We start from the raw sequence: 42,135 nt of genomic DNA on the forward strand, positions 1-42,135 counted from the left end.
ACACATAGATTTTGTCGATTTGCACATTTCTCCACAGCCGGGTTTCGTATCCGGGTTACCGGTAATAATTTGGTGCGATTGTTGGGCGCGGCCCAGAAATGGGACAGGGAAAGCCCTTCTTCTTCGATGCTTGTTCGACGCTTCTTCGACGCTTGTTCGACGCTTGTTCGACGCTTACCGTCTGCTAAAGGAAGATAAAGTCCCCCCGGGTTTACCGGCAACCAACAGAACGGGGCCGCTATTCCATCCTGTATATAGGGACTATTCGTGATTTACACTAACTTTACGGACTTATATAAATTTACAAATGACTATTTCGTACAATTGGCTGTGTGACTATTTGCCGGTTAAACCCACGCCGGAGGAACTATCTGTTATTCTGACGCGTATAGGCCTTGAGGTGGAAAGCCTGGAACAATTTGAGTCCGTAAAGGGCAGTCTTGAGGGACTGGTAATCGGCGAAGTACTGACCGTAGCACCCCATCCCAATGCCGATAAACTGAGATTAACAACAGTAAATACAGGTAGCGGCGAACCGCTGCACATTGTTTGCGGCGCACCCAACGTGGCTGTCGGACAAAAAGTAGTAATTGCACCTATCGGGGCCACTATCTACCCTGCCAGCGGCGAACCGCTGACCATGAAAAAAGCGAAGATCCGCGGAGAAGAGAGCCATGGAATGATCTGTGCGGAAGATGAGATCGGTATTGGAGAAAGCCATGCCGGTATTATGGTGCTCGATCCATCCCTGCAACCCGGCACTCCTGCCAGGGAAGTATTTAAACCCGTTCAGGACTGGATCTATGAGATAGGATTGACCCCCAACAGGATGGACGCTATGAGTCACCTGGGTGTGGCCAGAGATGTGTGCGCCTACCTGAACAACAGTGAAAACACACTGAAATACAAGGCATTAACGCCTGAACTCTCCACCCTGCCCAAGGCAGCTACTCCTTACCAGATTGGTGTTAGCATAGAAAATACGGAAGCTTGTCCGCGGTATAGTGGCATTTCCATCACAGGTGTGAAGATCGCTCCTTCCCCCGATTGGCTGAAGAATAAGCTGCTGGCCATCGGTGTAAGACCTATTAATAATATAGTAGATATTACCAACTTCATCCTGCATGAAACCGGTCAGCCGCTGCATGCTTTTGATGCAGACGCCGTTGAAGGCCGCCAGGTTATCGTGAAGAACCTGCCGCAGAACACGGTTTTTGTAACGCTGGATGAAAAAGAACGTAAACTGGATGCCGCAGACCTCATGATCTGCAATGGCAAGGGTGAGCCGATGTGTATTGCCGGTGTTTTCGGCGGATTGCATTCCGGTGTGAAGGATACTACTACAAACATCTTCCTGGAAAGTGCCTGTTTCAGTGCAGCCAGCATCCGTCCAACCTCTTTCCGTCACGGACTCCGTACAGACGCTGCTGCCCGTTTCGAAAAAGGAACTGATATTTCGGCAACAGCATATGTACTACAGCGCGCTGCCGCATTGATCTGCGAACTGGCCGGCGGTCAGGCAGCTTCAGAAGTGATTGATGTATATCCTCATCCCAAGGTGCAGACAGAAGTGGAGACCAGCTGGAATTATATCTGTAAACTGAGCGGAAAAGCTTATCCTGAAGATAAGATAGTAAATATCCTGAGCAGCCTGGGCTTCGGCATTCTTAAAAAAGATGCTGAAAGGCTGCGCGTGAGCGTACCTTACAGCAAACCGGATATCAGCATCCCGGCAGATATCGTGGAAGAAGTAATGCGTATTGACGGCCTGGATAATATAGAGATCCCTGCGCAGGTGCTGATCACTCCTTCTGCCAATCCAAAACCGGACAGGGAGAAAGTACGTGAAAAGGCTGCTAATTACCTGGCATCCAACGGCTTTAATGAGATTTTCACCAACTCTATCACAAATAGTAAGTATTTTACACCTGAAGTGCTGCAGCATACGGTAAAGATGATCAACAGTCTCAGCGCCGACCTGGATGTAATGCGTCCTTCCATGCTGGAAACCGGCCTGGAAAGCATCGCACACAACCTGAACCGTCGCAATGACAACCTGTTGTTCTTCGAATTCGGTAACACTTATGCGGTTAGCGGAGAGGGTAAATATGAAGAAACTGCTCACCTGAGCCTCTATCTGACCGGTCAGAAAAGAACGGAAAGCTGGATGCATAAAGCCGAGCCGGTAGATTTCTACTTCCTGAAGGGCTACATACAGAACCTCTTCAAACAGCTGGGTATCAGCGGCCTGCAGTGGGCAGAAGCCGAAAGCGATGCCCTGCAGAATGGCTGGCAGATCAGTGTGAAGAACAAGCCGGTAGTAGTGCTTGGCGCTGTTAACGCACAGAAACTGAAACAGTTCGATATTAAGCAAGCAGTGTGGTTTGCCGACTTCAACTGGAAAATTGTATTGGGATTACTGCAAAAAAGCGATAACTTTTATAAGGAAATACCGAAATTCCCGGCGGTGCGTCGTGACCTCGCCCTCGTACTGGATAAGCAGGTAAAATTTGCTGCTGTGGAAGCGGCCGCCAAAACGGTTAAATCTTCCCTGCTGCAGGAACTGAACCTGTTTGACGTTTTTGAGAGTGAGAAACTGGGCGCTAATAAAAAGTCATATGCCGTTAGCTTCACCTTCCAGGATGCGCAGAAGACCCTTACCGATAAAGAGATTGATGCGGTAATGGATAAACTGGTAAAAGCATTCGAAGGACAGTTACAGGCAGAAATCAGAAAATAATCAGGGATTAGGAATTAAGAACGGGGTGATAGCCACGCTTCTTAATTCTTAATAATGAATTGAATTTTATGGCTTTAGAGCAGTACATACAAAGGATAGACGATAAGCTCCATTTGTTGTTGAAAAAGCTGCAGCAGGTGCAGGCTGAGAATGTATTGCTGAAAGAGCAATTGCAGGAACAGGAAGAAACACTGGCAGCCCGGGATGAAACGATCGCCGCCCTGGAAAACAAGCTCCACCTGGCCAAAATGGCCGTAGCCACCCAGGGTACACCGTCCAGCCGGGAAGACGATGAAGAATTCAGAAAGGAAATGCGAAGCAAGATCAATGATTATATAAAAGAGATCGATCGCTGTATCGCACTGTTAAACAGCTAGTTAAAACCAAATCTACCGACATGGAACAGCTGATTCCCATTAATATTGTGGTGGCCGACAGGTCTTACCGCATTAAGATAAGGCCGGAAGAGGAAGAGGAAGTACGCCGTACCATGAAGGAAGTGAATGAGAAGATCATTGAATTCAAAACAGCGTACGCTGGTAAAGACCTGCAGGACTATATTGCCATGGTCCTTATCATGTACGCAACCCATCCGGTGACGAGCGGAGGAAAGATACAGGCTGGCCTTGCGCCATTCCTGGAAGAGAAGTTACAGCACCTTGAAGCGCTGCTGGACAGCTCACTGAAGTGATGACCAGGAATGAGGGGAAAGATTGATTGACACAGATTTGTGATGCACTGAAATATTTTGAAAAAGTAGATTAGCAGCTAGTAACGTATTGCAATAATATTACAACATACTACTAAGATAATCAACGCTTTATCCACTTATCAAGTACAGGAATTTCCTGTAAGCTCCCACACATCTGCATATCAGCTCATTATCCCGTCGTTTCGCACGTTCTTTTTTGTATTTTCGCGAATCAAGTTCTAAACCCTCTACCTTTCCACGGAATGGGATATGGCCAGGAATGCAACATAAATCAAGTATTAAAATTTTTGTATGGAAGTTACTTTAATGTCGACAATAGCTGCAGTGGTGGCATTGATCATAGGTATTTTGTTAGGTAAGGTGATTTTTGCCAAGAACACGCAACATAAAATACAGGAGGCAGAATTACAGGCACAGAAAATAGTTTCAGAAGCACAGCTTACCGCAGAGAACCTTAAGAAAGACAGGCTGCTCGAAGCAAAAGAGAAATTCCTCCAGCTGAAAAGTGAGCACGAGAAAGAAGTTTTACAACGTAACCAGAAAATAGCAGATTCAGAGAACCGCATCAAACAGAAAGAGCAGACGCTGAACCAGAAGACGGAGAACTTACAGAAACAGATGCAGGAGAATGAGGCGATCAAGGAAAACCTCAACCGCCAGATGGAACTGGTTGCCATCAAACGTACTGAACTGGAGAAACACCAGGAAGAGCATATCCGCCGCCTGGAAAAAGTAGCAGCCCTGACTGCAGAAGAAGCCCGCCACCAACTCATCGAGAGCCTGAAGGAAGAAGCCCGCTCACAGGCGCTGGCACACATCCAGGAGATTATCGAGGATGCCAAACTGAAGGCAAACAAAGAAGCTAAAAAGATCATCATACAGTCCATCCAGCGTACTGCTGCCGAGCAGACCATCGAGAACGCTATCACTGTGTTCAACCTGGAAAGTGACGAGATCAAGGGTCAGATCATTGGTCGTGAAGGCCGTAACATCCGCGCTATTGAAGCGGCTACCGGTGTGGACCTGATCGTAGATGATACCCCTGAGGCTATCGTACTGTCTTCCTTCGACCCATTACGTCGTGAGATCGCCCGTTTGTCCCTGCAACGCCTGGTACAGGACGGACGTATCCACCCTGCACGTATTGAAGAAGTAGTAGAAAAGACCAAGAAACAACTGGAAGAGCAGGTAATGGATATCGGGGAAAGAACCGTGATCGAGCTGGGTATCCATGGCTTACATAAAGAACTGGTACGCCTGGTAGGTAAAATGCGTTTCCGTTCTTCTTACGGTCAGAACCTGCTGATGCACTCCAAAGAAACAGCTAACCTTTGTGCTGTAATGGCAGCTGAACTGGGTCTGAACCCTAAACTGGCAAAACGTGCTGGTCTGCTGCATGACATTGGTAAAGTACCTGATGAAGAAACTGAACTGAGCCACGCCCTGCTGGGTGCCAAACTGGCTGAGAAATACGGTGAGCATGCTGCGGTAGTAAACGCTATCGGCGCCCACCACGATGAGATGGAAATGCAATATGTGATCTCCCCTATCGTTCAGGCTTGTGACGCTATCAGCGGCGCCCGTCCTGGTGCACGTCGTGAGATCATGCAGAGCTATCTGCAACGTATCAAAGACCTGGAAAACCTGGCCCTCGCCCATGATGGTGTGGAAAAAGCTTACGCTATCCAGGCAGGCCGCGAGCTGCGCGTGATCGTTGAAAGTGATAAAGTAACCGATAATGACGCTGACCGTCTGTCTTTCGAGATCGCTAACAAGATCCAGACTGAAATGCAGTACCCAGGTCAGATTAAAGTAACCGTGATCCGTGAGAAACGTGCTGTAAACGTAGCACGCTAAACCGGCAACTGTATAAAACCTATTTTAGAAGGCGTCCTGAAAACAGGGCGCCTTTTTTATTTTTAGTTTCTTACATTTAAGTTCCACGTATTCTTATAGCTTATTAAACCGTTCTGAAAAATGAAAAAACTCCTCTTGCTGGCTGCTATCCTGTTCACGGGCAGCCCACTCATCTTCGCACAGAAACAGTCCCTCTTCAATGGCAAAGACCTTGAAGGCTGGAAGATCTACGGCACCGAAAAATGGTACGTGGAAGACGGAACCCTGGTTTGTGAAAGCGGCCCCGATAAGGAATATGGCTACCTGGGTACCAACGAATCGTTCAAGAATTTTGAACTGACCCTGCAATTCAAACAGGAAGCTGATGGCAACAGTGGTGTATTCTTCCACTCTTCCATTGAAGGGACAAAGATCACCGGCTGGCAGGCGGAAGTTGCGCCTAAAGGCAAGCATACCGGTGGCATATACGAATCTTACGGCCGCGGATGGCTGATCCAGCCGGCAGCCGATAAAGAGCAGTACTTAAAAGAGGGAGAATGGAACACCATGAAGGTGATCGTCAAAGGCAACAATGTTACCACCTTCCTGAATGGCCATGAAATGATACAGCTCACAGACGACAAGATCGGCGGCGCCAATGGTCAGATCGCTCTCCAGATCCATTCCGGCGGAGGTATAAAAGTGAGATGGAAGAATATTTCCATTACGAATCTTGACTAGAAAATAAGGTACTGACTGCGGTGGAGCACTCTCCGGGGGTGTTTCACCGCAGTTTTTATTTACTGCGGATACCTGTAAACGACTTCGATGCTCCGACAGGAGTTATGCCCTCCTCTACTATTTGACGAATATCAATCCTCAATCAAGAATTACCTGCTACCTTCGCTGCTGTCTAATCGTAAATTGATAATTCGTAACTGATAAAGCCATGCTTCAACAGCAAATAAAAGACGCAGCCGCCTTTCTGAAAGACCTCCAGCCTGCCCGTGTAGGCATTGTACTGGGAACAGGACTTGGTCAACTGGTCAACCATATTAAGATCCAGCAAAGCATCCCTTATCACCAGATCCCTCATTTCCCGGAATCTACTGTAGAATCGCACAAGGGGCAACTGATCTATGGCCATATCGGGGATACACCTGTTATTGCCATGCAGGGCAGGTTCCACTACTATGAAGGTTATACCATGCAGCAGATCACTTTCCCGATACGTGTCATGAAAGCCCTCGGCATTCAGTACCTGCTGCTCAGCAATGCTGCCGGCGGTATCAATAAAGCTTATTCCAAAGGCGATATGGTACTTCTTGACGATCATATCAATCTTCAGACTGACAATCCACTACGTGGGCTTAATTCACCTGATTTCGGCCCACGTTTTCCTGATATGAGCCGTCCATATGATCCGGTGCTGGGCGAGGCTTTATTAACGGCTGCTGCCTCCCTGGGATATAAGATGCACACTAATGGGGTATACGCTGCCGTTACGGGCCCCAATCTTGAGACAAGGGCAGAATACCGTTATCTGCGCACCATTGGTGCTGATATTGTCGGAATGAGTACCGTGCCTGAAGTGATCGTGGCTAACCAACTGCAGATACCCTGTGCAACAGTTTCTGTGATCACGGATGAATGCGATCCTGACAACCTGCACCCGGTGTCTATAGAGGAGATCATCGCCGTGGCGGGAACTGCGGATAAGAAATTGAGTGAGATCTTTGCTGCGGTGGTGAGTAAGTTATAGCATCTTGTTATTGATCATAATGAGGGGCCTGACTAAAAAGTAAAATGAAGGCGTTCAGCATTGCGCAAAAGCAGTTTCGTCTCCATTACCTTCACGAGAAAAGGTAGCCTTTTTAGTCAGCCCCTTTGTTTGTTTACCTCGTAGTAATGTCCCAAAGCCGGACAAATGATGTATTAAAACCGAACAGGTTAGAACATATTAACATATCTATCCTACTGATCAATTCCGCATTATAGCCTGGCATCTTCTTAGCGCCCCATAGTCAGGCTTCAAATATTTGTCCCATGCTCAAAAACTTTCTCAGGATCGCAATACGGCATATCACACGTAATAAGGTATTCTCTTTTATCAATATTGTCGGTTTCGCTATCGGGCTGGCCACCTGCCTGCTGATCATGCTATATATTCTTGATGAACATCGTTATGATAAGCATCAGGAATATGGTGACAGGAGTTACCGTATAGCCGCTGTCAACAATAAAGGAGAAAAGTGGGTGGCTTCGTCTGCACCACTCGCATCTGGTGTAAAAGACGCATTGCCGGAAGTGGAGCAGGTAGCCAGACTGCTGACATTTACCGATATTTCCAGGATGTTGTTTCAGTATAAGGAAGGAGCCGAGCAGAAGCAGTTATTTGAATCTAATGGTTATTATGTCGATTCTACCTTCTTTCAGATATTCAGCTACAAGTTTATTTATGGTAATGCACTGACAGCACTGAATACGCCTAATAGCCTGGTCATTTGTGACGATATAGCCCGCAAATTCTTCGGACCTGTAAATCCTGTAGGAAAGCAACTTACTATCAATACGGCATTCGGACCGTTCAACTACACAGTAACAGGCGTTTTTAATGGCGAAGCAACCCGGTCACATATACCTGCCCGGTATTTCCTTTCCATGCGGAATAATGACATGTGGAACTGGACAAAACAGCAAACCAGTTGGCTTGGCAATAACATTTTCTATACCTATGTAAAATTGAAAAAAGGAACAGACGCAAAACGTTTTGAAGCAAAACTACAGTCGTTCTTTAATGATAAAACTGCAGCTGATATGAAAGCTGCCGGATTCTCCCAACGCCTGTACATACAGCCAGTTCCGGACATTTATCTTCACTCCTCTGCTCCTAATGAGATCGGGACGAATGGTAATATCATTTACTTATACATACTAGCCTCCATTGCTGCATTTATACTTGTTATTGCCTGCGTCAACTTCATGAATCTCTCTACTGCATCTGCTGAGAAAAGAGCAAGAGAAGTGGGTCTGAGAAAAGTATTAGGCGCTGGTAAGGGCGCGCTGGTAAGGCAATTTATCGGGGAGTCATTCCTTATGAGCCTGATGGCGCTGATACTTGCGTTCGCACTTGTGCTTGTGTTGTTGCCGTACTTCAATATACTTGCGCAAAAAGAGATCAGTTTATTCGATAATCCTTACCTGTTGTTATGGATCATTGCGCTCACCATTGCTGCCGGATTACTTGCAGGAGCCTACCCCGCTTTCTATTTATCTGCGTTCAATCCTATATCGGTACTGAAGGGTAAGATCCTGAACAACTTCTCTGCAGTAGCCATCCGCAGGGGGCTGGTCGTATTTCAGTTCACCATTTCGATCTGTCTTATTTTTGCGGCTATCGTCATCAGGCAACAGCTTCATTATCTAAAAAACCAATCGCTTGGTTTCCGTCAGGAACAGCAATTAATTCTGCCGCTCGGGCGGGCATTTCTGAACAGTGAAAATTACTATGCCTCGTTAAAGAATGAATTGACAGGCTACCCGCAAATAAAGACTATATCCAGTGGTTCTGCCTACCCCGGCACTACAAACATGAGTGATATGCTGTTCTTCCCGGAAGGCGGGTCCAAAAGCGAGAACGTAGACATATATCTGGCTACAGTAGAAAAAGACTATATAGAAACATTGGGCTTTCAGGTGTTGAACGGCAGAACATTCTCAAAGGACTTCCCTGCCGATTCCGCCAGTATCATCCTTAATGAAACTGCCGTGAAGGCTTTGGGTTATACTGCGGCCAATGCTGTTGGCAGGAAAATATACTATGACTTCGGTCAATTCCACGATAACAGGACGATCGTAGGAGTTGTAAAAGATTTCAATTTTGAAAGTCTTCACAATCCTATCCAGCCATATGCCTTTACCACCAACACTTTTGGCAACCAATATACTTATGTTATCATCAACGCCGCTACGGATAATTATACGGAGTTACTTCAGAAGATCGGACAGGTCTGGAAGAAGTTGTTCCCAACTGTTCCCTTCGAATATTCGTTTCTTGACAAGGACTTTCAACGTAGTTATGAGAAGGAACAACGCGCTTTTGTAATCATATCCTACTTTACGATTGTTGCCATCTTTATTGCCTGCCTGGGATTATTCGGTCTGGCAATCTTCTCCGCAGAACAAAGAAAGAGAGAAATAGGTATACGAAAAGTACTGGGGGCTTCTGTCAGGAATGTGGTTATATTGCTTTCGAAGGATTTCATTCAGCTGGTACTGATTGCTTTTGTGATCGCATCTCCGTTGGCCTGGTATGCTATGGATAAATGGCTAAGCGAGTTTGCTTTCCATATACAGATAAGCTGGTTAACATTCATTGCGGCCGGCATTCTGGCCGTTTTCATTGCATTACTGACGGTGAGCTCACAGGCAGCAAAAGCTGCTTTGACCAACCCCGTGAAGACATTAAAAGCAGAATAACTTTCAATGTAATAAGAAGACGTATCAAAAATAAACGAGGGGCTTGAGAATCGCTTAAATGACTACCTGATCCCATCAGGTACCCAAATAAAAAGTGGGTGTATCGTACTTTGATACACCCACTTTTTATATTCCGGATTTATTTTTTATCGTCATCATCCTCTTCATCGTCATCATCACCAAAGTCTCCATCCTTATAAAAACCTTCATCATCTACATCCTCTTCTTTGCCGCCCTCTTCATCATCCTCTAAATCAAGGTCATCCTCTTCATCATCTCCGTCTTCATCATCTTCTTCGTCATCAAAATCATCGTCCTCGTCTTCATCATCTTCATCACTATCTTCGTCGTCATCATCTTCCTCAACGTCATCATCGTCATCTTCTCCGTCTTCATCATCGTCGAAATCTTCATCATCTTCATCGCCGTCCTCATCGTCCTCGTCATCTTCAAAATCTTCATCATCATCCTCATCTTCTTCATCCTCGTCATCGTCATCTTTAGGCCCCAGGTCTGCAGCTGCTGCCAGGAACGCGGCTATCTCATCTTCTGTAGCCACAACGTTATCGTCATCAGCAACAGGTGTATTATCTTCATCAGTACTTTGAGCGTCGTCCTCAGTATCCTCCTTGTCTTCCGCAGCCTTCGCCTGCTCTTCATCCATGGTTGGGATGTCTTCCACGACTACAGGTATAATCCCACTGGCAGAGGGTTCACTTTCTTCTGTGTCTTCCTGATCTTTCACCGGGATGTCTTCATCCACAACCGGAATTTCCTCCTGTACATCTACATGATGTCCATTGAGCCTGGTGGCGGGGCCATCGTCATGTGACAAGTCGCGTTCGACCAGTTCTCCCGTTTCAGACACTACCATATTCAGGCCGTCTTCATCCGGGGATTCGGTATTACCTTCCAGGCCTACAAGTGTTGGCTGGATACTTTCATCTTCAAATACTTCCTTCAGTTTCGGCAGATCTTTAGGAGAGTTCAGACCGAAATAGTCCATAAAGGCCTTGGAGGTAGAATATAAAAGCGGTTTACCGGGCAGCGTTTCACTACGGCCGGAGATCACGATCAATTCTTTTTCAAGGAGTTTCTGGATAGAGTAGTCAGTACTTACACCACGGATATGCTCGATTTCACCTTTGGAGATCGGTTGTTTGTATGCAACGATTGCCAGTGTTTCCAATGCTGCAGTTGAGAGGCGTTTCAGGAATTTCTCCCCGTTCAGCTGAGCGACCGTCTGGTAATATTCCTTTTTGGTCAGGAACTGGTAGCCACCACCGCTTTCTCTTACCTCGAAAGGATAGAACTCAGAGCTGTATTTCTCCTTGATAGCATCCAGTGCTGTCTCCACCTGTTCCAGTGAGGCACGGTCTTCCAGGAAGGCCAGCGCATTGTTCAACAGATCGAGAATTTCCAGCAGTGGCAAGGGCCTGTCTGCGGCAAATATCAATGACTCTATGTGCGGTATGATTTGTGAAAGTTCCATTACCCGGTTTTTCAGGATTCAGATGGGAATGGACGGGCCATTACCACATCTGTAAAAGAAAAAAGTCAAAGGCCGAAAATACAGCCTTTGACCCTTATGAAGAAATCAAAATATTCTGATGTTAATTCGATGTGTATAAGTGGCTATGATCAACCTTCCAATGCTGCTGCACCACTCACAATCTCAGTCAGTTCGGTTGTAATAGCGGCCTGACGTGCACGGTTGTAAGAGATCTTATAGCTACGTAATAGTTCGTTGGCATTTTCAGTCGCCTTATCCATCGCAGTCATACGGGCGCCATGCTCAGAAGCGTTAGCATCCAGCATTGCCTTGTAGAGCTGAGTGTTCAGGATTTTAGGCATCAGTTCCGCGATCAGGGCTTTCTTCTCCGGTTCGAAGATGAAATCAGCACGGCTGGAGCTTTGGTCTGTATTTTCCACACGGGCTACGGGCAGGAACTGCTCAGATACATAGCGCTGGGTAGCAGCATTCTTAAATTCACTATAGATGATCTCTACTGCATCGTAGTTACCTGCAACAAAGCCTTCCATTGCGAAAGCAGCCGCCTGTTTTACGTGCTCGAAATCCAGGTGAGCGAACAGGTGCCAGAAAGTATCGTTCAGTTTATAACCATTCTTTACAAAGTGCTCGTAACCCTTTTTACCGATCGGCAGTATTTCTACATGACCTTTGGCAAACTGCTCCTCGTATTTCTCACGGATCACCTGTTTGGTTAGCTTGATCAGGTTAGAGTTATAAGCGCCACATAATCCCCTGTCAGAAGTGATCACTATCAGCAGCACCTTTTCTACCTGGCGTTGTGCAGCCAGTGCCAGATCGATACTTCCTTCACTGTTGGAAACGATGTTCTTCAACATTTCCTGCAGTTTCAGCGCATAAGGGCGCATCAGCAAGATAGCATCCTGTGCACGACGCAGCTTGGCAGCACTTACCATTTTCATGGCTTTGGTGATCTGCAGGTTAGACTGTGTTGACTTTATACGGTTGCGAACTTCTTTAAGCTGACCGGACATAATGTTTTATGTATTACTTTATTTTGAATGATAATAAGGCCCGTTGGGGCTTTTCAATTTGGCTGCAAAGGTAATAAAAAACATGTCTAATTGAGCATGCGTTATAAAACATATCGTTGGTAGGTCATCACCGGGCACATTTCAAATCGTCCGGGATTGCCCCGGGCCATAATAAGCAGATCAAATTCCATGGGAGTTCCAGGTATAAATTCAATTCAGGGACACGCATGTTACGGTAATATTGTCAGGAATACCAGATGGATCAATTCTGGCCACGTTACCGTGCATTATACATGCCTTTGATATGCCTTTGATATGCCTTTGCCATGCAGGAGGAATTGATAAAACACAAAGACGCAAACGCCATTATGACAGTTTTCTGAATCTATTTATTCTGTGTTCCTTCTGCTGGTTCCTGGGGCAGTGCAGCTGCGGCTTCAGGCCAGGACTCATTACCATCCTTATCCACATAGCCGATACGGCCGTTTAGCCGGATCAGCCCCCTGCCTTTGGAGTAAGTATATGCCTTATCGTATTTCTGGGGAATCACCACCTGGTTTGCCTTATTAATGAAGCCGTATTTCCGGTCAGTTGCCACAGCCACCAGGCCTTCGTTGAAATTGCCTACCCAGTCGTACACCAATGGAATAACCAGTTCGCCCTTTATATTAATAAAGCCGAATTTCTTATCCTGCCTTACCCAGGCCATTCCATCACGGAACGGACCCACCTTCTCGTAGGGTGTCATCACGACTTTGCCTGTTTGCAAATCGGCCCTGCCGCATTTTCCATCTATATATACCAGCATACTCCCATTAGTCACGAAGCCAAGGTGCTCATATTCAGTCTTTAAGATCATTTTACCCTTAGAATTGACTACCCCGTATTTCCCTTCCAGGAATACAGATACGTAACCATCCCTCAGTCCGGTCACATCGTCATATTTGGGCGCTATCAGTTCTTTCCCCTTACTATCCAGCATACCAGTCTTTCCATTGAGCTTTACCATAGGGTAATGGCCCTCTTTCATCCAGGCAGAGTCATATTTCAGGGAAGAGGTCTTGCCATCGGCCAGCAGGAAACCGTATTTCTTATTCTTTTTCACAGCTGCCAGTCCGTTATGGAAAGGAGCAATTGCATCGTATACCGGTGCTATGACCACCTTACCCGACGTATCGGTAAATCCATACTTGCCGGCTTTTTCAATCTTTACCAGGAGAAGGGCATCTCCTTCTGTTTTACCCCCGGAGGTTAACGACTGGGAATAACCCATAATTGCCGGGAACAGCAGGGACAGGAGCATAGGACTCTTTTTCATAGGTAGCTATTATGCTACCAAAAATAGTAAAAAAAGAGGCATTTGAATATAATAAATATGTAAATAACTCACTGGCACCTGATAAACAGGTCATTAATAATAATTGCTATAGCTGGATGGATGTGCCCAGTACTTTCAGGAAAGCCGCAACCCACTGCGGATGGGCAGGCCAGGCCGGGGCAGTTACCAGATTGCCGTCTGTTACCGCTTCATCAATGTTCACAGCAGCATAATTCCCGCCTGCCAGGGTCACCTCGGGCGCTACGGCAGGATAGGCGGTCAATGTGCGGCCTCTCACTGCATCTGCTGCCGTCAGGATCTGTATACCATGACAAATGGCAGCAATAGGTTTGCCGGCTGCGACAAACTGTTTTACCATGTCGATCACTTTTGCATTCAATCGCAGGTATTCCGGCGCCCTTCCTCCGGCAATCATCAGTGCATCATAAGAGGATACCTGCACATCTGAAAAAGAGGCGTTCAGCACAAAATAATGCCCCCGCTTCTCACTATAGGTCTGATCTCCCTCAAAATCGTGGATAGCGGTAATAATCTTGTCTCCCGCTGATTTATCCGGACAAACGGCGTGAATAGTATGTCCGATCATCTGCATCATTTGGAAGGGGACCATTGTTTCATAATCTTCTGCGTAATCGCCTGTAAGAAAGAGGATCTTTTGTTGTGACATGAGTCGGGGATTTTTGGGTGTCTCTAAAGTTAATGAAAAAAAGGCTCCGGTAGTATTAACTCTATACTACCGGAGCCACAGGGGTTTTCATGAGGGAAATATTTTTCGTATACATCTGCCTTTCTGACCTACTTGGACCAGGAATTCAGGCTACAGTACACGATGAAAGAGCCTTCTTCCAATCAGATCAATAGTCAGGGTTTTGCGGAAATTCATTACTTGTTCTATCTATCTGATCCTGTGGAATAGGACGCAGCATATGCTTTTGTTCAATATTAGGACCTCCCTGCGGATTGTGGAGGCGTACACGTTCCAGCAATTTGTTGGTACGCACCAGGTCAAACCATTGCTGCTGCTCTCCTACCAGTTCACGGCCACGTTCATCCAGGATGAAATCTATATTCAGCTGCGCTTCCGTGATCTTCATAGCATCACGGTGTGCGCTGGTTTCAGCCTCTGTAGCACCCACACGTGCTGCACGCATACGCAGGGTGTTCAGATAACCTACAGCTCCTGCTTTATCACCTTTATACATCAATGCTTCCGCAGCTATCAGATAGTCTTCTGCAAGGCGGTAAGCGATGAAAGGACGTACACCTGAGGCCTGGTTGTCAGGACGCAAAGCATCTGCAAATTTGTTCAGTGATGGATACAAACGTTCTGTGTAATTACGCGGAGGCACCAGCTGATAATTCTTGCTGGCGATCTGCTCATCCGTCACGTTATACCCCGGCATATAAACGGAAGTATCTCCTATTTTCAACTTGGTACTACCGGCATTGGCAAACCATACCGTTGTGAAGAATTTCTCATAACGGGTATCGTGTACGCGATCGGCAAACAATGTGTCCAGCAGGAACTTTGTAGGGCGGAAACGCTTCCACGGCGTACCATTTGCCAGATCACGTTTCATACCACCCAGCACATCATACTGCATCAGGAAGAAACGGCAGGCGTTATTATCCGTAGCATTATACAAGGCATCGGTGGTAAACTGTACGGCAAACACTGTCTCCGCATTATTCTCTTTACCCTGTGCCCATACCTGACCTACATCTGATAACAACTGCATACCATATTGGGAGATCACGCGGGTAGCATATGTAGCTGCGCTGTCATAATCAGTAGCGCCTTTGGCAACAGAAGTAGCCCTGGTCAGATATACTCTTGCCATCAGGTGCTCAGCTGCCGGTTTGGTAGCACGGCCCCATTCTGCCTGTGTAACAGGTAATGTCTGCGCTGCATATTGCAGATCGGCCAGGATAGCGTTGTAAATATCCGGAACCGGATCACGATGCGCTTCCGTAAGGATCTCTTTGTTCTCTGTTAACCGCAGAGGAACGGCACCAAACATCTGCACGAGCAGGAAATAATAGTTCGCCCGGCAAAAGCGTGCCTGCGCTACACCAGAGCGTTTTGCAGCACTATCCAGATCAGGTATCTGGTCGGCCCTTCCAATAGCGACATTACAGGTATTGATAGCCTGGTAAAAGGCATTCCATATTTCACGCAGGTGAGCGTAACGGGGATCCAGTTGCGATGTATACTGATTCGCGAATTTAAAATCGCCATCAGAACCATTCGTATAAGTATCTGTACCAAATACGCTTGTTGTCATACCGCGCTCTGTACTATAGAAGCTGCGCAGACCAGTATAGCTACCGGCTACTGCAGTCTGGAAACCGGCTGCGTTATTGTAAAAATCATCCGTTACCGATGATACCACATCTTCATCCAGCATTTTATTACACCCTGTCACAATGCACGCGCATATGAACAGGTACCAGCATATATTTCTCATAAATATTTTTTTTGTTGCATTAAAAAGTAGCACTGACACCAAACTGTAACATCCAGGTAGCAGGTGCATCCACCCCGATAATATTCACGTCTTCAGGATCTATACCTTTGTACTTCTGCCTGTAAGACGCGAGGATCAATGGTTGTTTTACATCCACGGAGAACCTCAATGACTCCATCTGCCAGCGTTTCATTATACGGGAAGGCAGTGAATATCCAAGCGTGATATTCCTGATCTTGATGAAGTCACCATCAAAGTAACTCAGTGTATTATAGTTGTTAGGACGCTCCTGGTTAGCATTTGGACGGGGGAAAGCATTGGTATGATTTGTTGGTGTCCAGTAATCCACATCCAGGTTATTATAACGACCGAAGAGCGTATTGAATGAGGAATAAAAATCACTCTTCACCATGCTACCCATACGTGCAAATGCGACAACAGACAGATCAATTCCTTTGTAAGAGAAACGTTGTGTCATACCACCTGACCATTTAGGTTGTGGTGCACCAAGAATAGTACGGTCTTTATCGTCCAGCTTTTTATCACCATTGATATCAGCAAGCTGTATCTCACCCTGGTGTTGTTTGTAGACCTGTGCGGCCGCTTCATCCTGCCAGATACCTACTTTTTTGTAGTCATAATACACATAGGTAGGGCTGCCTACAAACCAGCCATTACCTACATCCTGTGTTTTGCCTTCACCCAGTGCAAGGATCTTCTCACGGTTTCTGAACCAGTTCACATCCATTGACCAATTAAAGCCACCTTTTGTATTAAGAATGACAGCTGACAAGCCTACTTCCCAACCCTTGTTCTGTGTAACACCTGTATTCTCCAATACATAGTTTACACCATTACTGTAAGGCAGGAATCTTTGCAGCAACAGGTCGGTGGTTTTCTGTTTATACTGATCAATACTACCGGTAAGTCTTCCGTTGAAGAAACTGAAGTCAATGCCGTAGTTAAAGGAAGCGGTAGTTTCCCAGGTAAGATTAGGATTACGCAGCAGGATCGGAGAAAAGCCCGTCACACCTTTATTACCGAAGGAATAAGGTACACGTCCCAGCAGTCCCTGTGTAGCATAAGGAGGTATACCAGTATTACCGATACGGCCATAGCTGGCGCGCACCTTCAGGATATCAACCCAGGATGCTCTTTTCATAAAATCTTCGCCGGTTATGTTCCATCCTACTGCTACTGAAGGGAAATATCCCCATTTATGCCCTGGTGCAAAGCGGGAAGAACCATCTGAACGTAAGGTCAATGTCAGCAGGTAACGGTCGTCATAACCATAGTTCAAACGTCCCATATAAGACAGGATCGTCCATGTACCAAGCTGACTGCTGATGCCTGTTACGTTAGCGGCCTGCCCGAGGTTATAATATTCCTGCCATTCCACCGGAATACCTCTTACAGAAGCAGAAGAGGAGTCTTCACGCTGACGCTGCACACTGTATAATGCAGTCAGGTTCAGCGAGTGTTTTTTGATGGTCCTGTTGTAGGTCAGCAGGTTCTCTACTGTATAAGCCCACACCAGCTGGCCCTCTTTTTTGGCAGTAGCATCGCCACCACCGATGAGCAGGTCAGTATTCTTTTTCCCCTGGAAGAGGCCATAGTTATTCTGGAAAACATCGGTACCTACATTGAGGCGGTATTTTAATCCGTCGAGGATCGTTACCTCTCCATATAAGCTGTTGAAGAAACGGATATGACTCAGTCTCTCTACACGGTTACCATCCTGATAATCCAGCAATGCATTGGGCTGTTGGTTATCTGCTGTCGGATAAGTAATGAGCTTACCTGAAGCATCATAAGGATCAGCGATAGGCAGCATTTTGAGCGAAGCGCTCATACCGTTGTAAGTACTGCCTTTACGCATGCTGTAGGTAGACAGTGAAGAGATGCCCACCTGTATGCGTTTGCCTATCATCTGGTCGACACCTACATGCAGGTTATAGCGTTCGTAACTTTGTAATTTAAGTACGCCCTGGTCTTTGAAGTAACCTCCGGTTACTGCGTACTTGGTGGTTTCGTTACCACCACTTACACCAAGTGAATGGCGGGTTTGCCATCCCTGGTCTATCATAAGGGATTGCCAGTCGGTGTTCACACCTTTTTTAATATTAGCCAGCTCCACAGCGGTGAATATCTTCGCATCTGAAGCGTCAGGATTATTATCATCGTAGTTCCCAGTCGTACGGTTTGCTTCTCTCTTCATGGCAAGGTACTGCTGACTGTTCATCATATCAGTTCTGCCAAGTGAATTAACGACACCATACATACCGCTGTAAAAGACCTGTGGTTTACCGATCTTTCCTTTGCGGGTACTTACCAGGACAACGCCATTCGCACCACGCGAACCATAGATAGCGGTAGCAGATGCATCCTTCAGTACATCCATGGAAGAAATGTCCTGCGGATTGATGTCATTAAGATTACCGGCAAAAGGAATTCCATCTACAACATAGAGCGGATCATTACCTGCCGACAAAGAACGTGTTCCCCTTACCCTTACCTGTGGCTCATCACCCGGTTTGCTACTATTATTTAATACATCAATCCCCGGTGTTCTGCCCTGGAGTGCCTGTTGTGCGTTGGTTACAGGAACCTCCATAATTGTTTTACTGTTAATAGAGGATATGGCCCCGGTCACATCCTTTTTCTTTTGCTGGCCATAACCAACTACAACAACTTCGTCGAGTTTTTTCTGGTCTTCTGCCAGTTTTACTTCAATGTCTGACCTGCCATTCACAGGCACTTCCTGTGGAAGGAAGCCAATAAAGGAGAAAGTCAGTACTGCATCTTTCGGCGCCTGGAGTTTGTAGGAGCCGGTAACATCGGTCACTGTTCCATTCTTTTGTCCCTTGATGGATACTGATGCGCCGATAATAGGATTACCGTCCGGTCCGGTGACTTTTCCCCTGATAGGGATGGATTGGGCGCTTACAAATGTGCTGTACAATAGCAGACATAATAGGAGAGCGCGCGTCTTCGATAACGTGTTCTTCATACGTAGAATTTTAAAATGATAACAGAATTCACATCCCTGAAAAGCAATCACTTATAAGTTCAACTAGGTTTTTCTATTGTATTTTTCAGAGAATGGGGTAGTACAAGTTAAGTAGATTAGTTATAAATTGCAAACGATTGCATAAAATCAACCTGAAATAATACCGCTTATCATAAAATTTGTGCAATCGGTTGAATAAATTCTTATCATTATTTACTTTTAAGAGTACTTTTGGTTATGGTTATGAAAAACACGTTATTGGTATGCAGCGCCATACTTATAAGCAGCTTCTCTGTCGCACAGCAAAAGAAAGCCGAATGGAAAAACCTGTTTGACGGCAAAACACTGAATGGCTGGAAAGAAGTAAATGGGACAGCGATTTATGACGCTAAAGATGGGATGATCAACGGCACTTCCGTGGCCGGCAGCCCGAACTCCTTCCTTGCTACGGAAAAAGAATACGGCGATTTCATACTTGAACTTGAACTGAAGCTGGATGCTCCTATGAATTATGGCATACAGTTCCGCAGTGAGAGTAAACCAGAGTACAATAACGGCCGTGTGCATGGGTATCAGATGGAAGTTGATCCTAGCGACCGTGCCTGGAGTGGTGGTATTTATGACGAAGCCCGTCGTGGATGGTTATATCCGCTGGAACTGAACCCTGCTGCCAAATCTGCATTCAAAAAACAAGACTGGAACAAATACCGTATAGAATGCCGCGGTCCGGAAATCCGTACCTGGGTAAATGGTGTTCCTACTGCTCACCTGATCGACGATATGACACTGAAAGGCTTCATCGCTTTGCAAGTGCATCAGATATATAAAGAAGATGATAAGGGTAAACAAATCCACTGGCGCAATATCCGCATCCTGGAAAATCCGGCGCCTTCCCAATATTCTCCATATGATAAAATATATGTAGTGAATGATATTCCCAATAATGTTTCCGAACAGGAAAAGAAGAATGGGTATCAGTTACTCTGGGATGGTAAAACCGGCAATGGCTGGCGCAGGGTGAACCAGGATAAGTTCCCGACTACCGGCTGGGGCATGGAGAATGGCGAACTGACCATTCATCAGTCCAATGGCGATGAAATGGGCTCTGGTGGCGACATTGTAACCACGAAGGAATACAGTGCTTTTGAGCTGGAGTTTGATTTCAAGCTGACCGAAGGCGCTAACAGCGGTGTAAAATATAATGTAAAAGAAAGCTACGACACGAAGGGTAAATCAGCTATAGGACTGGAATACCAGGTACTGGACGACGAGCGTCATCCTGATGCGAAGCTGGGCCGTAACGGCAACAGGACCTTGTCTTCCCTGTATGACCTGATCCCCCGGAAAAATACTGATCTGAATAAAGCTGCAATAAAGAAGATTGGAGAATGGAATAAAGGGCGTATAATTGTGTATCCCAACAATCATGTTGAGCATTGGTTGAATGGTTTCAAAATGGTTGAGTACGACAGAGGTTCCAAAGAATTTAAAGACCTGGTTGCGATCAGCAAATACAAAGATTGGAATAACTTTGGATTGTGGCCCGAAGGACACATTTTATTGCAAGACCACGGCAATACAGTGTCATTCCGTAGCATAAAAATCAAAAATTTAAAATAGGTTAACAAGTTTGGTTTGTTAATTAAGCTAATTTTGCATTCGCCTGCCGGCTTGTCCGGACAGGTGGGTTGATAGAAGTAAGCTCCGTTTATTCAGGTTTGTGGGATAAAGTATCACGGAATCAATTACTTGCCTTTACTATAAATTTATAATAATGGCTTTATCAACTGATGAAAGAGTTTTCATTGTTCACTGTTCTATATAAAACATTCCGATTCTTCGGAGTGTTTTTTTTTATGTTTATAATTCCCGGAAGCTAAATAACGTACAGAAATATATCATCTTCATCTAATCGCAACACATGCTAAAGACTAACTACGCCCTTTTGCTAGCAGTGACGCTCTTTTCAGCCTCCTGCTCAGGACCAGGTAAACCGGCTGGAAATAACGCTCCGGATTCCTTGCATCACCTTGTTCAACGCTACTATGATGAGAAAATGGAACTCTTTCCTATGGAGGCTACCATGAATGGAGAACATCAGTACGACGGGTTGCTGCAGATCGACATCAGCGACCGCTTCCGCTCAAGGCTGGATAGCTTTTATACCCGCTATCAGGCCGGATTACAGGGAATTGACACTACAGTACTCAATGATAATGACCTGATTAGCTATTCCATGCTGCAAAGGGAATTATCTATAGGTAAGGAAGGACTCCGCTTTCCGGATCACCTGATGCCTATTCAGCAGTTCTGGGGCCTCACCCTTACACTCCCCCAATTCGGTTCAGGTACAAGCGCCCAGCCGTTTAAGAACAAAGCAGATTATGAAAAGTTCATTCAGAGAATGAAAAGCTTTGCGGAATGGAGTGATACAGCTATTGCAAACATGCGGCGTGGTATGTCTACCGGATATGTATTACCGAGAGCACTTGCCTTGAAAGTAATACCTCAACTTGCAGACCTGGCAAAGAAAGATAGCAACAACGTATTCTATACACCTTTACGGCTACTTCCTGCGGATATTGACAGCACGGGCAGGAATGAACTAAGTACTGCCTATAAAGCGGCTATTGAACAGTATGTGCTTCCCTCCTATGCCAAACTTCATGACTTCATTGTCAATGAATACCTGCCTAAAACACGCACCAGCACAGGCATTGATGGCCTGCCACATGGAAAGGAGTGGTATACGCACCTGATCAGATACTGGACAACCACCGATCTTACACCAGATCAGATATTTGCTACCGGAGAAAAAGAAGTAGCCCGTATCAGAAGAGAGATGGATTCTGTAAAGAACAGTACTGGTTTTACAGGCGACCTGCCAGCATTCTTTAATTTCATCCGCAACGATAAACAGTTCAGGATATTCACTACACCCTCACAGGTATTGGATTCCTTCAAGGCTATTGAGCAAAAGATCATGCCTGCGGTAAAACAATTATACGGACATCTGCCCAGTACAAAGTTTGAAATCCGCCAGACAGAAGCTTTCCGCGCAGCGTCTGCCAGCGCCGAATATATGCCGGGTAGTCCCGACGGTTCCCGTCCGGGCATCTTCTATGTACCTATTCTGGATGCTACTACTTTCAACTACACAGGGATGGAATGCCTGTTCCTGCATGAGGCCATTCCGGGCCATCATTTCCAGACTTCCATCCAGCAGGAAAATGACTCCCTGCCTAAATTCCGCCGTTTCAACTGGATCGGCTCCTACGGGGAAGGGTATGCATTGTATTGTGAAAGCCTGGGCAGGGATCTGGGGCTTTACACTAATCCATACAGTTATTTCGGTCATCTGTCAGATGAGATCCATCGTGCCATCCGCCTGGTAGTGGATGTGGGCATGCATTCCAAAGGATGGACCAGGGAGCAGGCGATCAAATACATGATGGACAACGAGCCTGTGAGTGAGCACGAAGCCGTATCTGAAATAGAACGATATATGGCGATACCCGGTCAGGCTTTATCTTATAAGATCGGCGAGCTGAAGATTCGTGAACTGCGGAACAAATACAGTCAATCAAACGGGTTCAGTATAAAAGATTTTCATGATGAATTGTTAAAAGATGGTTGCGTACCGCTAAGTGTGCTGGAGGAAAAAATGGCAAGACGGTTTAAGTAACTCATCTATAAGCGGGTAATAGTCCATAGGCGACAATCACTAACTTATAGTACTTTTTTAAACTATAAGAAATGTGTGAATTGGCGCCTGTTGACTACCTGTTAAAAGACTTGTCTGTATCAGTTGTTAATGAAAAATATACATCTGGCTTTGGGAAAAGATACTTAAATTTATAGTAGGAATAGAGTCAGGAACCTTAAGGTTTTAGGTTAGTTGTCCATCAGCTATACACAAAAAAAAACAACATATCCGGAACAGACCCTCATGTCTGGCAAAGCTGGAAAAAGAAGGCAATCAACAAACCTTTTACCATTACTTGTTGTTTCAATTTTTCTAATTGAGCTTTTATACTTTCCACTCAACGATTTTTTTAACTTTTAAGCTGCCAGTATTATGTTTGACATGACCCTTAATTACTGTCTCGCATTTCCTGCCGTAACACAGGAAGAAAAATGGGATGAAGATCTGCGGTTCTCCGTAGGAGAAAAGTTATTTTGTATGATCTGTAAAAACGAACCGCATCGCATATCCTTGAAATGCCGTCTGGAAGATTTCCACCGTCTTATTTCACAACCAGGCATCGTGCCGGCTCCATATCTGGCCCGCTATCATTGGGTACAGATACGGTCACTGGACACTTTACCGGTACATGAATTACAGTCGCTTCTTCAAAATGCGTATGATCTTGTGGTAAGTACATTACCTCCGGAAGAGCGGACACGAATCAAGAAAGAAAGAGTATAAACAGGGGTAAATGCATTGGTGCTATTGATGCAAGAGGAAGTTCAGCGTATAGCGCCTGGCAGCGCCTATAAGATTTTAAAAATAATGGCTCGCAATGCGAGCCATTTGTATTTTCTCTGCTACCAGCATATCCCCATGTCCCCCTGTTAATTATTTCCAAAGTGTATAGATGATATCATATAACCCAAACAGGATCAGTGTACAGGCAAACAGCTTCTCCAGCAAAGGAGACTTCATTTTAATGGCTGTTTTGGCGCCCAGGTAAGAAGATGGAATCGCCGTCAATGACAGCAATAACGCAATATTCCAGTCGATATGCCCCAGCCACCAATGCGCCAGCGCTCCAGGTACAGATAGCAATGCTGACAACAAAATGGAACAGGCCAGCGCCTGTTTAATAGGCATATGCAGCTTTTTAATGAAGAAAGAGCTAAACAATACGCCGCCGGCATTGGCCAGCAATCCGGACAGTAACCCTATGCCCAGTGAGGCGATCACTATCAGTCCATGATGCCCTTCAGCTGCATCTACCGGATGGCCTTCTTCGGCATGCTCCTTTTTACGCAAAAAAGAAAACAACAAAGAGCCTCCTATCGATACAATAAATAACGCGGTCAGGATCATTAATGTTTTTCCCGGCAGAAACTTACTCATCCATGCGCCGGCCAGTGTAGCCGGTACGCCAAACAATGCACCGGTAAGGATAACATGCCTGTTGAACAGTTTCTGACGGCTATATACCGTAGTAGCGGAAATGGTACTGGTAATGGCTGCCGGTAATGGTGAAGCCAATGCATAGAATGGATTCACCCCTGCAAAGATCTGTAACGCCGGGGTACTCACTGCGCTGCCGCCTTTGCCCAGTAAACCGGACAGATAACCGACAATAACGCCGATAATTAAAACGACCAGATAATCGGTCTGTTGCAATAATGTGATCATAAATACTTCCTTCAGCAAACAGGCCTGGTGTTCAGCCTTAGCTGCTTATTATTTGATGGTTGGTATATGTGAAATTACAGGTATCCTATACAGTTAAGCATCGATGTTTTAATGGAAGGACAGTTCAAAGCTATAGTACCCGCGCGGGTTCAACAAAATTCAGGGCAGGGTGTCACTATTACTAAAAGTTATCGCAGATAACCTGAAGTAATAATTCTGACAGCAGCGGCTTAGACCTGTGTATAACCTATCTAGCCTACTAAATCTATGATTTGAATAAGTTCACTGTAAAAAGGCAAAAAGAGAAGATATGGGTGAATATTACCAACTATACACCATCCCTACGCCACCTGGCGCAACACTTAACTGCAGATCATTAAAGCGCTGGAATAATCCCTTGCCGTGCGCATGATGTATTGTGAAGTTAACACCATCAAAGAGTAGCAGAAATGCACCCTGCAGAATAAAAGAGTTGCCATACCCCTTCCACCGGTCATGCGCCGTTCCTATGAGTTTTAGCTTGCCATGTTCCCGCAGATATAATCCGCTGGCGATATAAGCCAGGTCCAGCGCACCATTGATCAGGAAGATCTTTTCTATCTTATGTTGTTCCTGTACACTTCCCTGCCAGTTATATTTCCCCGGATCCAGCCGCCTGTTGCCAAAATAGCTGGCAGTAGCGATGCCCAGGTTTACAACACCCCAGACAGCGTTCATCTGGTGGAAATATTTCGCTTCTCCCCCCGCAGTACTATTCCCTATCACTCCTGATGCAACATTGGCAATTCCCCAGCCACCCAGTACGAGCATGGCAGTTTTGGTACTGTTGATCCGTTGTTTGTTGTATTGATAAAGAAAGGAATTGTCCTGTGCAGAAGATGCGAATGCAGGCAGGAACATACATGCAAACAGAAAGAGTTGTTTCATGGGGTAGTGTTTTCGAATATATACGGAAAAATGAAGGATCAGGAATGCTGAAAGACCATCCCGGCATTTCAATTCCTGATCCTTATTTTAAAGTTATCTCGTCAGTGCATTCCAGATCACACTGTAAACATCCGTAGCAGCCAGTTCCTGCCCCTGCGGCACCCTACCTGATATCAGTACAGGGTGATTGGCTTTATCCTCAGAAATACGCCCGTGAGAGCCTTTTATTAATGTTGCATCCAATGGTATCACATTCATGAGATAACGGAAGCCCAGTTTTTTCTTCAGCAATTTGAAGCCGGCCTTCAGTTTAACCAGTGGATCTGCAGGATTCATGAACATTTCCACAGGGTCATATCCGGGTTTCTTGTGGATCTCAACCGTGCGGGCAAAGTCAGGCGCTTTGGCATCATCCAGCCAGTAATAGTAGGTGAACCAGCTATTGGCGTCTGCTACCAGTATGAGCTCCCCACTACGGGAATGGTGCAGATGATGCTGCCGTTTACCTTCCCTGTCAAGCACCAGTTCCACTCCCGGTGTATTTTCCACGATACTGCGGACCTTTTTATAAACAGAAGGATCATTTACGTACACATGTGCAATCTGATGGTCTGCTACCACAAATGCTTTTGAAGCACCTGCATCCAGCAGTTCCAGTCCTCTTTCTTCCCTGATCTGTAACAGTCCTTCCTCGCGCAAGCGACGGTTCAGGTGGATGGGATGATTGACATTGGTAATACCATATTCAGATAAAATGATCACTTCGCAACCTTTCTTCTCGTAGAACTCCACTAACTGTTTACACACTGCATCAATTTCGCCCAGCTCTTTGCTGATACGGGTAAGGTCCTGCCCGAATTTCTGCAGGCAGTAGTCCAGGTGAGGCAGGTAGATCAGCGTTAGTGTCGGGTCATACATATTATCCGTCAACATGGACGCATCTGCAATCCATTGTGTGGATTTAATATTAGCGCCTGGTCCCCAGAACTGGAATAACGGGAACGTACCCAGTTCCTTTTGAAGGTGGTCGCGCAGGGATGCAGGATGTGAATAGCAGTCCGGTGCCTTTCTGCCATCAGCCAGGTATTGCGGACGGGGAGTCACGGAATAATCGGCGGTAGAATACATGTTATACCACCAGAACATTTTTGAGCAGGTAAAGGAAGGATCAAGACGTTTAGCCTTGTCCCATATCTTGGGAGCTTCTACCAGTTTATTGGATTGCTTCCAGAATTTAATTTCACTGTCCTGTCTGTCGTACCAGCCATTGCCGACAATGCCATGTTCTGACGGCCATTGCCCCGTTACATAGGTACTCTGCACGGCTGTAGTCACGGCTGGCACCATGGGTTTAATGGTTGACAAGTGCTGCCGGCTGACGTATGTCTGCAGGAAAGGCGTGTGTGCTCCTATCAGAGAGGAGGAGAGACCTACTACATCAATTACTACTGTCTTTTTCATGAGTGAGGCGCCGTTAGGATATGTGGGTCAAAACTCGATTTAAGAAATTATTAGTCCAGCTGTTGCAACACCCAGTGCAGCTCCCTTGAAATGGACCTGTCCATAGGCAACTTCAGATCAGCCGGCAATACATCCCAGGTATAAGTCTCGACTTCCATGTGTTGTGTAAATGGTTGTTTCCGTTGTAATGCTAATACTTTCTCTATATCGGAACGGGTAGATGATAATACACCGTAACTATCAATAAATACAGGCACATGAAAATGCGAGCGCCATTCTTGTACCACCGGGTTGGCAGCATCTTCCAATGCCTGCGGAAGATCCGGATAATGTATATACCCGTCTGCCTTGCGTGCTACCACCTGGTGCAGATAGGTTGTTTCATTAAACTCCCGGAAGGCATCGATCAATGGCTTTCTTGCCGCCATCTCGGCTGGCAGCAGGGCTTTTACTGCGGCACTGATCTGTATCTTACCTACTTTCAGTCCATGTTCATTCAGTTTCTTCAAAACACTTTCTGCTGATTCATATACCAGTGCAAAATGGCATACATCATAACATAGCTGTACATGTGCTTTTATACTGGCGGCGGCTTCTTCTTCATTCATGCCGAATTTATCCTGAAGAAAGGGCACGCCATATGGCAACAGGTAATTCAGGTACCAGTGAAGATACTCCTGCGAATTTTCCATTAATCCATCGGGCTCGGGCTCAATATCAAGGTGCATCAGTGGACCACCACCGCGGCGGGTACGTACCAACTGTTCTACTACAAGTAACACTTTGAGGGTAGCGTTTTCCATAATGGCCTCTCTTTCAGTATCACAACGTACATGCCACAATTTATAGGTAAGCGGGGAGGTAGAAATGCCTCCTTCCATGCCTTCCGGCAACAGGGCTGCTAACAGGCGGAACAGGCGAATGGTATAGGCTACCCTTTCAGCTGTTGTCCAGTCGGGGGTATGCACCTGGTCTTTTACTACAGTATGATGGAAACCTCCATAGGGGAATCCATTCATGGTAAACACATAACAGTGCTGCTCCTGCAGCCACTGTCTGAATTCAAGCAAGGCTTCTTCTTTGCTCAGTTCCAGGCTCGCTGTATTAGATAAGCGTAAGCCAATACCAAATGGCTTATCAGGAGATACTTCCTGTTTTACCGCCGGGATAAATTGTTTGAGTTGCTGGAAATGAGCATTCCAGTTCTCTCCGGGATGAATGTTCGTACAATAGGTTAAATGAGAATGGTCAGTTACTTGCATAGTTCACTTTTAAATGCTCTACAGCTTTATTCAGTAACACTTCGTCTATTACATGTACTTCTGCGCCCTGTCCTATTGCTTTCAATAAACAGATCGTGAGACGTCCGCCCAGATGTTCCCGGAACTCCTGTAAACCTTTAATGACAGGCGACGAAACACCGTTCTGCATTTCCAGTAAGGGATGATAAACAGGCAATTGCAGATTCACCAGCAAACGGACTATCCTCTCCGCGGCGGCCGTATCGATCCATCCTAACAAAGAGGAATATACGCTGTCGACCGCTATTCCTATCGCCACAGCTTCTCCATGACGTAAGGCGAAGTCTGTCAGCTGTTCCAGCTTATGTGCACTCCAGTGTCCGAAATCCAGCGGACGGGAAGAACCACTTTCAAAAGGATCACCGCTTCCTCCGATATGGGCCATATGCAAAGCGGCGCATCTGTACACCAGCTCCTGCATGGCGGGTAAATCATTATTCACTAGTGCCTGCGCATTGGCTTCGAGCCATTCAAAGAAGGCAGCATCTTTTATTAACGCTACTTTCACCGCTTCTGATATGCCTGAGCGCCAGTCTTTTCCTGATAACGTTGTTAAGAATTCCGCATCGTTAAACACTGCTGCCGGTGGAGCAAACGTGCCGAGGAAGTTCTTTTTTCCTCTATAGTTAACACCGTTCTTTACGCCTACACCTGAATCATTCTGCGACAATACGGTAGTTGGTATACGAATATGGCGAACTCCTCTATGTGATACAGCGGCCACCATTCCCACCAGATCCAATACTGCACCGCCGCCGATAGCTACTACAAAAGAATGGCGGTCTACACCCTGCGCATCCACCTGATCTATCAAACGATAAAAAAGTTCCTGGTCATTTTTGCAGGCTTCACCACCGGGTATAAGGATCACATCTCCTGCAATTTTAAAACCTTCTATTTGTTGTAAATAAGCTGTTATTTCTGCTGTAAGCGCCGGATGAGCCTTAGCGACTCCGTCATCAAGAATGAAAAGTAGCTTCTTGGTTAGTCCCTGTGTAACCTGTGAAGCCAGATAGTTCCGGAATTCCGGATTAGATGGACTAAAGAGGGACTGCGTAAAAAAGACCTTAAAAGAATAATCTACACTAAAAGTCTGTTGAATACTCTGCATGGATAATCGCTCTAATGTTTCTTTCGTTTAATGAATCGTCAAACAGACCGTTAAAGTACAAAATTTAAATCGCTATGACGAATTCCGGATAAGGGGAGAGAGTATCAGGTCACAGCAAATGCCCTTGCCAATAGTAATGACAATGGTAATAAGATCAATACCAGCAATGCATGAGGCAGGGTGGAGAAAGCAGCTACCCAGGCGGCATTCATCGCTATCAGGGCAATAATTCCCCCTTTTACGGCCTTTCCGATATTAGGACCTGAGGGTTCTTTCATAGCCCTGAATAAGGGCAGATTGATCATAAAAGCGAACAGAATGACAAATGGTGCGGCTATGAGTATATGGCCGTTTATTGCCGCCAACACCAATATAGTACCGTATACCAGCGCATAACAAAACGCTGAAATACGCAGTATGCGTTTATTTCCCCCATGCACTTCTCCCCTGCTGATAGCTGTCACGGCAGCAATATAGACCACCGGGATCAGTCCTATCCACCAGTACTGATAGAGGGCAGATTCTAACATGCTGATCCCCATCAGCAGGTTTAATCCACGGCATAGCCCCATATTGACAGGGCCCCAGGATAAATGTTTTCCCCATTTATCATATACCAGTGCGGAAACCGCAATGCCCAGTGCCAGATAGCCTGTAAGGCGGCCTACTGTAAAAGCAGCCAGCACACCTACCAGCAAAAGATAACTTCCCAGCACTATTGCTTCTGTGAGAGAAATCACTCCACTGGGTATCGGACGTTCAGGACGTTCCTTCTTATCGAGTTCAGCGTCCATTACATCATTAAATACTACTCCGCCACCATATAGTCCGATAGTTGCCAGACACATGCACATTACAGGTAACAGATGGTCCAGGTAACTTGACACTTCAGAACCCAGGAATCCGGAAATAGCCACCCCGGCCAATATATCTGCCACAGCAGTTACTATGTTGGCGGGCCGCATTAAACGTAAATATCCTAACAACTTGCTTACAATATAATTCACCGGGCTCGGGTTTTCTCCAAGTAGGCAACACGAATAGCCACGCTTGTATGAGATACAGCAATGTTTCTGCATTCACATAGCAAGGGACATCCGTAGTACAGACTTGTAACGATTTATCTAATAATATTAGATTGTTTATCTATTCTTGGCTGTTGGCCACCGCGCAGTACGGTGCTTCCATTGAATTTCAGACTTTGATCCACGTCTTTGACCGTGTCAAAATCCACTTCGTCCATCTGACCACTTTGAGCGAAAGCAGTTATAGCATTGCGGAAAGTTACCAAATGAATGTCATTCAAGTCAATACCACTTTCGTGCATGAGCGCCGCGGTTTTCGGTACAGCGAGGGGATCACTGATACCCCAATCGGCCGCAGAATTTACCATTATGCGTTCACTACCATACTGTTTTACGATTTCGACCATACGTTCATTACCCATTTTAGTAAAGGGATAAATTGTGAACGCTGCCCAGAAACCACGGTCTAATACTTCTTTAACTGTTTCTTCATTGTTGTGATCGACAATGACCATATGGGGGTCCAGACCGTGCTCCAGTGCGATGTCCATACTACGTTGAGTACCTTTTTTCTTGTCCCGGTGAGGGGTATGTATCTGAACAGGGAGCCCTGCTTCTTTAGCGAGTTCAAGCTGTGCGCGGTAATATTTTTCCTCAGCAGCTGTCTGATCGTCAAAACCGATCTCTCCGACACCTACCACGCCCTCTTTATATATAAAAGACGGCAATATTTCCATTACGGCTTCTGCCAGTCTTTCATTGTTGGCCTCCTTGGAATTGAGGCCTATCGTACAATAATGCTTGATACCGAACTGGGAAGAACGGAATCTCTCCCAGCCTATCAGGCTGTTAAAATAATCACGGAACGTATCAACTCCGGTACGCGGTTGTCCCAGCCAGAAAGCCGGTTCGATGATCGCTACCACGCCGGCATCTGCCATTGCCTGATAATCATCCGTTGTACGGGATGTCATATGTACATGAGGATCAAAAAAACGCATGCCTTTTATGCGCTCCATATAGGAGGAAGAAGTGGCAATAGGTTGAAATTCTTTACCTGTTAACTCATGACTGCTACACATATCTTATTCGGTTTTATTGAGACCTGTAAAATGAATATTCCTGCCTGGGCGGGGTAAGCTACCGCCGGCAAGTTACTTTTATATACACTGAAGGTGTGATACACGTTTATGCTATACGAGCTGCAATAGTGTCCCATGTCAGGCGTTGGCTGCTTATCTCATCTCTAAGAATGGCTGACTGCTCCAGCAGATCCTTCGCCGGGGCATAGGTACTTGAGGCACAGGCCAGTGCTGCCGCCTCCTTTTCAACATTCACTTCAGAATGCCAGATACGTTGGATATCCTGAAAATTGTCAGCATTAATAAAAGGCCCTACCAACCGCCATAGCATGGGATGTACCTTCCTGCCGGCCGCCCAGCGCTCATGGGCATAGTCGACGAGCGTAGCCGCCAGCTTTTGATTCGCCCTCTCATCCAGACCACTAATCAGATGGATCGGCTTGTCGGTGAAAAACGCTTTCATCACCAGCTGGTTCCAGGCAGACTCCTCCAGGTTACGTGCAGGATAAATGTTATATAACATCACTGCTTCCTGTACGGGACCAATATTGGAACGGATCCCTTCCGTGGTACGGAACACCCATGCTTCCGGCCATGCCAGCAATGGCAATGCGGCATACAATGCAGCCTGCTCGTTCATATCAGCAGCGTCAAACAAACCCTCTATCACTTTGATGTAGGCATCTTTGTCAGCTGCCGGAAACTGTAACAACCACCAGATCCTCACCAGTTTATCTAACGTATAACCCTGTATGAAAAAGCTGGTATTATCAGACAATTCAATATATGATGTAGCAGACTTTACGGGATGTTTTCCCATAAACCGCGGTATAGCTGTAAAAGTGAGATTGAACCGTTGTACGCTTACGGGTTCCCCCAGTTTTTCCTTTTGTTGCTGTAACCAGGTGAGCGCCTGTTCCGTACTGCTCTGCTCAATGATTCCGTATAATAACGCGTCGAATTTATTCCTGTCGTAGTGGTAAGCATGTTCCATCGCTCCGCTAAATTTATCGGGTTAAAGTTAGCTGAATAAGCATTAAAAAAAAGAGAAAACTATGATAGGTGGTGTAGTAAATAAAAGAGAGGCACGATGTGCCTCTCCTTCCGCCATTCTAAAACCTGATCAGTTCAATCAGGAGTATCTTGAAGAACAATAATACTGCGGAGATTATTGATCTATATCTTTCATTAACTGTTTACAGGGAAAAAGAAATGCTACACGTAGATTAAACTGATTAGTTTAAGCAGCATAGATTTAGATTTTTGCCTGACATTGCTTATGCAATATAATCATTTATTTGTTACAACTGCAATCGAATGTGCAAAAAACTGATTCACGAATTACTATTTTTAAACTGAGCAAGTGTAATTGCCTCATTTTGTTTTATTTCTGAGCATTATAAACGGAATGTTAACGTCCCAGTCCGGCTTAAAATCGTCCTGAATAATGAACCCTTTTGAGTAGTTTCCCAGCACTATATCTGCATCACCATCCCTGTCATAATCTCCTACATCCATACAGATCCACCGCCCTGCTCCTGTCAGTGCCGGCATTACATGCGGCATAAACTGCATGGACTGATCCTGGCTAAATAATATGAACTTCTCTGCCGGCCGGTTTTTAAGATCAGCGAAGAATGCAATACTGGCAATGTCCAGGTCACCATCCTGGTCGAAATCTGCCGCTATGGCTTTTGTACAGCCATTCACCGGGTAGAACCAGGCCTGCTCATATTTAAAGTCGCCCTTATTCAGGTACAGGTACACACCATGAAAAGGTTTCATCTCCATGGAATAGTCCCCGTTATCTCCGGAAGTATATAAGATGTCTGGCAGTCCGTCTTTATTCATATCTACCACCTGAAAGCCGGTAGAACCCTGTACAGGAGGGAATCGTAATAGTTGTTGCTGTTTAAAGCCACCCTGATGATCATTCCTGAACAGCCAGATGCCTTCATCGCCGTAGGCGAACAATGCCATTATATCAGGCCAGCCATCCTTGTCAAAATCATCCACGACAGTATGAATGGCGCCAGGCACCTCCCATACGGGTCGTTTGGTATATTCTTCATCTGCTGTCTGTTGCAGCACATACAATCCACCATAGTTATGTCCAAATCCACATACCAGGTAATCCATCCGTCCGTCTTTATTGAAGTCGGCCGCTACACTCTGCACCGGTCGTGGCAATCCCATTCCAATGGTCTTCACCTGCCTGGACTCTTCTTCAGCCGGGTGTACTTCCCATAATACGCCTGTTGGCACATCTACTGCACGCATATTACCGATGCAGGTCAGGAGCGCGGTATCAGCTGCCCGCCAGTTCATGTCGACAGCAGTGGATTGTAGTTTGATACCTGGCGAGGTCTTTTTTTGTCCGTCCCATTTGTATAAGGTTGCGCCGTATTCTTCTGAGGAATAAACATCGCCTGTAAATGGATTAATAGAGACCATCGTAGTTGTGGCAGTGAGCGTATGCCCTGTAGTATCCGGTTGTAAAAGGTCAAACATCTGCAGGTCTTCTGCCAGTGGTTGTGATGCCTTTGCAGGAGCCAGGGTGTCAGGCGCCAGTTCCTGGTAATAGGCAACGATATTCTTCCAGTCTTCGATACTGATATTGACAGCTTCTTTGGTTGGCTTGGGGAAATATTCATTCTCATGCCATACACCAATCCCCAGCTTAGGCGCCATTGCAGGCAGCACATGCTGTGTCCACGTGGTTTTATCCAGCATCGTTGGTGACACCGCTAAGTGACAGCTGCCACAATATTTTTCAGCAAGGAGTTTGCCTTTTTCCTGTTTACTCAGAGAGCAGGAGGAATATATAGTGATAGATGCGATAATGAAAATGAAAGGGAGTAGTGTTTTCAAGTGCGTCTGGATTGCGTAAAACGTGGTGATGTTGATGAAAGCAGAAAGGCCCTGTCTCCAGGGCCCTTCCATTTATCCTCGTTGTTAAAAATAACGATATTTTTAATATCCATCATTCTGCTCCAGCGTCTTTGCCCCGTTTTTGAAACTCAGGTCAATCTGACGTTGAGGAATAGGATAGTGCTCATTACGACCAACAACAAACTTACCGCCATTCAGGTCAGTAGTGATCTTGGACTCATAAGCGAAGAACCTGGTCATTTCAGCAGGTGCAGTTCCCCAACGAACGATGTCGAAGAAACGCTGACCTTCCATTGCCAGTTCCAGTTTACGCTCGAAGCGGATTGCTTTCAGCGCACCGTCTTTACCCATTGTGGCAAAAGCGCCTGCAGGATAATTCTTTACCAGATAATTTGCAGCTGGTGTAGTGGTAAAACCACCCATTGGCTTGGTGTCATCTATGTATTTGTATACAATCGTCTGCGGACTGGCAGCTCTGGTACGCACCATATTTACATATACCTGCGCAGCATCCAGGTTGGTCAGTTCAGCTTCTGTTTCTGCAGCCATTAACAATACATCTGAGTAACGGATCAACACCAGGTTGATCGCAGAACCAGGCGCCCAGGAGTTAGCATCTTTGTATTTGTCCTGGTTGTACTGCCAGTAAACGTTCTTCTTAGGAGCGTAAGGACCAGCATAATCCTGATCGCGCACCCAGCTACGGCCAGGGTGATTACCCCAGTCGAGGTAAGGAATACCACGGCGACCTACAGTCCAGTCAAGGCGTGGATCAAGGGTACCTGCATCAGGCGTAAATGGCGCGGTAGATAATATCTTCATATCGCTCTTTACTGCATGATCGTTGAAATCATCCAGGTAAGGTAAACCGTTAGCATCTGTACGGTAAGAGTTTACCAGGTCCTGAGTAGGCTGATAGAATCCGCAACAACCGAATGGGCTGTTGTAAGGGAAGTTCAGCATTTCACCCTGGTTACCATTGGAGATCTGACCGGTACCATTGTTGGCAGACATCTGAATAGCAAATACAGACTCGCTGTTATTCTTTGTTTCAGAATCGAAGTTGTCTTCGAATCTTGCTGTCAATGCATATTTCACACCTTTGGCAGTTACACCCTGTGTAGTGATCAGGTCAAACAACGGTTTAGCGTCTGTCCATTTTTTCTGATATACATAGGTCTTAGCCAGGTAAGCAGCAGCTGCCCATTTGTTTGCACGACCCACCTGTGATTGTGCAGGAGGCAGGTTCTCGTAAGCAAACTTGAAATCTTCTTCGATCTTTGGCCAGATATCTGTATTGTTAGGCTGCTTGTAATCGGTGATCTGTGTTTCATCTACCCAGGGCACTTTACCGAACATTTTCTTCAGTTCGAAGTAATAGTGACCGCGCAGGAAGCGGGCTTCAGCCTGTACCTGTGTTTTCTGTCCGTCTGACATATCCTTTACGTTAGGTAACAGCGACAGTATAATATTGGTACGTACTACGCCTTCGAATAATACCTTCCATTTTGTATTAAAGAAGCCGTTGCTCGCGTCAAACTGACCGGTAGCAATAAGACTGATCGGAGGCTGGTCAGTTGCATCACTACCCTTGTGTGCATCACCACCGGCTACGCTTCCATAGATCCAGTTGCTGGGTGCTGCTTCCCATGGGCCACCGGTACCGATAGCGGCAACATCCTGCTGCTGACCATCCAGTGCGGCATAAGCACCAACGAGTAATGCATCTATACCATCTTTTGAAGACACGTTTTCACCTGTCAGTGAACCCTGAGGATCACGTTCCAGGAAGCTTTTGCTACAGGCGTTAAAGAAGAATAGACCTCCCGCAACCGCAACTGCTGCAAGTATATATTTTGATCTGATTAAAGTCCGTTTCATGTTTAGATTTTTTTGATGTTCTCCAATTATTTCACCACGTTAATTAGAATCCTACGTTAACGCCCACCAGGAACTGACGCTGGTTAGGATATGCACCCTCATCCAGACCGAAGTTGGTAGTACCACCAGTGATCTCTGGATCAATGCCAGAGTATTTGGTGATAGTGAACAGGTTAGCTGCCTGTACATAGATGCGGAATTTCTCGATACCTATACGCTGCAGAATAGGTTTAGGTAAAGTGTAACCGAGCATCATGTTTTTAGCACGCAGGTAAGAACCATTTTCTACGAGGAAGGAGTTAGGCACCGTGTTGGTACTGAAGGAACCTTCGTTTTCCTGAATTGGTGCTTTTGCATTGTGGTTATCTGGTCTCCAGGAATCATACAGGGCTGTTTTGCTCTTAGCACCTGCGAAAGATGGATAGAAGTCTGTCCACCAACGTACCTGGTTCCAGATATTGTTACCCTGTACACCATACAGGAACACAGTGAAATCAAAATTCTTATAGTCCAGTTGCAGGTTCAGACCATAGCTGAAATCAGGGCTTGGGTTACCCAGGAAAGTACGGTCAGCATCTGTGATGATACCATCTCCGTTTGTATCCTGGTAACGGAAACGTCCCAGTTTGATACCTGTCTGATAAACTGCGTTAGGATTGTTAGTTGCTTTCTGTGCCTGATCATTTGCCGCTGCAATTTCTTCTGCACTATTCCAGAATCCTACAGTTTTGTAACCATAGAAGCTGGAGATAGGATGATCGATCGCGTTACGGATGATGAAGTTACCATTGAAACGACGTGCTTCCAGGTCGAAGTAAGGCGCGTCTCCGGAGATATTTACGATCTTGTTCTTATAAGTAGTTAAGGTCGCATTGGCTTTCAGTACCAGGTCTTTAGTGATATGAATGTCATTGATGCCCAAAGACAGGTCAATACCATGGTTCTGCATTTCTGCGATGTTCACAGCCGGAGGATCGGAACGGCCGGCAGTTGCAGAGACCTCTGGTGTGAACAGCAGGTCTTTTACCTGTTTCTTATAGTAGTCTGCACTGATTTCCAGTTTGCCTTTGAAGAGGGTCGCATCAAAACCTATGTTGGTGTTGATATTGCTTTCCCATTTAGCATCCGGGTTACCTATGGTTGTTCTGAAGAAACCAGAAGCCAGTGAATTGGAGGTACCACCGATGTCATAGAAAGAAGAACCTTTATTCAGACCATATTGAGTAAATGCGTTGGCCGGATTAACGTTCAGCTGGTTACCCATGATACCCCATCCACCTCTGATCTTTAAGTCAGAGATCCAGGATACATGTTTCAGGAATTCTTCCTGAGAAATACGCCAGCCTGCGCTGACAGCAGGGAAAGTACCATAACGGTTGTTAGCACCGAACCTGCTGGAACCATCACGACGGATAACAGCACCGAGGAGGTATTTATCCATCAGACTATAATCCAAACGGGCGAACATAGAGAACAGCCCATCAGTGAACGCATTACTGTTGTTTGTAACAGTACCGGTACCTGTACCCAGGTTAGTGAAATTAGGATCAAAGATGAAATAGTTCTGTGTAGTACCTGTTACCATACGACCATGGTTGTCGAATGCTTCAGTACCTAACAGCACTTTGATATTGTGTACCCTGGCGAGGGTCTGAGAGTAAGACAGGGTATTGGTCCATGTCCAGTTATAGCCACTGGTACCAGTTTCAGTATAAGAATTGACCTTGTTATTCTCTGCATTCTCATACTCAGGATAAGTGAAGCTATGATTAGAAGAAGAATAGATCTCACCACCAAAGCTGGTGCGGAAGGTAAAGTGTTGCAGGAAATCTACTTCGCCGTATACGTTACCTAATAAACGGTTACCCAGGCCTCTGTTATCTTTGGTACGCTCCTGTATAGCTACAGGGTTACGGGCGTTACCTAACTGAGCGCCGTTGGTGCTGAATGAACCTGCAAAGTTACCTTTGATATCACGTACCGGAATAATAGGCTGCTCGCGGAAAGCCATACCGATACCACTACCTTCTGTCAGCGCAGTGATACGTGGGTTGTCTATCACAGAAAACTCCAGGTTTTCTCCGATGCGTACATGTTTACCTACGTTAAAGTGGCTGTTGGAACGGATAGAGTAACGTTTCAGATAAGTATTGAGCAGTGTACCTTTCTGGTTGAAATAATAGAAAGAGAGGTAGTAAGCTCCCTGATCGCCACCGCCACTTACGGATACGTTATGGCTGGTGATCATAGCAGGTTTGAAGATTTCATGGAACCAGTCTGTACCTCCTTTATTTGCCTTGTTGATACGATAGAAATTGTCGAGATCAGAAGGGTTTTTATAGAAAGGATTTACATTGTATTTGGAAGGATCTACAGCAGGATCGCCTTCCATCAGACCACCCGGAGCGATATAGTCAGGCAGTCTTGGAGTAGCGCCGGAACCATACAGACCATCGTTATAAACAACGTTCGGATCTGTATTTTTCAACGCCATCCATTTCAGGTTAGCCATTTCCTGCGGAGAAAGCATGTCCCATACATTACCACCTTTAGGACGCTGGGTACCGTAGTAGCCATCATAGGTTACTCTTACTTTACCGTCAGATTTACCTCTTTTGGTGGTGATGATGATCACACCGTTTGCAGCTCTTGCACCATAGATAGAAGCAGATCCTGCATCTTTCAGTACCTGCATGCTTGCCACATCATATGGGTTCAGATCCACGATATTCTGGGTTGGGATTCCATCTATAACGTAGAGGGGAGTGTTGTTACCGAAGGTGTTCACACCACGGATACGTACCTGTGGTTCTTCACCCGGCTGACCAGAACCCAATACAGTGATACCGGATACCTGGCCCTGTAACTGGTTACTTACCTGAGCGGTAGGTTGACGGCTGATCTGTTCAACGTTTACAACAGATACAGCACCTGTCAGGTCTTTTTTACGTTGTGTAGCGTAACCTGTTACTACTACTTCATCGAGTGAACCTACTTTTTCATTCAGGACTACAGAAACAGAGGTAGCATCTCCTAACACTACTTCCTGCTGCGTATATCCTACAAATGAAAATACCAGGATCTCTCCTTTTTTGGCAGTAAGACTGAAATTACCAGCTGGGTCTGTGGCTGTACCACGGCCGGAATTTTTTACTGCCACTGTTACCCCTGGCAGGGGATTACCGGAAGCTTTGTCTGTGACCTTCCCGGTGAATTTAGTCTGGGCGAATGCAGCGCCGGCAAACAACAACAACAATAGCCAGCAACACGCAAATGTGCGGTAGACATGTCTCTTCATAACGTGAAACGTTTTTAAAAATTGGTTAATAATTAGCCTGTCCGCGTATATACACTGCGCCGTGTGGCAGGTACAGACACGAAAATTGACCGGGTTAAATCAATATCCTGGTCTTAGAGGGACACTATATAAATCCTTCCTTTCGGGCTCAAATCCATGCTGGTACCGATTGCATCGGTATCAATACAAATAATATATCCGGGCTTTTAGCTGTTAAAAAATGGGAATGGCGTACTTAATTTTTTTTAAGGACTACAGTTTAGTTTTTTCATACGTGTTAACATCAAAAAATTAGGGAACAAGGATTAGATCTTGGCTACTTTTAAACACACACTAAAGTTTCAATTGTTAACTGCCGACCAAGGTAACACATTCGTTTAATTTAAGCAAGACAAGCTGTAAATTTTTAATCAGTATTTAAGAAATTACTATCAGTTTTACAAAACGGTGAAGAAAGAGGGTGATCACAGTTTATCTGTGATCACCTTTACCGCTCTTCCTCTTTCCAGTTCATTGTGCTCCTGCCATTGATCCTGCCTGCGTGCCAGCAGTTGTTCCATCTGCCAGGACATGAACTTTGCTTCCAGCCTTTCAAGGCAAAGCTGTTTGTTCTGCAATTGTGAACGACTGTCCATCGCCAGCACCTGTATACCGGAAGGCATATGCGTGCCCCGCACAGCTGTCTCTACTTTATTCACGTGCTGTCCGCCGGGACCTGATGCACGACACGATTCCAGCTTCACATCCTTCAGGTCCCATTTCAGTTGTTCCTTCACATCAAAGACCTCAACGCCTACAAACCAGTTCTTGCGCTTATGGAACTTACGGTAAGGACTCTCAGCGATCCACTGTACCGTACCTCTCCACTCCTTTACAAAGGCCTCCAATCTTTTCTCCCTGATACTATTTTCTTCTTTTATTAATAGTACTGCGGATAACAGTGTGCCTTTCAGGTCACCCTTTTTACTTTCCAATACCTGGATATCCAATCCCTGTGCGCGGGCGGCCTTCATCATCAGTTCCACCACCTTTGCTACCACCCGTGTACATTCTGCAGGTCCTCTGCCGGCAGTTACCTGTATTATTGACTTGTTCATGTTGTTACTCTTTATACATTCTTACAAACCGGGGTAAAAACCGCCCCTCTACGGTCACCAGTTCCTGCTGTGCGGCTATCACACTTTCGATGTCCTTGTAGGCGAGCGGATTTTCCTCCACACTACCCCCGATCAATGTAACACCTGCTTCTCCCAGCATTTTCTTCAATGCAGACACTGTCATGCTTTCCCTTGCGCGTTTCCGGCTCATGGCTCTACCTGCACCATGTGAAGCGGAGAATAAAGACTGCTCCACGCCCTTACCTGTTACCAGGTATGCCGCAGTGGTCATACTTCCCGGAATAATGCCCGGCTCACCTTTGTGCGCCGGTGTGGCTCCTTTTCGATGCACGATCACTTTACGACCATCTTCCATCGTTTCTTCCCACGCAAAATTGTGGTGGTTCTCGATAGTGATCAGACGTTCCAGGCCTACTGCTTTGGCCATGTTGATATGTATCCTGTCATGACAGGCCTTTGCATAATCGCCAGCAAGCTGCATGCTTAGCCAGTATTCCTGTCCTGCCTCAGTGTTCATATCCAGCCAGGCCAGTTGCTGCGCCTCTCTTGGCAGCTTACAGGTGTCCATCGCGATCTTCGTATAATGCATCGCTATATTGGCGCCTAATCCCCTGCTGCCTGAATGCGACAACAGCGCAACATAATCCTTCGCAGGCAGTCCCAGGGAATTGTCTTCAGACAACCTGATCATACCAAACTCCACGAAGTGATTCCCGCTGCCTGAACTTCCAAGCTGACGTGCTGCTTTTGACTGTAGCTTCCTCAGTAGATCAGTGGCCTGGAAGGCAGGATCATCCAGTACAGGATGTTCCTGTTCTACCTCCAGTCCTCCTTCCATACCAAAGTGCGTCCATTCTTTCAACGCCACCTTCATCTGGTATCCATAACGTTTGATAAAGCTTTCACCTTCATCAAAAATGGACAGCGACATACGGCAACCAATATCCACACCTACAGCATAAGGTATAACAGCGTTATCAGTAGCCAGCACACCGCCGATAGGTAATCCATATCCCGTATGTGCATCAGGCATCAATGCACCCTGCACTGTTACGGGCAATGACATGGCGATCTCCATCTGCTTTTTGGCAGTATGCTCAATCTCCTTACCACCATAGATCTTCAGGCGTCCTGTTTGTTCCAGTAAGGTGAACTCTTTATGGTGAGTGACTTCTTCTTTTTCTATGAATGTGCTTGCGATCTTACCCAATACTTCGTCATTCACATATTGCTCAGGTCTTTCTTTAATACCTGTTAACAGTGTGATGAGTTGTTCTTTGGTATGATGCTTAAAATGTTTTGAAATTGTATTAATGACCAGACTTCTTGCACGGTCATTTGTATAACCGATCTTACTCAGTTCTTTTGTGCGTAAACTGCCCATATAGGTGCGTAATAAATTGTATAGTAATCCATATCGTTCAAATGATATCGAACGACAATTAAGGCATGAAATATCCCTTTCCGCAAGCGCAGCATATTGCCAATTTGTTCCCGAGGGGGGTGATCGACGCGACGTTCCCGGGGTTGCACCCCGCGCTACAAACACACGGCACCT

29 protein-coding genes are annotated in these 42,135 nt (G+C 45.8%); 10 read left to right on the forward strand and 19 right to left on the reverse strand.

Annotation, left to right across the window (positions count from 1 at the left end):
* The first annotated feature begins 307 nt into the window (after positions 1-307).
* The 7 genes from pheT to BLR32_RS02015 all read left to right on the forward strand — a co-directional run bounded on the left by pheT (position 308) and on the right by BLR32_RS02015 (position 9,767).
* A complete protein-coding gene (gene pheT / locus BLR32_RS01985; RefSeq protein ID WP_089828559.1) occupies positions 308-2,740 on the forward strand; it encodes a phenylalanine--tRNA ligase subunit beta in 2,433 nt (810 codons plus the stop codon).
* A gap of 68 nt (positions 2,741-2,808) precedes the next feature.
* Positions 2,809-3,117, forward strand: a complete 309-nt coding sequence (locus BLR32_RS01990) for a hypothetical protein (protein ID WP_089828560.1) — start codon at positions 2,809-2,811, stop codon at positions 3,115-3,117.
* Between the two features lie 20 nt (positions 3,118-3,137).
* Positions 3,138-3,431, forward strand: a complete 294-nt coding sequence (locus BLR32_RS01995) for a cell division protein ZapA (RefSeq protein WP_089828561.1) — start codon at positions 3,138-3,140, stop codon at positions 3,429-3,431.
* Between the two features lie 312 nt (positions 3,432-3,743).
* Positions 3,744-5,309, forward strand: a complete 1,566-nt coding sequence (rny, locus tag BLR32_RS02000) for a ribonuclease Y (RefSeq protein WP_176842132.1) — start codon at positions 3,744-3,746, stop codon at positions 5,307-5,309.
* 120 nt (positions 5,310-5,429) lie between these two features.
* Positions 5,430-6,029: a 3-keto-disaccharide hydrolase gene (locus BLR32_RS02005; RefSeq protein WP_089828563.1), complete on the forward strand. Its 600-nt coding sequence runs from the start codon at positions 5,430-5,432 to the stop codon at positions 6,027-6,029.
* 208 nt (positions 6,030-6,237) lie between these two features.
* Complete coding sequence (locus BLR32_RS02010) at positions 6,238-7,050, forward strand: purine-nucleoside phosphorylase (protein WP_089828564.1); 813 nt, start codon at positions 6,238-6,240, stop codon at positions 7,048-7,050.
* A 284-nt stretch (positions 7,051-7,334) separates the two neighbouring features.
* Positions 7,335-9,767: an ABC transporter permease gene (locus BLR32_RS02015; protein ID WP_089828565.1), complete on the forward strand. Its 2,433-nt coding sequence runs from the start codon at positions 7,335-7,337 to the stop codon at positions 9,765-9,767.
* A gap of 139 nt (positions 9,768-9,906) precedes the next feature.
* On the opposite strand, the gene scpB is transcribed toward BLR32_RS02015, so the two are convergent.
* From scpB to BLR32_RS02045, 6 genes are all read right to left on the reverse strand, one after another.
* Complete coding sequence (gene scpB / locus BLR32_RS02020) at positions 9,907-11,259, reverse strand: SMC-Scp complex subunit ScpB (RefSeq protein ID WP_089828566.1); 1,353 nt, start codon at positions 11,257-11,259, stop codon at positions 9,907-9,909.
* A 149-nt stretch (positions 11,260-11,408) separates the two neighbouring features.
* On the reverse strand, positions 11,409-12,293 hold the full coding sequence (gene atpG / locus BLR32_RS02025) for an ATP synthase F1 subunit gamma (RefSeq protein ID WP_089828567.1): 885 nt from the start codon (positions 12,291-12,293) through the stop codon (positions 11,409-11,411).
* A 385-nt stretch (positions 12,294-12,678) separates the two neighbouring features.
* A complete protein-coding gene (locus tag BLR32_RS02030) occupies positions 12,679-13,611 on the reverse strand; it encodes a WG repeat-containing protein (RefSeq protein ID WP_089828568.1) in 933 nt (310 codons plus the stop codon).
* A gap of 106 nt (positions 13,612-13,717) precedes the next feature.
* A complete protein-coding gene (locus tag BLR32_RS02035; RefSeq protein ID WP_089828569.1) occupies positions 13,718-14,299 on the reverse strand; it encodes a DJ-1/PfpI family protein in 582 nt (193 codons plus the stop codon).
* A gap of 187 nt (positions 14,300-14,486) precedes the next feature.
* Positions 14,487-16,100: a RagB/SusD family nutrient uptake outer membrane protein gene (locus BLR32_RS02040; RefSeq protein WP_089828570.1), complete on the reverse strand. Its 1,614-nt coding sequence runs from the start codon at positions 16,098-16,100 to the stop codon at positions 14,487-14,489.
* 19 nt (positions 16,101-16,119) lie between these two features.
* A complete protein-coding gene (locus tag BLR32_RS02045) occupies positions 16,120-19,110 on the reverse strand; it encodes a SusC/RagA family TonB-linked outer membrane protein (protein ID WP_089828571.1) in 2,991 nt (996 codons plus the stop codon).
* A gap of 243 nt (positions 19,111-19,353) precedes the next feature.
* Between BLR32_RS02045 and BLR32_RS02050 the strand changes: the two genes are divergently transcribed.
* The 3 genes from BLR32_RS02050 to BLR32_RS02060 all read left to right on the forward strand — a co-directional run bounded on the left by BLR32_RS02050 (position 19,354) and on the right by BLR32_RS02060 (position 23,539).
* Positions 19,354-20,730 (forward strand): 3-keto-disaccharide hydrolase, encoded by a 1,377-nt coding sequence (locus BLR32_RS02050; RefSeq protein WP_089829884.1) that lies wholly within the window; start codon positions 19,354-19,356, stop codon positions 20,728-20,730.
* A 301-nt stretch (positions 20,731-21,031) separates the two neighbouring features.
* A complete protein-coding gene (locus tag BLR32_RS02055) occupies positions 21,032-22,795 on the forward strand; it encodes a DUF885 domain-containing protein (RefSeq protein ID WP_089828572.1) in 1,764 nt (587 codons plus the stop codon).
* A 402-nt stretch (positions 22,796-23,197) separates the two neighbouring features.
* Positions 23,198-23,539: an MmcQ/YjbR family DNA-binding protein gene (locus BLR32_RS02060; protein WP_218124140.1), complete on the forward strand. Its 342-nt coding sequence runs from the start codon at positions 23,198-23,200 to the stop codon at positions 23,537-23,539.
* A 150-nt stretch (positions 23,540-23,689) separates the two neighbouring features.
* Here BLR32_RS02060 and BLR32_RS02065 read toward each other — a convergent pair whose 3' ends face one another.
* The 13 genes from BLR32_RS02065 to BLR32_RS02125 form a co-directional block, all read right to left on the reverse strand.
* Positions 23,690-24,481 carry a sulfite exporter TauE/SafE family protein gene (locus tag BLR32_RS02065; protein ID WP_089828574.1) on the reverse strand — a complete coding sequence of 264 codons (792 nt, stop codon included), beginning with the start codon at positions 24,479-24,481 and terminating at the stop codon, positions 23,690-23,692.
* 321 nt (positions 24,482-24,802) lie between these two features.
* Positions 24,803-25,408 carry a DUF6992 family protein gene (locus BLR32_RS02070; RefSeq protein WP_089828575.1) on the reverse strand — a complete coding sequence of 202 codons (606 nt, stop codon included), beginning with the start codon at positions 25,406-25,408 and terminating at the stop codon, positions 24,803-24,805.
* A gap of 93 nt (positions 25,409-25,501) precedes the next feature.
* Positions 25,502-26,869, reverse strand: a complete 1,368-nt coding sequence (locus tag BLR32_RS02075; protein WP_089828576.1) for an alkaline phosphatase family protein — start codon at positions 26,867-26,869, stop codon at positions 25,502-25,504.
* Positions 26,870-26,919: 50 nt separating this feature from the next.
* Complete coding sequence (gene eboE / locus BLR32_RS02080) at positions 26,920-28,131, reverse strand: metabolite traffic protein EboE (protein WP_089828577.1); 1,212 nt, start codon at positions 28,129-28,131, stop codon at positions 26,920-26,922.
* Positions 28,118-29,281, reverse strand: a complete 1,164-nt coding sequence (locus BLR32_RS02085; protein WP_089828578.1) for a 3-dehydroquinate synthase — start codon at positions 29,279-29,281, stop codon at positions 28,118-28,120. Before BLR32_RS02085 ends, eboE begins: the two co-directional genes overlap by 14 nt.
* Before the next feature lie 104 nt (positions 29,282-29,385).
* Positions 29,386-30,246 carry a UbiA-like protein EboC gene (gene eboC, locus BLR32_RS02090; RefSeq protein WP_089828579.1) on the reverse strand — a complete coding sequence of 287 codons (861 nt, stop codon included), beginning with the start codon at positions 30,244-30,246 and terminating at the stop codon, positions 29,386-29,388.
* A 155-nt stretch (positions 30,247-30,401) separates the two neighbouring features.
* Complete coding sequence (locus tag BLR32_RS02095) at positions 30,402-31,388, reverse strand: TatD family hydrolase (RefSeq protein ID WP_089828580.1); 987 nt, start codon at positions 31,386-31,388, stop codon at positions 30,402-30,404.
* A gap of 106 nt (positions 31,389-31,494) precedes the next feature.
* The gene (locus BLR32_RS02100; protein WP_089828581.1) at positions 31,495-32,382 is read right to left on the reverse strand and encodes an EboA domain-containing protein; all 888 of its coding nucleotides are present in this window, start codon (positions 32,380-32,382) and stop codon (positions 31,495-31,497) included.
* 380 nt (positions 32,383-32,762) lie between these two features.
* Positions 32,763-34,259 carry an FG-GAP repeat domain-containing protein gene (locus BLR32_RS02105; protein ID WP_176842133.1) on the reverse strand — a complete coding sequence of 499 codons (1,497 nt, stop codon included), beginning with the start codon at positions 34,257-34,259 and terminating at the stop codon, positions 32,763-32,765.
* Positions 34,260-34,361: 102 nt separating this feature from the next.
* Positions 34,362-36,161, reverse strand: a complete 1,800-nt coding sequence (locus BLR32_RS02110) for a RagB/SusD family nutrient uptake outer membrane protein (RefSeq protein WP_089828583.1) — start codon at positions 36,159-36,161, stop codon at positions 34,362-34,364.
* A gap of 43 nt (positions 36,162-36,204) precedes the next feature.
* The gene (locus BLR32_RS02115) at positions 36,205-39,459 is read right to left on the reverse strand and encodes a SusC/RagA family TonB-linked outer membrane protein (RefSeq protein WP_089828584.1); all 3,255 of its coding nucleotides are present in this window, start codon (positions 39,457-39,459) and stop codon (positions 36,205-36,207) included.
* A 464-nt stretch (positions 39,460-39,923) separates the two neighbouring features.
* Positions 39,924-40,556 (reverse strand): peptide chain release factor H, encoded by a 633-nt coding sequence (prfH, locus tag BLR32_RS02120; protein ID WP_089828585.1) that lies wholly within the window; start codon positions 40,554-40,556, stop codon positions 39,924-39,926.
* 4 nt (positions 40,557-40,560) lie between these two features.
* Positions 40,561-41,961, reverse strand: a complete 1,401-nt coding sequence (locus BLR32_RS02125; protein ID WP_089828586.1) for an RtcB family protein — start codon at positions 41,959-41,961, stop codon at positions 40,561-40,563.
* Between the last annotated feature and the right edge of the window lie 174 nt (positions 41,962-42,135).

It is taken from the genome of Chitinophaga filiformis (assembly GCF_900102545.1).
Taxonomy (GTDB): Bacteria; Bacteroidota; Bacteroidia; order Chitinophagales; family Chitinophagaceae; genus Chitinophaga; species Chitinophaga filiformis.

Excerpts from the sequence above, each read along its gene's own strand:
- BLR32_RS01995 (WP_089828561.1), top strand. The coding sequence starts at position 3,138 with ATGGAACAGCTGATTCCCATTAATATTGTGGTGGCCGACAGGTCTTAC.
- BLR32_RS02060 (WP_218124140.1), top strand. The coding sequence starts at position 23,198 with ATGACCCTTAATTACTGTCTCGCATTTCCTGCCGTAACACAGGAAGAA.
- BLR32_RS02005 (WP_089828563.1), top strand. The coding sequence starts at position 5,430 with ATGAAAAAACTCCTCTTGCTGGCTGCTATCCTGTTCACGGGCAGCCCA.
- BLR32_RS02095 (WP_089828580.1), bottom strand. The coding sequence starts at position 31,388 with ATGTGTAGCAGTCATGAGTTAACAGGTAAAGAATTTCAACCTATTGCC.
- atpG (WP_089828567.1), bottom strand. The coding sequence starts at position 12,293 with ATGTCCGGTCAGCTTAAAGAAGTTCGCAACCGTATAAAGTCAACACAG.
- pheT (WP_089828559.1), top strand. The coding sequence starts at position 308 with ATGACTATTTCGTACAATTGGCTGTGTGACTATTTGCCGGTTAAACCC.
- BLR32_RS02125 (WP_089828586.1), bottom strand. The coding sequence starts at position 41,961 with ATGGGCAGTTTACGCACAAAAGAACTGAGTAAGATCGGTTATACAAAT.
- scpB (WP_089828566.1), bottom strand. The coding sequence starts at position 11,259 with ATGGAACTTTCACAAATCATACCGCACATAGAGTCATTGATATTTGCC.
- BLR32_RS02030 (WP_089828568.1), bottom strand. The coding sequence starts at position 13,611 with ATGAAAAAGAGTCCTATGCTCCTGTCCCTGCTGTTCCCGGCAATTATG.
- BLR32_RS02110 (WP_089828583.1), bottom strand. The coding sequence starts at position 36,161 with ATGAAACGGACTTTAATCAGATCAAAATATATACTTGCAGCAGTTGCG.
- BLR32_RS01990 (WP_089828560.1), top strand. The coding sequence starts at position 2,809 with ATGGCTTTAGAGCAGTACATACAAAGGATAGACGATAAGCTCCATTTG.
- BLR32_RS02050 (WP_089829884.1), top strand. The coding sequence starts at position 19,354 with ATGAAAAACACGTTATTGGTATGCAGCGCCATACTTATAAGCAGCTTC.
- prfH (WP_089828585.1), bottom strand. The coding sequence starts at position 40,556 with ATGAACAAGTCAATAATACAGGTAACTGCCGGCAGAGGACCTGCAGAA.
- BLR32_RS02040 (WP_089828570.1), bottom strand. The coding sequence starts at position 16,100 with ATGAGAAATATATGCTGGTACCTGTTCATATGCGCGTGCATTGTGACA.
- eboC (WP_089828579.1), bottom strand. The coding sequence starts at position 30,246 with ATGCGGCCCGCCAACATAGTAACTGCTGTGGCAGATATATTGGCCGGG.
- BLR32_RS02010 (WP_089828564.1), top strand. The coding sequence starts at position 6,238 with ATGCTTCAACAGCAAATAAAAGACGCAGCCGCCTTTCTGAAAGACCTC.
- BLR32_RS02015 (WP_089828565.1), top strand. The coding sequence starts at position 7,335 with ATGCTCAAAAACTTTCTCAGGATCGCAATACGGCATATCACACGTAAT.
- BLR32_RS02070 (WP_089828575.1), bottom strand. The coding sequence starts at position 25,408 with ATGAAACAACTCTTTCTGTTTGCATGTATGTTCCTGCCTGCATTCGCA.
- eboE (WP_089828577.1), bottom strand. The coding sequence starts at position 28,131 with ATGCAAGTAACTGACCATTCTCATTTAACCTATTGTACGAACATTCAT.
- BLR32_RS02055 (WP_089828572.1), top strand. The coding sequence starts at position 21,032 with ATGCTAAAGACTAACTACGCCCTTTTGCTAGCAGTGACGCTCTTTTCA.
- BLR32_RS02045 (WP_089828571.1), bottom strand. The coding sequence starts at position 19,110 with ATGAAGAACACGTTATCGAAGACGCGCGCTCTCCTATTATGTCTGCTA.
- BLR32_RS02115 (WP_089828584.1), bottom strand. The coding sequence starts at position 39,459 with ATGAAGAGACATGTCTACCGCACATTTGCGTGTTGCTGGCTATTGTTG.
- BLR32_RS02100 (WP_089828581.1), bottom strand. The coding sequence starts at position 32,382 with ATGGAACATGCTTACCACTACGACAGGAATAAATTCGACGCGTTATTA.
- BLR32_RS02085 (WP_089828578.1), bottom strand. The coding sequence starts at position 29,281 with ATGCAGAGTATTCAACAGACTTTTAGTGTAGATTATTCTTTTAAGGTC.
- rny (WP_176842132.1), top strand. The coding sequence starts at position 3,744 with ATGGAAGTTACTTTAATGTCGACAATAGCTGCAGTGGTGGCATTGATC.
- BLR32_RS02065 (WP_089828574.1), bottom strand. The coding sequence starts at position 24,481 with ATGATCACATTATTGCAACAGACCGATTATCTGGTCGTTTTAATTATC.
- BLR32_RS02075 (WP_089828576.1), bottom strand. The coding sequence starts at position 26,869 with ATGAAAAAGACAGTAGTAATTGATGTAGTAGGTCTCTCCTCCTCTCTG.
- BLR32_RS02035 (WP_089828569.1), bottom strand. The coding sequence starts at position 14,299 with ATGTCACAACAAAAGATCCTCTTTCTTACAGGCGATTACGCAGAAGAT.